General features: G+C 70.3%; 51 protein-coding genes (1 of these 51 only partly in view). 30 read left to right on the top strand and 21 right to left on the bottom strand.

The genetic code is table 11. The features are described 5' to 3' along the window. The 4 genes from AC0IY0_RS03020 to tcuC form a co-directional block, all read left to right on the top strand. Window positions 1-737 carry the final stretch of a porin gene (locus tag AC0IY0_RS03020; protein WP_471763052.1) on the top strand. Its footprint begins 865 nt before the window's first position, so 737 of the gene's 1,602 nt are visible here — the last part of the coding sequence; its start codon lies beyond the left edge, outside the window; the stop codon is at window positions 735-737. 608 nt (window positions 738-1,345) lie between these two features. Then, window positions 1,346-2,938 (top strand): porin, encoded by a 1,593-nt coding sequence (locus AC0IY0_RS03015; RefSeq protein WP_471763051.1) that lies wholly within the window; start codon window positions 1,346-1,348, stop codon window positions 2,936-2,938. Window positions 2,939-3,210: 272 nt separating this feature from the next. After that, window positions 3,211-4,581, top strand: coding sequence for a 2-hydroxycarboxylate transporter family protein (locus tag AC0IY0_RS03010; protein WP_147854424.1), 1,371 nt, complete (start codon window positions 3,211-3,213; stop codon window positions 4,579-4,581). A gap of 24 nt (window positions 4,582-4,605) precedes the next feature. Then, on the top strand, window positions 4,606-5,913 hold the full coding sequence (gene tcuC / locus AC0IY0_RS03005) for an MFS transporter (protein ID WP_147910102.1): 1,308 nt from the start codon (window positions 4,606-4,608) through the stop codon (window positions 5,911-5,913). A gap of 114 nt (window positions 5,914-6,027) precedes the next feature. On the opposite strand, the gene AC0IY0_RS03000 is transcribed toward tcuC, so the two are convergent. Continuing rightward, entirely contained in the window at window positions 6,028-6,681 is a 654-nt protein-coding gene (locus AC0IY0_RS03000) for a GntR family transcriptional regulator (protein ID WP_147910101.1), read from the bottom strand. A 118-nt stretch (window positions 6,682-6,799) separates the two neighbouring features. On the opposite strand from AC0IY0_RS03000, the gene tcuA reads away from it, so the two are divergent. The 3 genes from tcuA (at window position 6,800) to AC0IY0_RS02985 (ending at window position 12,415) form a co-directional block, all read left to right on the top strand. Then, window positions 6,800-8,296 carry an FAD-dependent tricarballylate dehydrogenase TcuA gene (gene tcuA / locus AC0IY0_RS02995; protein WP_471763050.1) on the top strand — a complete coding sequence of 499 codons (1,497 nt, stop codon included), beginning with the start codon at window positions 6,800-6,802 and terminating at the stop codon, window positions 8,294-8,296. Between the two features lie 262 nt (window positions 8,297-8,558). Beyond that, window positions 8,559-11,822, top strand: a complete 3,264-nt coding sequence (gene addB, locus AC0IY0_RS02990) for a double-strand break repair protein AddB (RefSeq protein WP_471763049.1) — start codon at window positions 8,559-8,561, stop codon at window positions 11,820-11,822. 101 nt (window positions 11,823-11,923) lie between these two features. Then, the gene (locus tag AC0IY0_RS02985; RefSeq protein WP_147938914.1) at window positions 11,924-12,415 is read left to right on the top strand and encodes a bleomycin resistance protein; all 492 of its coding nucleotides are present in this window, start codon (window positions 11,924-11,926) and stop codon (window positions 12,413-12,415) included. Between the two features lie 234 nt (window positions 12,416-12,649). Here AC0IY0_RS02985 and AC0IY0_RS02980 read toward each other — a convergent pair whose 3' ends face one another. The 4 genes from AC0IY0_RS02980 to AC0IY0_RS02965 all read right to left on the bottom strand — a co-directional run bounded on the left by AC0IY0_RS02980 (window position 12,650) and on the right by AC0IY0_RS02965 (window position 16,788). Further along, window positions 12,650-13,879, bottom strand: a complete 1,230-nt coding sequence (locus AC0IY0_RS02980; protein WP_471763048.1) for an acyl-CoA dehydrogenase — start codon at window positions 13,877-13,879, stop codon at window positions 12,650-12,652. A gap of 109 nt (window positions 13,880-13,988) precedes the next feature. Next, window positions 13,989-14,918 carry an AEC family transporter gene (locus tag AC0IY0_RS02975; protein WP_471763047.1) on the bottom strand — a complete coding sequence of 310 codons (930 nt, stop codon included), beginning with the start codon at window positions 14,916-14,918 and terminating at the stop codon, window positions 13,989-13,991. Window positions 14,919-15,014: 96 nt separating this feature from the next. Beyond that, the gene (locus AC0IY0_RS02970) at window positions 15,015-15,506 is read right to left on the bottom strand and encodes a hypothetical protein (RefSeq protein WP_147909708.1); all 492 of its coding nucleotides are present in this window, start codon (window positions 15,504-15,506) and stop codon (window positions 15,015-15,017) included. A gap of 79 nt (window positions 15,507-15,585) precedes the next feature. Then, on the bottom strand, window positions 15,586-16,788 hold the full coding sequence (locus AC0IY0_RS02965) for a trans-sulfuration enzyme family protein (protein WP_471763046.1): 1,203 nt from the start codon (window positions 16,786-16,788) through the stop codon (window positions 15,586-15,588). A 137-nt stretch (window positions 16,789-16,925) separates the two neighbouring features. On the opposite strand from AC0IY0_RS02965, the gene AC0IY0_RS02960 reads away from it, so the two are divergent. Further along, window positions 16,926-17,444: a TspO/MBR family protein gene (locus AC0IY0_RS02960; RefSeq protein ID WP_471763045.1), complete on the top strand. Its 519-nt coding sequence runs from the start codon at window positions 16,926-16,928 to the stop codon at window positions 17,442-17,444. 6 nt (window positions 17,445-17,450) lie between these two features. On the opposite strand, the gene AC0IY0_RS02955 is transcribed toward AC0IY0_RS02960, so the two are convergent. The 4 genes from AC0IY0_RS02955 to AC0IY0_RS02940 form a co-directional block, all read right to left on the bottom strand. After that, a complete protein-coding gene (locus AC0IY0_RS02955) occupies window positions 17,451-17,984 on the bottom strand; it encodes a phosphate-starvation-inducible PsiE family protein (protein WP_147938910.1) in 534 nt (177 codons plus the stop codon). Window positions 17,985-18,103: 119 nt separating this feature from the next. Beyond that, a complete protein-coding gene (locus AC0IY0_RS02950; RefSeq protein WP_147909712.1) occupies window positions 18,104-18,661 on the bottom strand; it encodes a DUF4337 domain-containing protein in 558 nt (185 codons plus the stop codon). A gap of 85 nt (window positions 18,662-18,746) precedes the next feature. Then, window positions 18,747-21,887, bottom strand: a complete 3,141-nt coding sequence (locus AC0IY0_RS02945; RefSeq protein ID WP_471763044.1) for an efflux RND transporter permease subunit — start codon at window positions 21,885-21,887, stop codon at window positions 18,747-18,749. Window positions 21,888-21,897: 10 nt separating this feature from the next. After that, entirely contained in the window at window positions 21,898-23,175 is a 1,278-nt protein-coding gene (locus AC0IY0_RS02940) for an efflux RND transporter periplasmic adaptor subunit (protein WP_471763043.1), read from the bottom strand. Window positions 23,176-23,431: 256 nt separating this feature from the next. Between AC0IY0_RS02940 and AC0IY0_RS02935 the strand changes: the two genes are divergently transcribed. Then, window positions 23,432-23,614, top strand: coding sequence for a hypothetical protein (locus AC0IY0_RS02935; RefSeq protein WP_147909714.1), 183 nt, complete (start codon window positions 23,432-23,434; stop codon window positions 23,612-23,614). 213 nt (window positions 23,615-23,827) lie between these two features. Here AC0IY0_RS02935 and AC0IY0_RS02930 read toward each other — a convergent pair whose 3' ends face one another. From AC0IY0_RS02930 to AC0IY0_RS02920, 3 genes are all read right to left on the bottom strand, one after another. Continuing rightward, window positions 23,828-24,931 carry a glycosyltransferase gene (locus AC0IY0_RS02930; RefSeq protein ID WP_471763042.1) on the bottom strand — a complete coding sequence of 368 codons (1,104 nt, stop codon included), beginning with the start codon at window positions 24,929-24,931 and terminating at the stop codon, window positions 23,828-23,830. Beyond that, window positions 24,928-26,022 (bottom strand): glycosyltransferase family 2 protein, encoded by a 1,095-nt coding sequence (locus AC0IY0_RS02925; protein WP_471763040.1) that lies wholly within the window; start codon window positions 26,020-26,022, stop codon window positions 24,928-24,930. Before AC0IY0_RS02925 ends, AC0IY0_RS02930 begins: the two co-directional genes overlap by 4 nt. 457 nt (window positions 26,023-26,479) lie before the next feature. Further along, window positions 26,480-27,574: a glycosyltransferase family 4 protein gene (locus AC0IY0_RS02920; protein ID WP_147909717.1), complete on the bottom strand. Its 1,095-nt coding sequence runs from the start codon at window positions 27,572-27,574 to the stop codon at window positions 26,480-26,482. 185 nt (window positions 27,575-27,759) lie between these two features. On the opposite strand from AC0IY0_RS02920, the gene AC0IY0_RS02915 reads away from it, so the two are divergent. From AC0IY0_RS02915 to AC0IY0_RS02890, 6 genes are all read left to right on the top strand, one after another. After that, window positions 27,760-28,458, top strand: a complete 699-nt coding sequence (locus tag AC0IY0_RS02915; RefSeq protein WP_147938905.1) for a cytochrome b/b6 domain-containing protein — start codon at window positions 27,760-27,762, stop codon at window positions 28,456-28,458. Continuing rightward, window positions 28,455-29,195 carry a molybdopterin-dependent oxidoreductase gene (locus tag AC0IY0_RS02910; protein ID WP_471763038.1) on the top strand — a complete coding sequence of 247 codons (741 nt, stop codon included), beginning with the start codon at window positions 28,455-28,457 and terminating at the stop codon, window positions 29,193-29,195. Before AC0IY0_RS02915 ends, AC0IY0_RS02910 begins: the two co-directional genes overlap by 4 nt. A 44-nt stretch (window positions 29,196-29,239) precedes the next feature. Then, window positions 29,240-30,229, top strand: a complete 990-nt coding sequence (locus AC0IY0_RS02905; RefSeq protein WP_147909720.1) for an SPFH domain-containing protein — start codon at window positions 29,240-29,242, stop codon at window positions 30,227-30,229. Then, a complete protein-coding gene (locus AC0IY0_RS02900) occupies window positions 30,226-30,672 on the top strand; it encodes an NfeD family protein (RefSeq protein ID WP_419829201.1) in 447 nt (148 codons plus the stop codon). The genes AC0IY0_RS02905 and AC0IY0_RS02900 overlap by 4 nt, the downstream gene beginning before the upstream one ends. A 460-nt stretch (window positions 30,673-31,132) precedes the next feature. After that, on the top strand, window positions 31,133-31,996 hold the full coding sequence (motA, locus tag AC0IY0_RS02895; protein WP_147909722.1) for a flagellar motor stator protein MotA: 864 nt from the start codon (window positions 31,133-31,135) through the stop codon (window positions 31,994-31,996). A 22-nt stretch (window positions 31,997-32,018) separates the two neighbouring features. Further along, on the top strand, window positions 32,019-32,879 hold the full coding sequence (locus AC0IY0_RS02890; RefSeq protein ID WP_147909723.1) for a flagellar motor protein MotB: 861 nt from the start codon (window positions 32,019-32,021) through the stop codon (window positions 32,877-32,879). A gap of 121 nt (window positions 32,880-33,000) precedes the next feature. Here the strand turns inward: AC0IY0_RS02890 and AC0IY0_RS02885 are convergent, their stop codons facing one another. Further along, on the bottom strand, window positions 33,001-35,877 hold the full coding sequence (locus tag AC0IY0_RS02885) for a phosphoenolpyruvate carboxylase (protein WP_471763037.1): 2,877 nt from the start codon (window positions 35,875-35,877) through the stop codon (window positions 33,001-33,003). Between the two features lie 146 nt (window positions 35,878-36,023). Here AC0IY0_RS02885 and AC0IY0_RS02880 point away from each other — a divergent pair, with 146 nt between their 5' ends. The 3 genes from AC0IY0_RS02880 to AC0IY0_RS02870 all read left to right on the top strand — a co-directional run bounded on the left by AC0IY0_RS02880 (window position 36,024) and on the right by AC0IY0_RS02870 (window position 37,491). Further along, window positions 36,024-36,359 (top strand): four-helix bundle copper-binding protein, encoded by a 336-nt coding sequence (locus AC0IY0_RS02880; protein ID WP_471763036.1) that lies wholly within the window; start codon window positions 36,024-36,026, stop codon window positions 36,357-36,359. Between the two features lie 119 nt (window positions 36,360-36,478). Continuing rightward, window positions 36,479-36,811 carry a hypothetical protein gene (locus tag AC0IY0_RS02875; RefSeq protein WP_147909726.1) on the top strand — a complete coding sequence of 111 codons (333 nt, stop codon included), beginning with the start codon at window positions 36,479-36,481 and terminating at the stop codon, window positions 36,809-36,811. After that, window positions 36,808-37,491, top strand: coding sequence for a hypothetical protein (locus AC0IY0_RS02870; RefSeq protein ID WP_471763035.1), 684 nt, complete (start codon window positions 36,808-36,810; stop codon window positions 37,489-37,491). Before AC0IY0_RS02875 ends, AC0IY0_RS02870 begins: the two co-directional genes overlap by 4 nt. A 4-nt stretch (window positions 37,492-37,495) precedes the next feature. Here AC0IY0_RS02870 and AC0IY0_RS02865 read toward each other — a convergent pair whose 3' ends face one another. Beyond that, window positions 37,496-37,855, bottom strand: a complete 360-nt coding sequence (locus AC0IY0_RS02865; RefSeq protein WP_147910023.1) for a ComEA family DNA-binding protein — start codon at window positions 37,853-37,855, stop codon at window positions 37,496-37,498. 226 nt (window positions 37,856-38,081) lie between these two features. Here AC0IY0_RS02865 and rpmF point away from each other — a divergent pair, with 226 nt between their 5' ends. Next, window positions 38,082-38,270: a 50S ribosomal protein L32 gene (rpmF, locus tag AC0IY0_RS02860; RefSeq protein WP_147910024.1), complete on the top strand. Its 189-nt coding sequence runs from the start codon at window positions 38,082-38,084 to the stop codon at window positions 38,268-38,270. A 673-nt stretch (window positions 38,271-38,943) separates the two neighbouring features. Here the strand turns inward: rpmF and phaR are convergent. Next, on the bottom strand, window positions 38,944-39,558 hold the full coding sequence (gene phaR, locus AC0IY0_RS02855; RefSeq protein WP_147938899.1) for a polyhydroxyalkanoate synthesis repressor PhaR: 615 nt from the start codon (window positions 39,556-39,558) through the stop codon (window positions 38,944-38,946). 329 nt (window positions 39,559-39,887) lie between these two features. Between phaR and AC0IY0_RS02850 the strand changes: the two genes are divergently transcribed. From AC0IY0_RS02850 to AC0IY0_RS02835, 4 genes are all read left to right on the top strand, one after another. Next, window positions 39,888-41,072 (top strand): acetyl-CoA C-acetyltransferase, encoded by a 1,185-nt coding sequence (locus tag AC0IY0_RS02850; RefSeq protein WP_147854948.1) that lies wholly within the window; start codon window positions 39,888-39,890, stop codon window positions 41,070-41,072. 116 nt (window positions 41,073-41,188) lie between these two features. Continuing rightward, window positions 41,189-41,917: an acetoacetyl-CoA reductase gene (phbB, locus tag AC0IY0_RS02845; protein WP_147910027.1), complete on the top strand. Its 729-nt coding sequence runs from the start codon at window positions 41,189-41,191 to the stop codon at window positions 41,915-41,917. A gap of 591 nt (window positions 41,918-42,508) precedes the next feature. Beyond that, the gene (locus AC0IY0_RS02840; RefSeq protein WP_147898180.1) at window positions 42,509-42,958 is read left to right on the top strand and encodes a hypothetical protein; all 450 of its coding nucleotides are present in this window, start codon (window positions 42,509-42,511) and stop codon (window positions 42,956-42,958) included. Between the two features lie 21 nt (window positions 42,959-42,979). Next, the gene (locus tag AC0IY0_RS02835; protein WP_471763034.1) at window positions 42,980-43,255 is read left to right on the top strand and encodes a hypothetical protein; all 276 of its coding nucleotides are present in this window, start codon (window positions 42,980-42,982) and stop codon (window positions 43,253-43,255) included. Between the two features lie 306 nt (window positions 43,256-43,561). Here AC0IY0_RS02835 and AC0IY0_RS02830 read toward each other — a convergent pair whose 3' ends face one another. After that, on the bottom strand, window positions 43,562-44,788 hold the full coding sequence (locus AC0IY0_RS02830) for a glycerophosphodiester phosphodiesterase family protein (RefSeq protein ID WP_147938897.1): 1,227 nt from the start codon (window positions 44,786-44,788) through the stop codon (window positions 43,562-43,564). Window positions 44,789-44,886: 98 nt separating this feature from the next. Here AC0IY0_RS02830 and yddG point away from each other — a divergent pair, with 98 nt between their 5' ends. From yddG to AC0IY0_RS02805, 5 genes are all read left to right on the top strand, one after another. Continuing rightward, window positions 44,887-45,801, top strand: a complete 915-nt coding sequence (yddG, locus tag AC0IY0_RS02825; protein ID WP_471763033.1) for an aromatic amino acid exporter YddG — start codon at window positions 44,887-44,889, stop codon at window positions 45,799-45,801. A gap of 126 nt (window positions 45,802-45,927) precedes the next feature. Then, a complete protein-coding gene (locus tag AC0IY0_RS02820) occupies window positions 45,928-46,251 on the top strand; it encodes an XdhC family protein (RefSeq protein ID WP_147938896.1) in 324 nt (107 codons plus the stop codon). Further along, window positions 46,251-46,952 carry an XdhC family protein gene (locus AC0IY0_RS02815; protein WP_471763032.1) on the top strand — a complete coding sequence of 234 codons (702 nt, stop codon included), beginning with the start codon at window positions 46,251-46,253 and terminating at the stop codon, window positions 46,950-46,952. Before AC0IY0_RS02820 ends, AC0IY0_RS02815 begins: the two co-directional genes overlap by 1 nt. Next, on the top strand, window positions 46,949-47,974 hold the full coding sequence (locus AC0IY0_RS02810; RefSeq protein WP_471763031.1) for a molybdopterin-binding protein: 1,026 nt from the start codon (window positions 46,949-46,951) through the stop codon (window positions 47,972-47,974). The genes AC0IY0_RS02815 and AC0IY0_RS02810 overlap by 4 nt, the downstream gene beginning before the upstream one ends. Then, complete coding sequence (locus tag AC0IY0_RS02805) at window positions 47,967-48,560, top strand: nucleotidyltransferase family protein (RefSeq protein ID WP_471763218.1); 594 nt, start codon at window positions 47,967-47,969, stop codon at window positions 48,558-48,560. The genes AC0IY0_RS02810 and AC0IY0_RS02805 overlap by 8 nt, the downstream gene beginning before the upstream one ends. A gap of 3 nt (window positions 48,561-48,563) precedes the next feature. Here the strand turns inward: AC0IY0_RS02805 and AC0IY0_RS02800 are convergent, their stop codons facing one another. Further along, on the bottom strand, window positions 48,564-48,737 hold the full coding sequence (locus AC0IY0_RS02800) for a DUF2256 domain-containing protein (protein ID WP_187193536.1): 174 nt from the start codon (window positions 48,735-48,737) through the stop codon (window positions 48,564-48,566). 105 nt (window positions 48,738-48,842) lie between these two features. Between AC0IY0_RS02800 and AC0IY0_RS02795 the strand changes: the two genes are divergently transcribed. Further along, window positions 48,843-49,001 carry a hypothetical protein gene (locus tag AC0IY0_RS02795; protein WP_187278133.1) on the top strand — a complete coding sequence of 53 codons (159 nt, stop codon included), beginning with the start codon at window positions 48,843-48,845 and terminating at the stop codon, window positions 48,999-49,001. Here AC0IY0_RS02795 and AC0IY0_RS02790 read toward each other — a convergent pair. After that, the gene (locus AC0IY0_RS02790; protein ID WP_471763030.1) at window positions 48,982-50,169 is read right to left on the bottom strand and encodes an OpgC family protein; all 1,188 of its coding nucleotides are present in this window, start codon (window positions 50,167-50,169) and stop codon (window positions 48,982-48,984) included. The two genes, AC0IY0_RS02795 and AC0IY0_RS02790, sit on opposite strands and share 20 nt — an antisense overlap. A 329-nt stretch (window positions 50,170-50,498) precedes the next feature. Between AC0IY0_RS02790 and AC0IY0_RS02785 the strand changes: the two genes are divergently transcribed. Continuing rightward, a complete protein-coding gene (locus AC0IY0_RS02785; RefSeq protein ID WP_147910034.1) occupies window positions 50,499-51,446 on the top strand; it encodes an NAD-dependent epimerase/dehydratase family protein in 948 nt (315 codons plus the stop codon). 608 nt (window positions 51,447-52,054) lie between these two features. Here AC0IY0_RS02785 and ettA read toward each other — a convergent pair. From ettA to AC0IY0_RS02770, 3 genes are all read right to left on the bottom strand, one after another. Then, window positions 52,055-53,707 carry an energy-dependent translational throttle protein EttA gene (gene ettA, locus AC0IY0_RS02780; protein WP_147910035.1) on the bottom strand — a complete coding sequence of 551 codons (1,653 nt, stop codon included), beginning with the start codon at window positions 53,705-53,707 and terminating at the stop codon, window positions 52,055-52,057. A 175-nt stretch (window positions 53,708-53,882) separates the two neighbouring features. Then, window positions 53,883-54,176: a hypothetical protein gene (locus AC0IY0_RS02775; protein ID WP_471763029.1), complete on the bottom strand. Its 294-nt coding sequence runs from the start codon at window positions 54,174-54,176 to the stop codon at window positions 53,883-53,885. An 8-nt stretch (window positions 54,177-54,184) separates the two neighbouring features. After that, window positions 54,185-55,075, bottom strand: a complete 891-nt coding sequence (locus tag AC0IY0_RS02770; RefSeq protein WP_471763027.1) for a DNA/RNA non-specific endonuclease — start codon at window positions 55,073-55,075, stop codon at window positions 54,185-54,187. Window positions 55,076-55,668: the final 593 nt, after the last annotated feature.

Here is a 55,668-nt window from a genome sequence, read left to right as displayed (position 1 = left end):
GGCTCGGCACCGGTTCGAACGCCGCCGTCGCGCGCACCAACAGCGTCCAAGGCTGGGCGGTGCAGGGCGGCGTGAAGGTGAACACGCCGTCCGTCGCGCCGGGCGACGCCCTGTACCTCCAGGGCGCCTACGGCGACGGCGCGCAGTTCTACACGGGCTATTCGGCGTTCAGCGGCTCCGCCGGACAGAGCCCGGCGACGATCCAGGGCCAGACATTCCAGCAGTACTTCTCGGACGCGACGATCGACCCGTTCACCGGCCGGCTGCAGACCTCGCAGAGCTTCACCGTGGTGGCGTCGTACCTGCACTACTGGTCGCCGGACTGGCGCTCGGCCGTCTTCGGCTCCTACGGCGCGCAGGCCTTCTCCCGCGGCGCCCGCCCCGCGCAGGGCGCGGCCTACGGCGTGGTGAGCACCCTCGCCGGCGGCAATCCCTTCGGCACCAACGCGGTCGGCGTCCCGGGCACGCGGTTTTATCAACTGAGCCAGGCGCTCCGCGACACCGACCAGTTCGTGGCCGGCGCGAGCTTGATCTGGTCGCCGGTGAAGGACCTCGATGTCGGCGTCGAGGGCTACTACACGCAGATCGGCCTGAAGAGCGGCCGGGCGATCGATCTCGACAAGAGCCCCGGCGCCTACGGTGCCATCGCTCAGATCAACGCCGGCAGTTTCGTCCCCCGCACGACGACCCAGGATTCGGTCTCGCAGATCCGCCTGCGGGTCCAGCGCGACTTCTGAGCCCGTATCGCGGCGCCGCGGCATCCGAGGCCCAGCCCTGCACCGGGCCTCCTTGGTTTCGCGAATCGCGGCGGGAGGTTCCCCGGGACCGGACTGAGCGGTGGCGCTCAAGGGCCTCGCGATTCGTCGATGAGGACCGGCGCGCCGGTCCTCGGTCAGGATGGCGGCTCGATCGCCGCCGATCACGACGCGGTTGGCGCAAGCGCGCCACCTGTGTGGGCCGGTGCACCGCCCCTTCGGCAAGACGGCCGCATCGCCAAGCCATTCGTCATGATCAATGATCGATTGCATCTTGCTCGACCAAGTGAATTGACAGCACGGCCAATTGGTTTGACCGCCAATATCTTCCAATCAATATTGATACCATAGTAGATTGAAAAGTAGTTCGCATTGAGTTGCAGATCGGCAACAAGATCATAAATGCTATGACGACGCATTGAATCGCTGTTGCTTGCTAAAGATCGGGATCCCAGGATCATCCGAGACAGATGTGATGCGCGAAGAACCGTGCGTCACTCTTCTACAAATAAAAAAACCTAAGAAAAGTCTGCGTTCTGCAGAAAACGGGAAGCGTTGCCGTCTTCGGCTTCAAACTTCTGGGGGTCTTGATGACTTTATTGAACCATTTCTTGCTCGGATCCGCGACCGCGTTCGTCGCAGTCGGTTCCGCCCACGCTGCCGACCTTCCGATCAAGAAGGCGGCGCCGATCGAGTACGTCCGCGTCTGCTCCGCCTTCGGGGCCGGCTTCTTCTACATCCCCGGCACCGACACCTGCCTGCGCATCTCGGGCCGCGCCCGGTTCGAGGGTGCGTACCAGACCTCGTCCAGCCGCCAGCCGGGCGCTGTCGGCGAGACGTCGGGCTATCGCGGGTTGGCGCGCTTCAACCTGGATGCCCGCACCCAGACGGCCTACGGCGCCCTGCGCGCCTTCGTGCGCCTGGATGCCGCCTCCCGCACGGGCGTCATCCATTCCGGCACCATGCTGCGCATCGGCCAGGCCTACGGCGCCACCGGTGTCGACGAGCGGGGCCAGGCGCAGCAATACGTGAACGTCGACAAGGCGTTCATCCAGTTCGCCGGCCTCACCGCCGGTCGCGCGTCGTCGTTCTACGACTTCTACGCTCACGATTTCGAGATGTACGGCGCGACGTCCGGCTCCGACAATTCCTCGACCAACCTGCTCGCCTACACGGCCACCTTGAGCAACGGCGTCACGGCGACCCTGTCGGTGGAAGACCCGGTCTTCACCCGCTCTCCGATCTTCTCACCGACTGCGACCGCGGTCGCCCCCGTCTTCGTCGGCTACACCGGCGGCCGGCCGTCGCGCTACGGCAACGTCGACGCCGTCCAGCGCTCGCGGCTGCCCGATTTCGTCGGCGCCCTGCGGATCGATCAGGCCTGGGGCTCCGCCCAGATCTCGGCCGCCACGCACGAGATCAACGTCGGCAACCTCAGCACCAACCCGGCCGCGGGAGCGGGCGGCGTCCTCACCGGGATCCGGCATGCCAATTCGGTCCAGGGTTGGGGCGTGCAGGGCGGCGTGAAGATCAACCTGCCGGCGATCGCCCCGGGGGATACCCTCTACCTGCAGGGGGCCTACGCCAACGGCGCACAGAGCTATGCCGGCTATTGCATGGTCGCCGGCTGCTACGCGCAGTCCAACACCGGCTTCGATACGCAGAAGTTCGAGCAGTACTTCGCCGACGCGTCGGTCAACCCGTTCACCGGCCAGCTCCAGACTTCGACCAGCTTCTCGGCGGTGGCGTCGTACCTGCACTACTGGTCGCCGGAATGGCGCTCGGCCCTCTTCGGCTCCTACGGCGAGCAGGATTTCTCGGCCAGTGCCCGCCTGGCCCAGGGCGCCCTGTTCAGCCTGGTGAACCCGAGCGGCAACAGCTTCGGGACCAACGGCGTCGGCGTCCCCGGCACCCGGTTCTACCAGCTGAGCCAAGCCCTGCGGGACACTTACCAGTACGTGGTCGGCGGCAGCCTGATCTGGTCGCCGGTGCTCGATCTCGATATCGGCGTCGAGGCCTTCTACACCCAGATGGGTGTCAGGAACGGCCGCGTGATCGACCTCGACAAGGGCCCGGGTGCCTACGCGAACGTCGCCGCCATCAACGCCGGCACGTTCGTGCCGCGCACCGCGACGCAGGATTCGATGACGCACGTCCGCTTCCGCGTGCAGCGCGACTTCTGATCCGATCAGCCGGCGCCGGGCATCCAACCCCGGCGCCGTTCACGATCGTCTGTCCATGCGACGACTGAAGGTGCCGGCTTAATCCCTGACTCCAATACAGGCAGCGCGCTTTGTCCCGCGGTTCGCGTTGCCGCCCTGTGCGGGCGCTGATACGCCGGATCCGACTTTATCTCCGCCGACCGGGCGGCCCAGGTCGCGACCGTCGGGGCGATCGGGGCCGCACGGCGAAGGCCGGAAGGGCCCGCGCGTGGTCGGAAGTCCGGAGGAAGCCGATGACCAGTAGCGCCTCGACGAGTCCCGTGCCGACGCCGCTCAACGAGCGCCGCGCAGCACGGTTCTGGCCCGAGGGCTGGTGGCGCCTGGTCGACATGAAGATCGGCATCATTCCACTGCCGCTCTACGTCATCGTGGCGATCCTGCTGGTGGTCCTGGTCCAGGAGGGCGAGGTCAAGCCGGACGGGCCGACCATGATCGCCGTCCTGGTGATGGGCGGCTTCACCTGCGCCGAGATCGGCAAGCGCATCCCCATCCTGCGCAACATCGGCGCGGGCGCGATCTTCGCGACCTTCATCCCGTCGGCGCTCGTCTACTACAAGCTGGTACCGCCCCAGATGGAGAAGGCGATCTTCGATTTCACGAAGTTCACCAACTTCCTCTACATCTACATCGCCACGATCATCGTCGGCTCGATCCTGGGCATGGATCGCGACGTCCTGATCAAGGGCTTCCTCAAGATCTTCGCACCCCTCGCGGTGGGCTCGGTGGCGGCCGCCATCGTCGGCACCCTGGTCGGCACCGCGCTCGGGCTCGGCCCCTACAAGACCTTCTTCTTCATCGTCGTGCCGATCATGGCCGGCGGCGTCGGCGAGGGCGCGATCCCGCTCTCCATCGGCTACGCGGCGATCCTGGGCCAGCAGCAGGGCGTCGTGTTCGCCCAGGTGCTGCCGCCGGTGATGCTCGGCTCGCTCACCGCGATCATCTTCGCCGGCACCCTCAATTATGTCGGCAAGCGCTATCCCCACCTCACCGGGGAGGGCCGGCTCCAGCCGGGCGCGGAGGGCATGGAATCGAGCGACGCCCAGGCCCGCTCCGAGGCGGCCCGCGGCCAGATCGACGCCGCCACGATCGGCGCGGCCGGGCTCACGGCCATCACCCTCTACCTGCTCGGGGTCGTAGCCCACCACCTCGTCGGCCTGCCGGCGCCGGTGGCGATGCTGTTCCTGGCGGTGTTCGCCAAGCTCGGCAGCGCCGTGTCGCCCCATCTCCAGGCTGGCGGCTTCGTGGTGTACAAGTTCGTGCAGGTCTCGATGACCTACCCGCTGCTCTTCGCCATCGGGGTGGCGCTGACCCCGTGGAACGAGCTGATGGCGGCGTTCACCCTGGTGAACCTGATCACCATCGTGTCGACGGTGTCCACGCTGATGGTCACCGGCTTCTTCGTCGGCCGGGCGCTCGGGATGTACCCGATCGAGACCGCGATCGTGAACGCCTGCCACAGCGGCCAGGGCGGCACCGGCGACGTGGCGATCCTCACGGCGGCCAACCGCATGGCGCTGATGCCGTTCGCCCAGATCGCCACCCGGATCGGCGGCGCCCTGACCGTCACCGGGACGATCATCGCGATGAAATGGATCGGCGCGTGAATCGAGACCGGGGAGCGTTGCATCATGGCCGGTGATCCGGGCGCCGTCGGGGCGAGCCTTCAATCCAGGATCGGGGCGATCCTCCGCTCGACGAGCGGCAACTTCCTGGAGATGTTCGATTTCTTCCTGTTCGGGTTCTACGCCAGCTCCATCGCGCGGGCGTTCTTCCCCTCGGGCAACGAGACCACCGAGCTGCTCCTGACCTTCGGGACCTTCTGGCTCGGCGCGCTGATGCGGCCCCTCGGGGCGATCGTGCTCGGCGCCTACATCGACCGGATCGGGCGCCGGAAGGGCCTGATCGTCACCCTGGCGATCATGGCGAGCGGCACGGTGCTGATCGCCTTCTGCCCGAGCTACGGCACCATCGGCATCGCCGCGCCCCTGATCGTGCTGGCCGGCCGCCTGCTGCAGGGCTTCTCGGCCGGCGTCGAGATCGGCGGCGTCTCGATCTACCTGTTCGAGATCGCCACGCCCGGGCGGAAGGGCTTCTACACGTCGTTCCAGTCGGCGAGCCAGCAGGTGGCGATCATGTTCGCGGCCGTGATCGGCTACGGGCTGAACGCCTACCTGACCAAGCAGCAGATCGGCGATTTCGGCTGGCGCATCCCGTTCTTCATCGGCTGCCTGATCGTGCCGTTCATCTTCTTCATCCGGCGCTCCCTGCAGGAGACCCAGGAATTCGCCCAGCGGACCCACCATCCGAGCACGCGCGAGATCCTCACCACGGTCGCCGCCAACTGGCGGATCGTGCTGCTCGGCATGATGCTCTCCACCATGACCACGGTGACCTTCTACATGATCACCGTGTACACGCCGACCTTCGGCAAGACCGTCCTCAAGCTCACCGAGACCGACAGCCTCACCGTCACCCTGTGCGTGGCGATCACCAACTTCATCTGGCTGCCGGTGGGCGGCGCGCTGTCGGACGCGATCGGGCGCAAGCCGGTGCTGCTCACCATCTCGGTCCTGTCGCTGCTGACCACCTATCCGGCGCTGCACTGGCTGGTGGCCGATCCGACCTTCGCCAAGATGCTCGGCGTCGAATTGTGGTTCTCATTCTTCTTCGGCGTCTACAACGGCGCGATGATCGTCTCGCTGTCCGAGGTCGTGCCGGCGCATGTGCGGGCCAGCGGCTTCTCCCTGGCCTACAGCCTCGCCACGGCCCTGTTCGGCACCGCCACCCCGATGGTCTCGACCTACCTGATCGAGCAGACCGGCGACCGGGCGGCCCCGAGCTATTGGCTGATGGCGGCGGCCGCCTGCGGGATCGTCGCCACGCTCAGCCTGTTCCGGGGCGGCAAGCGGGAAGCCAGGATCCCCGCCCACGCCTGAGGACGAGACGCGCCGCCATCTCCGGAGCGGCGTTTCTGCCGGGTCCCGGATCGCCGTGCGCGGGTGCCCGGGAGAGGGCGGTTCCATCCGAAATGGTGAGGGGCCGGAAGCAGCTCAGGTCGCCTGCCAGATCCGGATCCGCGTCTTGAAGGCGGCGCGGATATGGGCCCGCGCCGCCGCCTCGGCGCCGTCGCCGTCATGGGCGCGGATCGCCGCGACGATCGCGGCGTGCTCGTCGAGCGATTCGAGCGCGCGTTCCGGGGCGGCGAGCGTCGTCGCGCCCGGCAGCAGCACCAGCGACAGGCGCATCGTCTCCAGGGTGTGCTGCAGGAAGCGGTTGCGCGCGGCGGCGTGGATCTGTCGATGGAACAGGCGGTTGGTTCGCGCCAGCGCCGCCCCGTCGCCGGCCAGCGCCCGGTCCCGGGCAATCATCTCTTCCAGAAGCTCGGTCTCGACCGCGCTGGCATGGATCGCGGCGAGCCTGGCCGCGGTTCCCTCCAGCACCTCGCGCATGTCGTAGAGTTCGCTGACCTGCCCGTAATCGAGCTGCGCCACGCTGGCACCGCGGTGCGGCTCGTGGGCGACGAGGCCCTGCGCTTCCAGCCGGCCCAACGCCTCGCGCACCGGCGTGCGGCTGATCGCGAAACGCTCCGCCAGCTCGGCCTCGCGCAGGCGGCTGCCGGGGGCGAGCTCGCCCTCCTCGATCGCCTGCAGCAGCCGCTCGTAGGCGGCGGCACCGTTGGAGCGCTCAGACTCGCTCGCCTTCATGGCCGGGCTCTCCTCGGCCGTGGCCATAGCGCGAAACGATGGCCGCAGGAACGCTTGCTCCGCATTGCATGCAAGCGTATACAATAATTGAAGCGCGGTTCGGATGACGGAGGCGGCGATGCAGGATCGGCGGGCGGGACCCTTTGATATCGTGGTGGTTGGCTCCGGCAACGCCGCCATGAGCGCGGGCCTCGCCGCCCTGGAGCGCGGCGCCTCGGTGCTGATGATCGAGAAGGCGGAGCCGGATCTGGCCGGCGGCAACACCGCCTACACCGCCGGCGCCATGCGGTTCGTCTACCAGGGCAACGACGACCTGATCCCGCTGCTCGCCGACCCGGACGACCAGCGCCTGCCGCGGACCGATTTCGGCGCCTACACGGCGCAGACCTTCGAGACCGACCTCCTCGGCTTCAACGACGGCAGGCCGCTGTCGCGCGAGCAGCGCATCCTGATCGACGAGAGCGGCGCGGCCCTGCGCTGGCTCTCGACGCAAGGCGTGAAGTTCGAGCCGATCTACGCCCGGCAATCCTTCGAGAAGGACGGCCGCTTCGTGTTCTGGGGCGGCCTGACGCTCGCGACCCACGACGAGGGGTTCGGTCTCGCCCGTGCGGAGCTTGAGGCCTTCACGAAGGCCGGCGGCGAGATCCGCTACGGTTGCCCGGCCACCGGGCTGATCGTCGAGGCGGGCCGCGTCGTCGGCGTGGAGACGCCGCAGGGCGCGTTCCGGGCCGGGGCGGTGATCCTGGCCTGCGGCGGCTTCGAATCGAACCCCGCGCTGCGGACCCGGTTCATCGGCGCGGGCTGGGACAAGGCCCGGGTGCGCGGCACGCCGCACAACCGCGGCGACGGGCTGGAGATGGCGCTCGCGCTCGGCGCCAAGCCGCACGGCTTCTACGGCGGCTGCCACGCCACCCCGATGGACCTGCACACGCCCGATTACGGCAACCTCGACCTGCCGCACGGCGAGCGCAAGCACTACCGCAAGATCTGCTACTTCCTGGGCCTCATGCTGAATGCCGCCGGGCAGCGGTTCGTCGACGAGGGCAAGAACTTCCGCAACTACACCTACGCCCAGTTCGGCCGCTCGATCATGGAGCAGCCCGGGCACGTCGCCTGGCAGATCTTCGACGCCAAGGTCGATCACCTGCTCTACAGCGAGTACCGGTTCCACGACGCCCACTTCGTCGAGGCCGACACGCTCGACGGGCTGCTCGACAAGCTCGACGGCATCGACCGGGCTGCGGCCCGGCGCACCATCGCGGACTTCAACGCCGCCGTGGACGACGCCGTGCCGTTCGACCCCACCGTGAAGGACGGCCGCGGCACCAAGGATCTGCCCCTGCCGAAGTCGAACTGGGCGCAGGCGATCGAGACCGGGCCGTTCAAGGCCTACCCGGTGACGGGCGGCATCACCTTCACGTATGGCGGCGTCGAGGTCGGGGAGGGTGGCGGCGTCCGGCGCGAGGACGGCAGCGAGATCCCCGGTCTCTACGCCTGCGGCGAGATGGTCGGCGGCGTGTTCTTCAACGGCTATCCCGGCGGCTCGGGCCTGACCTCCGGCGTGGTCTTCGGGCGGCGGGCCGGCTACGGCGCCGCGGAGGCCGTGCGGGGTTAGAAGATCCGGTGGTTTCTCGGATCTCTTCGTCAATCGCGGATCCCAAGGCCGCAGGATGAACCACCCTGTCATTCCGGGGCGCCGCAGGCGGCCCCGGGATGACAAGGAGGGTGATGGAACGGCCCGGGAATTCTGACGCGTCTGAAAGACATCGTATTCCGGGGTGACCTCGCGCCATCGGCGGGCGGGATACGGGACGGCGCGCGTTCGCCATCGTCGCAAGCACCTGTCCCCATCGAACGCGCGCGCGTAGAAGACGCCCATGTCAGACAGGCAGGCCGTCTTCACCATCACCCGGGGCGTCCCGTTCCTGCCGGCGCTGGCCGAGGCGCTGCTGTCCGGCCGGCTGGTCGGGCCCGTGGCGGACGATCCGCTGGCGCTCGCATCAGTCACCATCTACCTGCCGACCCGCCGGGCCGCGCGGGCGCTGGGCGCGATCCTGGCCGAGCGGCTCGGCCGGCGGGCCCACGAGCGGGGCGCGCCCGGCTACGCGGCCCTGCTGCCCCGGATGATCCCCCTGGGCGAGGCCGACGAGGCGGAACTCGACCTCGCCTCCGAGCCGCTGCTCGAGGACAACGATCCCCTCAGCACGCCGATGCCGCCGCTGGAGCGTCGGCTGATCCTCGCCCGCCTGGTCCAGGCCTGGGCGAAATCCGTGGACCGGACCCTGCTGCCGCTGGACGCCGAGGTGCCGTTCCTGGTGCCGTCCTCCCCCGCCGACGCAGTCGGGCTCGCGGGCGATCTCGAACGGCTGATGGATGCGCTCACCGTCGAGGGGCTGCCCTGGTCGGAGATCGGCGCCGCCGTGGAGGCCGAGTATTCGCGCTATTTCGGCCTGACGCTGGATTTCGTGAAGATCGCCGCCGAGAACTGGCCGAAGCTCCTGGCCGAGCGCGGCCTGTCCGATCCCGTCGCCCGCGCCCGCGGCCTCGTCCTCGCCGAGGGGCGGCGCCTCGCGCGGACCGCGCCGACGGATCCCGTGGTCGTCGCCGGATCGCTGGGCTCCGTGCCCGCCACCGCCCGGCTGATCGCGGCGGTGGCGAAGCTGCCCCGGGGCGCCGTGGTCCTGCCCGGGCTCGACCTCGACCTCGACGCCGCCGGCTGGTCCGGCATCGACACCGGCGAGGGGTTTTCCCGGGTGATCGCCCACGGGCACCCCCAGGCGGTGCTGCACCGGCTGCTCGGGCCGGACAACCTCGCCCTTCCGCGCGCGGACGTCGTCGCGCTGGGAGCTCCGGATCCCGGGCAGGTGGCCCGGGCCGCGCTGCTGTCGCAGGCCCTGCGCCCGGCCGACACCACCGATGCCTGGGCCGACCTCGACCCGGAACAGCGCGACGCGATCGCCGAGGACGGCCTCGCGGGGTTGGCGCTCACGGAGGCCGCCGACGAGCGGGAGGAGGCGCTGGTCGCCGCACTGGCCCTGCGCGAGACGCTTCAGGTCCCGGGCGCCACCGCGGCCCTGGTCACGCCCGATCGCGGTCTCGCCGGGCGTGTCGCGGTGGAGCTGCTGCGCTGGGGCATCGTCGCCGAGGATTCGGCCGGGCTGGCTCTGGCCGGGAGCCCGGCGGGCCGGCTCGCCCGGTTGACCGCGGAACTGGCCGCCGACCTCGCCCGCAACCAGGCCGACGCGATCCCGGCCCGGCTGATCGCGCTGCTGTCGCACCCGATGGTCCGCCTCGGCCTGCCCCGGTCCGACGTGGTGCGCGGCGCCGCCGCCCTGGAGATCGGGCTGCTGCGCGGTCCCGTCCCGGCCCCGGGCTTTCCGGGGTTGCGCAATGCCCTCGCCGCCGAGCGGGTCGGGCCGCCGGAGCGCCGCCCGAGGGCCAAGCGCCGCCTGAAGGACATCGACTGGGATCTCGCCGCCGACCTGCTCGCCCGGCTGGAGCAGGTCTTCGCCGCGTTCCCCGGTCCGGACGGCGCCGTCGACTGCGATCTCGTCGCCACCGCGGCCCTGCACCGCGCCGCCTGCGACTGGCTGATCGCCGGCCCGGAGGACGGCGCGCAAGAGGCACCGCAAGAGGCACAGCAAGACGCCTCAGGGGACGTCCCGCAAGACGCCTCGAAAGACGCCTCGCGAGATGCCGCTGAACAGGCTGCGGACGGCTCCCTGTCCTGCCTCGATGCCCTGTTCGACGACCTGGAGATGGCCGAGCCCGGCCTGATGCCGGGGCGGTTCGACGATTACGCGACCTTCTTCACATCGCTCGCCCGGGAGCGCCTGGTCGGCTGCTCGGGCGAGGCGCCGCATCCGCGCCTGCGCATCCTCGGCCTGCTGGAGGCGCGGCTGCTGTCGGTGGACCGGGTGGTGCTCGGCGGGCTCGACGAGGGCGTCTGGCCGGTGCGGACCCTGACCGACGCGTTCCTCAACCGGCCGATGCGCGAGCGGGTCGGTCTAAACCCGCCCGAGCGGCGGATCGGCCAGATGGCGCACGACTTCGTGCAGGCGCTGGGCTGCCGCGACGCGGTGATCACCCGGGCGCTCAAGCGCGAGGGCTCGCCGACCGTGCCGTCGCGCCTGATCCAGCGCCTGCGTGCGCTGGCCGGCGACGCGCGCTGGGAGGCGGTGCTGGAGGCCGGCCGGCGCTTCACCGCCCTCGCGGCCCGCCTCGACGCGGCCCCACCCGAGAGGCGGCTGAAGCGCCCGGCTCCGAAGCCCGACCCGGCCCTGTTCCCGCGCTCGCTCAGCGTCACCGAGATCGAGACGCTGGTGCGCGACCCCTACAGCATCTTCGCCCGCCACGTGCTCGGGCTCGACCCCCTGGAGCCGCTGGCCGCGGTGCCGAGCGTGGCGACCCGCGGCTCCCTCGTGCACGACATCTTCTCGGAGTTCGCCAGCGCCCATCCACAGGGTCTGCCCGGGCAGCCGGAGGAGCGCCTGCTCGCCATCGCGGCCAACGCGTTCGGCGAGATCGCCGACACCTATCCGGAACTCTACGCCGAGTGGTGGCCGCGCTACGAGCGCATGGCCGCCGCCTACCTCGCCTGGGAGGCGCAGCGGCGGCCGGCCCTGCGCCGCATCCACCCGGAGGTGTCCGGGCGCTGGGTGATCCCCATGGGCCGCGAGAGCTTCACCCTGCGGGCCCGGGCCGACCGGATCGAGCTGCGCCCGGACGGCACCGCCTGCATCGTCGACTACAAGACCGGCACGCCGCCCTCGGCCAAGATGATCTTTACCGGGTTCTCGCCGCAGCTCACCTTGGAGGCGGCGATGCTGATGCACGGCGCCTTCGACGGGGTGCCGCCGGTCAAGGCCACGCCGGACCTGCTCTACGTTCACGCCTCGGGCGGCCGGAAGCCGTTCGTCCCGATTCCTGTGAAGCCGCCCCGCGGCGAGGAGCGCAGCGTCGACGCGATCGTGGCCGAGCACGCCGCCCGCCTGAAGGGCCTGGTCGCCCGGTTCATGACCGGCGAGGCGGCCTACACGGCCCGGCCCTACCCGCAATATGCCAGCCAGTACGGGGCGTACGACCACTTGGCCCGGGTGCTGGAATGGTCGCTGGGTGGGGAGGAGGGCGGGGAGGGCTGACGCGATCCGCGCTTGCTCGACCAGGGGCGGTGCGCGGTAAGGTCGTGCCCGGGCGCGACTGGCGAAGGCTTGGAAGCCGCGTTCCTCGAGACGAGGGCCGGATGGCTGGACCGAAACCCCTGGCGGACCCCGTTGCCAGAGCACGATCATCGGGCTCTGGCGCTGCGCCGCACGGTGGTTTCGCGGCGCTCGTTCCCGAACTGGGGGTGACCGATCTCGAGAGGAGCCTGCACTTCTGGCGTGACTTGCTCGGTTTCGCGATTGCCTACGATCGGCCGGCCGCGCGCTTCGCTTACCTGACGCGAGGTTCGGTGCAGATCATGCTGTATCAGATCAACGGGTCTTGGGAGACGGCGGAACTGGAATACCCGTTCGGCCGGGGCATCAACTTTCAGACCAAGATCGAACCGCTGGATCCGGTTCTGGCGGCGCTCGCGGCGGTAAGCTGGCCGTTGTTCGAGGGGCCGCGCGAGGCTTGGTACCGAGTCGGGGAGGCCGAGCACGGCCAGCGGGAATGTCTCGTGCAGGATCCCGACGGTTACCTCGTCCGCCTCGTCGAGAGCCTGGGAATCCGGGCCGCCGTCGGAGATTGACGGTGGGTCTTGTCGCACCCTCGACAGAGCCTGGCGCAGTCTGGAGGATGCGCCGGGTTCCTCTCCCGCACGGCAGACGGGACCGGCGGCTCGTGCCGGAAACTCAGGCCCGTCCGGATCCGCGAAGGCGTCGGGCGCACGGGGAATCGGAGCGTGATCGAACGTCTCACAGCCCTTCTGAATGAGGCGGCGGGAGATGGGGATGGCCAGAGGGAGGCCATCCTGTCCCAAAAATCAGAAGAACGCCTGCAGTCCCGTCTGGGCGCGGCCCAAAATCAACGCGTGGACGTCGTGGGTGCCCTCGTAGGTGTTCACCGTCTCGAGGTTCTGGGCGTGGCGCATCACGTGGTACTCGCCCATGATGCCGTTGCCGCCGTGCATGTCGCGGGCGGTGCGGGCGATATCGAGGGCCTTGCCGCAATTGTTGCGCTTGATCAGCGAGATCATCTCGGGGGCCATCCGGCCCTCGTCCATCAGCCGCCCGACCCGCAGCGAGGCCTGCAGCCCGAGGGTGATCTCGGTCTGCATGTCGGCGAGCTTCTTCTGGACCAGTTGGGTCTGGGCGAGGGGACGCCCGAACTGCTTGCGCTCCAGGGTGTAGTTGCGCGCCCGGTGCCAGCAATCCTCGGCCGCGCCCATCGCCCCCCAGGAGATGCCGTAGCGCGCCCGGTTGAGGCAGCCGAACGGGCCCTTGAGCCCGGAGACGTTGGGGAGCAGCGCGTCCTCGCCGACCTCGACGCCCTCCATGACGATCTCGCCGGTGGTGGAGGCGCGCAGGGACAGCTTGCCCTTGAGGGTCGGGGCGGAGAGGCCCTTCATGCCCTTCTCGAGGAGGAAGCCGCGGATCGCGCCCTCATGCGCGTCGGACTTCGCCCAGACCACGAACACGTCCGCGAAGGGCGCGTTCGAGATCCACATCTTGGCGCCCGAGATCCGGTAGCCGCCGTCGATCTTCTCCGCCTTGGTCTTCATACCGGCGGGATCGGAGCCGGCATCGGGCTCGGTCAGGCCGAAGCAGCCGATCCATTCGCCCGAGGCGAGCTTGGACAGGAATTTCTGGCGCTGCGCCTCCGAGCCGTAGGCGTGGATCGGGTACATCACCAGCGAGGATTGCACGCTCATCATCGAACGGTAGCCGGAATCCACCGCCTCGACCGCCCGCGCCACCAGCCCGTAGGCGACGTAGGAGGCGCCGGCGCAGCCGTATTCCTCCGGGAGCGTCACGCCGAGCAGGCCGAGTTCGCCCATCTTCCGGAACAGCCCGGGATCGGTCTTCTCCTCGGCGTAGGCCTCGACGATGCCGGGCAGGAGCTGCTCCTGCGCGAAGCTCTGAGCCACGTCGCGGATCGCCCGCTCGTCCTCGGTGAGCTGGTCGTCCAGCAGGAACGGGTCCTCCCAGACGAAGCGGGACGAGGCCGGGGCCGACGGTGAGGCGCTGCCCGGGGGGCGCATTGGAGCGTTCATGTGAATTCCTCGCCTACAGGGTGTGGCGGGCTTCGGCCCCGCGCTTGGCGTCAACCTAGACCCAGACGGCCTGCGGTCCAACGCACCCGGTGACGCTGGGCTCCGAGCGTCACGCCCTGCCGAGCAGCATCAGCCAGAGGAGTGTCGTCAGCGGCGCCAGCAGGGTCGAGACCAGCACCGAGGCCGCGACCATCCCGGTCTCGGTCCGGTAGCGGGCGGCCAGCAGGTAGGCGTTGATCCCCACCGGCATGGCGGCGAACAGGGTGGCGACGCCCGCGTAGGCCGTCGGCATCTTGAAGACGTGGAAGGCGAGCACCCACACGGCCAGCGGGTGCAGCAGGTTCTTCAGGCACGCGATCACCAGCGCGCCCTTGAGGTCGAACAGCACCCGGTAGCGCTTGAGCCCCGCGCCGAGCGCCACCAGCGCGCAGGTCGAGGCGGTGCCCGCGAAGGCGTCGATCAGGGCCTTGGGGATCCCGGCCGGGGTGATTCCGAGGCCCTTCATGGCCATGCCGATCAGGAGCGCCACGAAGATCGGGTTCTTGAGCAGGACCAGGCCGAGGCCGCGGAGGCGCGCCAGGACCGGCAGGCCGGAATCGGACTCGATCAGGAAGGTGGCGCAGCCCATCATCAGCGGCAGGTGGACGGCGAGCAGCATGAACAGCGGGAAGGCGCCGTCCTCGCCGTAGGCCTGGAGGATCATCGGCACGCCAACGAACACGGTGTTCGACTGGCTGGCCGCGAAGCCGTGCAGGATCGCGCCGCGCCTTTCGATCCCGGCGCGCCGCCGGGCGATCAGCGTGCCGACGAACCAGGACACGCCCGCCCCGCCGAAATAGGCGGCCCAGTAGGTCCAGGCGATCTCGCCGGTCATCCCCGGCCGGGTCAGCGTGGCGATGATCAGGGCCGGGACCGCCACCGCGAACACGTATTCCGACAGGCCGTCGCTCACCTTGTCGGAGAGCAGGCCTGTCAGCGCCGCGCCCCAGCCGATCAGGACGATCCCGAAGATCGGGGCGATGATGGCGAGGGCGTTCACGGATCGGGTCGGGGCTGCGCGCGGGGGGAACTCGCGCATAGCATGACGAGGCTGGCTTTTGTGCCCCCGGGTGCGCGCCGGGGGCGTGTATAGGGCCTACTTGTTCTCCAGGACCTCGATCGGGTTGGTGCGCTGGCTGGCGGGCGGCTCCTTGGTCAGCTTGGCCCCGCCTTCCCGCTGCCCCTTGACGTCCCTGGGCGCGCCGGGGCCGCCGGTGGCCGTGCCGCCCTGGCCGGATTGGGTCGGAACCGAGCCGGAGGCCAGCTCCAGGCAGGTCACCATCTCGACGTAGGACGGGTAGCCCCCGGCCTTGAACTGGTTCTCGCACTGGCGCTTGGCCGCAGGGCTGTAGCTGCCCCAGTGATCCTGGGCCTGGCGCTTGGCCTCCCGCTCGGACCGGAGGCAGCCATCGTAGTTGGCCTGGTCGCTGATCGAGGTGTTGGCGACCTGCGCCGACTTGCAGGTCGATTCCACGTCGAGATTCGGCACCGTGTCGGCCCGGGCGGATCCGGATGCGAGGGACAGGGCGAGGAGCGCGAGCGCTCCGGGGATGCAGGCGCGGGATTTGGCGGTCCGGGGGGGCATCATGGACGTGAGACTCGCGGTCGAGAGCAGTATGCGGCGGCACAACGCGCAGGACCGGCCTTCGGCACCACGCACCCGCCGATCAATCGCCGTGCGCGCCGCGCAGGGCCTGGTCGAGGTCGCCGAACAGGTCCTGCGTATCCTCGATCCCGGTAGACAGGCGCAGGAGGTCCGGCGGGCAGGGGCTCCCAGGTCCCTCCACCGAGGCGCGGTGCTCGATCAGGCTCTCGACGCCGCCGAGCGAGGTCGCGCGCTTCCACAGCCGCACCCGTGCCGCGGTCGCGATCGCGCCGGCCTCGCCGCCCGCCACCCGGATCGACAGCATGAAGCCGAAGCCGTCCTGCATCTGCCGGCGCGCCACCGCGTGCCCGGGATCGTCGGGCAGGCCCGGATACAGGACGTGGCTCACATGCGGATGCAGGCGCAGGCGCTCGGCGAGCCGCAGGGCGCCGGCCGATTGCGCCGCGGCCCGGAGGTGCAGGGTCCGGAGCGAGCGCATCAGCAGGTAGGCCTCGAAGGGCCCGAGGATCCCGCCGCTGCCGGCGCGGATGCCCCGGATCCGCTCCCAGAACGCGTCCGCCTGCGCGCCGGCGAGCACGCCCGCCACCACGTCGGAATGCCCGTTCAGGATCTTGGTGCCGGAATGCATCACGATGTCGGCGCCCAGGTCGAGCGGGCGGGTGTGGACCGGCGAGGCGGCGGTGGAATCGACCGCGAGCCGCGCTCCGGCGGCGTGGGCGATCTCGGCGGCGGCCGCGATGTCGGTCACCGTCCAGAGCGGGTTGCCGGGGGTCTCGATCCAGACGAGCTTGGTCCGGCCGGGCTCGATCGCGGCGCGCAGGGCCTCCAGGTCGTCGGTGTCTACGAAGGTCAGGGTCAGGCCGCGGCGGGGCGCCTCCTCGCGCAGCCAGCGCTTGAGCGCCCAGTACATGACGGTGCCGGCGACGACGTGATCCCCTGGTTCCAGAGCGCCGAACACGGCGGTCGCCGCCGCCATGCCGGAGCCGAACAGCAGGGCGCCGGCCCGCGCATTCTCCAGCATCGCCAGGACGGCCTCGGCCTCTCGCACGGTAGCGTTGTCGGGCCGGGCGTAGCAGTAGCCCGAGCTGTAGCCGTTGTCGGGATCGCGGATGAACGTGGTGGAGAGGTGCAGCGGCATCACCACCGCGCGGGTCTCTGGCTCGATCCGGCCCATGGCCTGCGCGGCGAGGCTGCGGCGGGAGAAGCCCGCCAGCGTGCCGGTGCCGGTATCCGTATCCCCTTGCGGCGCGTTAGGCTCTGACATCTGGTGATTCCGGCGGATGGAACCGGGCGCGTGCCACGGCGCATGCGTCCCTGCAACCTGTGCAATCTGGATTATGCCGCATCCCGGGAGCCGGCAGGCGCGTGGCGGGATGCGGCTTCCACGGAGAACGAACGACGATGCGGGCCGCGACACAAGTTCCCGAGGCTTCGGCCCTGCCGCGCTGGCTGCGGCTGGCCGCCGCGATCGTGCCGGTGGTGATCACCGCCGCGATCGGCTCGGCGGCGACCCAGGCGGAGATCCCGGGCTGGTACGCGAGCCTGAACAAGCCGTCCTTCAACCCGCCGAACTGGCTTTTCCCCGTGGCCTGGACGGTGCTCTACACGATGATCGCCGTCGCGCTGTGGCGGCTGCTCGGTGCGATGCCCCGCACCGGGCCGAGCCGCGAGGGTTGGTGGCTCGCGCTTGCCGCCTTCCTGGTCCAGCTCGTGCTGAACGCCGCCTGGACACCGGTGTTCTTCACCGCCCACGCGATCGGCTCGGGGCTGATCGTGGTGGCGATGCTGCTGGTGATGGTGCTGTGGACGATCCGGCTGACCTGGCGGTTCGACCGGGCGGCAGCCTGGCTGCTCGTGCCCTACGCCGCCTGGGTCGCCTTCGCGACGCTGCTCAACGCCGCGATCCTGCGGTTGAATTGACGGGGCTCAAGCCCCGGCATGCTCCTCCGATTCCTCCCCCGCCGGCCTGCCGTCGTCGCGGGCGCGGTGGAGCATGAAGATCGCCAGCACCATCGTGAGGATCAGCCCGGCCAGCACGCCGAGCTCGATCATCGAGGCGTTGAACAGTGCCTGCTTCTCCGGGGACCAGTCCTTGGCGTGCGTGATCTCCGAGGATTGCAGGGTGATCACCAGCACCCGTCGGATCGAGGCGATCAGGCCGACGATCAGGAACGGCTCGCAGGTCAGCTTGCCGGACCGCATGGAGACCCGCACGGTATGCAGGATCTCGATCAGCATCAGCAGGAACAGCAGCCGGTCGATGACCTCCAGGATCTGCGTGGCGCCCCCGAGGGAGCGCAGCGCCTCCCAGGTCAACCCGGTGGCCTCGATCAGCGCGACCAGGGCGGTGACCGCCAGGAGCAGGCCGAGCGCCGCGTAAATCGCGTGCTCGGTGTGGAGGAAGATCCCGCTGGCGATCCGCGTCAGGCGCCCTTGCTGTTCGTCGTCCCTGTCGGCCATTGCGCAACGTCCCCCCGGTGAAACCGTGACGGCTGTCGCGGCCCTGGGGCCGCGCGCACGTCGTTCACCGAGTCAGAGCATCAATCCGCGAGCCGGTCACCCCCGTCCGGGACGGTGCTTTAGTGGAAGAACGGCAGCGCGTGCGGCGCCAGGTAGCCGAAGCCGAGCAGCGCCGCCCCGGCCAGTCCCAGAAAACCACCCGCGAAGACCAGGATGGCGATGCCGGTGATCACCTCGGCCGAGGCGAGCACGATGCCGATCTGGAAGGCCGCGGAGGCCAGTTCATAATGGTGGTAGCGCAGCAGCGACAGGTCGCGCCGCTCCTCGGAGGCGCGGGCCTTCGCGGTCAGCTCCTTGCGGCCCTCGCCGGTGGCGGGCTCCGATTCCCAGCGCGCCAGGGTCTTGGCCCATTCGGCGCGCTTGGCCGCGATGGCGTCCTGGTTCGGGCCGGGCGGCACCAGCGCGATCGCCTCGTCGGCGGTCTTCAGCACCGTTGAGCGGATCGTGCGCGCCTGGAAGTAGGCCCATTGGTTGGCCGCCTCGACATTCGAGCCGATCGAATCCGTCTGCGCCGCCTTGCCCAGGGTCTCGCTGAAGGCGAGGAACAAAGCCAGGATCGAGATCAGCAGCGCGACGCGCTTGTTCGAACCCTCGATCGACCCGTGACCACCCGACATCGCTTCCCGTTTCCCCGTTGATTCGTCGGGTGCGACTCACACCCATCCGGGCCCCGCGCGCAATGCCGCGGCGCCCGCCCGCTGCCTATTCGGCCGCGATCCGCGGCGGCAGCGCCCGGCCGTCATTGGCCGGATGCCGCGCCTCGTCGTAGCCCGGCTCGTCCTGCGGGTCGTCCCGCTCGCCGACGAAGCGGCCGAACAGCCGCCCGAGCAGGCGCGAGAGGTCGTCCATCAGCACGAAGATCGCCGGCACGAACACCAGCGACAGCACGGTCGAGACGATCAGGCCGCCGATCACCGCCACCGCCATCGGGGCGCGGAACTCGCCGCCGATGCCGAACGCCATCGCGGAGGGCACCATGCCGGCGGCCATCGCGATGGTGGTCATCACGATCGGCCGGGCGCGCTTGCGGCCGGCATCGACGATCGCGGTGGTGCGGTCGACCCCGGTATGGATCTGCTCGACCGCGAAATCGACCAGCATGATCGCGTTCTTGGTCACCACGCCCATGAGCATCAGGATGCCGATCACCACCGGCATCGAGATCGGCATGTGGCAGATCAGCAGCGCCAGGATCGCGCCGCCGATGGAGAGCGGCAGCGAGAACAGGATGGTGAGCGGCTGCAGGAAGTTGCCGAACAGCAGGATCAGCACGCCGAACACCATCATCAGGCCGGCGCCCATGGCCAGCGCGAAGCCCTCGAACACCTCGCCCATCACCTCGGCGTCGCCGGTCTGGCTGATCGTGACCCCGGGCGGCAGGTTCTTGGCGGTGGGCAGGTTCATTACCTGCTTGATCAGCTCGGCCAGCGCGTCGGTGCCCTGCATGTCGCCCTCGATGGCCACGCGCACGGAGCGGTCGTAGCGGTCGATCCCGGTGGGGCCCTGGCCGAGGCTGATATCGGCCACCGTCGCCAGCGGGACGGCGGCGCCGCCCTTCACCGGAACCTTCAGGGTCTCGAGCTCGGACAGCCGGCCGCGCAGGCTCTCCGGCAGCTGCACCCGGATCGGCACCTGCCTGTCGGTGGCGTTGAACTTGGCGAGGTTCATGCCGATGTCGCCGATCGTCCCGACCCGGACGGTCTCCGCGATGGTGTCGGTGGAGACGCCGAGATCGGCCGCGACGCCGGCCTTCGGGCGGATGCGGATCTCGGTCCGGTCCAGTGGGGCCGTCGACATCACGTTGACGAGGTGCGGGATCTGGGCCGCCTCGCGCTGGAGCTTGGCCGCGACATCGGCCACCACGGCCTTGTCGGGCCCGGCGATGATCAGCGCCATGTCCCGCTGGCCGCTCTCGCGCAGGGCCCAGAACCGGATGTCGGGCTCCTCGCGCAGGATCGCGGCGATCTCCGCGTCGACCTGCTTCTGCGTGCGGTGCCGGGTGTTCTTCGGCGTGAGGTTGATGGTCAGCGTCGCGAGCCGGACCTCTTTCTTGCCGGGCAATTGCCGGCCGCCGTCCACGAACACGCTCTTCACCTCGGGCAGCGCCCGGATCTTCTGCTCGATCGCGTCGCTGAGCTTCACCGTGTCGGGCAGCCGGGCGCCCGGGGGCAGTTCCAGCACGAACAGCGTGCGCGCCTGGTCCTCCGCGGGCAGGAAGCCCGCCGGCAGCAGGCCCGTCGAGGCGATCGAGCCGGCAAAGCACGCGATGCCGAGGATCAGCGTGATGAACTTGTGCCGCACCGACCAGGCCACCAGTCGGGTGTAGCCACGCATCACGATCCCGTCCGTCGTGTGGTCGGGGCCGTGGTCGCGCAGGAAGTAGGCGGCGAGCAGCGGCGTGATCAGCCGCGCCACCAGCAGCGACATGAACACGGCGGCCGCGATGGTCAGGCCGAACTGCTTGAAATACTGGCCCGCGATGCCGCCCATGAACGAGACCGGCGAGAAGATCGCGATGATCGTCGCCGTGATCGCGATGACCGCCAGCCCGATTTCGTCGGCGGCCTCGAGCGAGGCGCGGTAGGGCGATTTCCCCATCCGCATGTGCCGGACGATGTTCTCGATCTCCACGATCGCGTCGTCCACCAGGATGCCGGTGACCAGCGTGATCGCCAGCAGGCTCACGGCGTTGAGCGAGAAGCCGAGCGTGCTCATCACCCAGAAGGTCGGCAGCACCGAGAGCGGCAGCGCCACCGCGGCGATCAGCGTGGCGCGCCAGTCGCGCAGGAACAGCAGCACCACGATGACCGCGAGCGCCGCGCCCTCGATCAGGCCCATCATGGCCGAGTGGTAGTTGCCGATGGTGTTGACGACGCTGGTGTCGATCAGGTCGAACCGCACGTCCGGGTTGCCCGCGTGGAGCGCCGCGATCTTCTTAGCGACCCCGACCGAGACGTCGGCGTCGCTGGCGCCGCTGGCCCGGGAGACCGCGAAGGCCACCACCGGCTCGCCGTTGAAGCGCGCGAAGGTGCGCGGCTCCTCGGCGGTGTCCGACAGGGTCGCCAGCTCGTCGAGCCGGACCTTGCGGTTGCCCGGCACCACGATCGAGGTCTTGGCCAGGGTGTCGAGGCTCGCCGAGGCCGCGAGCGCGCGGATCGACTGCTCCTGCCCGCCGACCTCGCCGCGCCCGCCCGCCATGTCGGCGGAGGTCAGGCGCAGCTGCCGGTTCACGTCCGCCGCGGTGATGCCGAGCGCCAGCAGCCGGTCGGGCTTCAGGGTGACGCGGATCTCCCGGGCGACGCCGCCCAGGCGCTCGACCCCGCCGACGCCCTTCACGCTCTGCAGGCCCCGGGCGACCACGTCGTCCACGAACCACGACAGGTCCTCGGGCGTCATCGCGGGCGCGGAGGCGCCGTAGATCATGATCGGAAGGCCGGCGATCTCGACCCGGGAGACGATCGGCTCGTCGATGGTCCGCGGCAGGTTCTGGCGGATCTTGCTGAGCGCGTCCTTGACGTCGTTGGTCGCGCGATCCTGGTTCACCTCCAGGCGGAACTCGATCGTCGTGGTCGAGATGCCCTCGGTGATGGTCGACAGGATGTGCTTGACGCCTTTCACCCCGGCGACGGAATCCTCGACCCACTTGGTGACCTGGGTCTGAAGCTCGGCCGGCGCTGCGCCGGACTGGGTGATCGTCACCGAGACGATCGGGATGTCGATGTTCGGGAACCGGGTGATCGGCAGGGCGCGGAAGCTGACCAGCCCTAAGATCATCAGGACCAGGAACAGCACCACCGAGGGCAGCGGCTTCCGGATCGCCCAGGCGGAGACGTTGAGGCGCATGTCTCTGGTCCTACCGCGGGGCCGCGTCGGCCATCGGGGCGCTCATGGGTGTGTTCGCGGGCGCGCTCATGGGTGTGCTCGCGGACGTGCTCCCTGACGTGCTCCCTGACGTGTTCTTGGACGCGGAGACCGCTCGCACCCGGTCGCCGTCGCGCAGGAAGCTGCCGGCCCGAGCCACGACGCTCTCGCCGGCCGCGACGCCCGACCGGATCTCGGTGAAGCCCTCGGACGTCAGGCCGGAGGTGACCGCGCGCGCCTCGACCCGCCCGTCCTTGGCGACCAGCACGCTGGCGCTGCCGTCCGCCGCGTAGAGCAGGCTGGAGACCGGGACCGCGAGACCCTCCCGGCGCGCCACCTCCACGTTGCCGCGGGCGAAGGCGCCGATGCGCAGGGCCGGATCGTCGGAGAGGCGGATGCGGACCTTGCCGAGCCGCGTCGCCCGGTCGACCTCCGGGTAGACCCGGCGGACCTTGCCGCGCAGCTGGCGGCCGTCGTCGAGATCGAGGCTCGCCGGATCGCCGACCTTGATGCGGGCGAGCGAGGTCTCGGGCACCTCGCCCTCCAGCTCGATCTCGCCGCGGGCGATGAGGCGGAACAGCGGCTCCCCGGCCGCCGTGACCGAAGCGCCGACCCGGGCGGTGCGGCGGTTGACGATGCCGGCCTCGGGGGCGCGGATGTCGGTGCGGGCGCGGCGCAGGGCGATTTCGGATCCGGCCGCCCGCGCGGTGGCGAGGTCGGCCTGGGCCGATTGCAGGCCACCCTTGGCGGCGGCCAGGCGGCCCACGGCCCCCTGCGCGGCCGAGACGCGCTGCTCCAGAACGGCCGCGGTGGCATTGCCGGTCTTGGCCAGCGACTGGGCGCGCTCCAGCGCCTGCTTGGCCTCGACGTTGGCGGCCTCGGCCTGGACGATCTGGCTCTGGGCCTGGACGATGGCCGCCTCGGCCCGGGCGACCGCGGCGACGTTCGAAGCCTCCTGGGTGACGATCATCTCCTGGGACAGCCGCGCGAGCACCTGGCCCTTGGTGACGCGATCCCCTTCCTCCACCAGCAATTCGGTGATGCGCAGGCCCTCGACCTCCGGGGCGACCAGGATCTCGTCCCGGGGGACCAGCGTTCCGGTGACGACGGCGCGCTCCACGATCTCGCGGCGCTGGGCCGGGACGACCGTGACCGCGGGGGCGATGGCGGAGACGTCGGGGACCGCGGCCGTCTCGACGGCGCGGGCCGGCAATGCTGCCAGGATCAGGAGCCCGCACAGGACGCTGAGGCGGTACGTGCGCCCGGACATGATCGGCAAAACGGAAGCCTCGCTGGCGGGGTTGTACGGGTGTTGCCCCTCCGTCGCTGCGCAGATCGGCGTTTTCATGGCGCGGGCACTCTCTATCGAGCCAGCATAGCGGCTTCGTACAAGTCCGTCCCCGGAGCCCGGAGCCGCAGGTGGGGTGTAGATGAAAACAGCGGTGTTTGACCGCCTCCGACCTGCAACCGTCGCCGGACTCGGCCGTTATTCGTGAAATGGTCTTGGTGAGACCGGGGAGGATTCGATGAGCATCTTTCAGATCAAGCAGACGAAGAGCGGCGCCGTCGTCTGGACCGGTGCGGCCGATGACGCGCAGACGGCACTCGACGCCATGGCCCGCGAGGCCGGATACCGCGACTTCTCGGCCCTCCCGGAGACGATCCGCGACACCGGACTCGAGGCCGCGAAGCTGGACCTGATTTCTTAAGACAGTCTTCACCATCGCGAAGCGAGCGACCGGCGCGCGTCCTCAGTGACGGGCGCCTTTTTTCTGTCCGCTCGGCGCGCATCCTTCCCGGTTGTGACAGGCGCTGGCCCCGCGCCCTCCGATCACCCCGTCATTCGGAGGGCGCAGCGGAGCCCGGCATTCAGAACCGCAGGTCGCCCAGGCTCTCGCGCCGTCGGCCGCTCTGGTTTCCGGTCAGGCGCGCCCGGTCTGCCGGATCAGCGCCTCGATCGTGGCCGCGCAATCCTGGATCGCGCTCGGCCGGTACAGGCCGCCGATGATCGATGGGTCGAGGGCGAGGCCGGCGCGGATGAGGCCGGGCCACGCCTCGGCGGACGGCCAGCCACAGTGGACGATGGCGGCGCCGAGCATCTGCAGCGCCTCGGCCTTCTCGGTCTGCTCGCCGTAGGCGCGCTCCTCCGGCAGGCAGAGGAAGCGCTTGGCCTGTCCGGCGGCCAGCGCCACCAGCCCGTCGCCGCCGCCCCCGACCAGCAGGGCCGCCCGGGCGACCCGGGCCTCGACGTCGCCGACCCAGCCGTGCAGGTGCAGGTTGCTCGGGAGGTCGCCGGATCCCGTGACGGGGCCGAGAACGTGCCAGGGCCGGTCGGGGACGGCACGGGCCGCCGCGGCGAGGTCCGCCAGGTCGCCCCCCGCGCCGCCGCGGCCGAACACCACCAAGATGTCGTCGCCCGCCTCCGCGGCCGCCTGCGCGGGCGCTGCCAGGAACCCGGCATAGTGCGTCTTGGCGCGGACCCAGTCCGGCACGCCGGCCCCGTCCAGGGCCTCTGGGAAGGGGGCGAGCAGGCGCGTGGCGCTGCGGAAGGCTTCCAGGTGCGGCCGGTCGGTTCGGGTGCCGGCGAGGCGCACCACCAGGGTCGGCACCGACAGAAGGCGCGCCAGCAGGGCGACCTCGACCGAGACGTCGACCACGATCAGGGCCGGGTCGGTCCTGGCGGCCCAGTCTGCGATGCGGGCCATCCGGGTCCGCACGCCGGGATGGTTCAGGGGTGCGTAGTGGAACGCTTCCGGCCGCCCGGCCTCGCCGTCCCGCCCGTCGAAGTCCGAGCCACTCAAATCCGAGTCGCCCAATTCCGAGCCGCCGATATCCGGGCGGCCAAGCGGGCGGTCGTCGGGCAGGTCGAGCACGTCGAGGCCCGGTCTCGCGATCGCGCCCGCGTCGAACGCGGCGAGGGTACCGATCAGCGTGCAGGGCCGCGGCAGGGCGGCCGCGACCGCGCGGGCGCGCTGGAGATGCCCGGCCCCCTGATGATGGACATACCAGCCGATCCCGCTCGTCACGCGGCGTCCCGCAGCGACAGGGCGAGGGCGTCGAGGTCGGCGAGGGCCCGGTCGAGGGGGCATGTCCGGGCCGGTGGCGAACGCGATTCGAGGATGGGGTCGGCCCGCTCCACGAAGGCGATGTCGTTGGGACAATCGCCCAGGGCGGCCAGCTCCGCAGCGCCGAGCCCGAGCCGCGCGCAGGCCTCCGCCCGGGCCGGTCCGGCGAGGTGGAACGCCCGCCGCAGGGCGGCCCGGCGCAGGACCAGGGCCCGCCAATGGGCGGCCTCCGGCAGCAGATACGGCTCTCCGTCGAGGACGCGGGCGCGGCGCGCCATCTCGGTGGCCATGCCGCCTGAGACCCGGCCGGTGTGGCGGGACGAGACCATCACGCGCACGTCCGGGCAGTGGCGCAGCCGGGCGCCGCGCGCCCGCAGCAGCCCGACGAGGGCGTTATCCTCCCCGCAGGGCAGGGGCGGCAGGCCGCCGACCGCCCGATACAGCGCCACCGGGACGGCGAGGCTGGCACCGGTATGGTCGCCGTGGCGCGGCGCCGGGTCATGCGGCGGCGGATCGAGGAGGTCTTCCAGGCGCCGGACGCCCGCCCAGTAGCGCTCGATCCGGGCGTGCAACTCGGCAAGCCGCGGGTCGGCGGCGCCGTCGTCGTCGATCACCAGGCGGCCGCCGACCACGTCCGAGCCGCGCAGGGCCGCCACGTTCGCCGCCACCCAGTCGGCCGGCAGGCGCGCGTCGGCGTCGGTGGTGAGCAGGATCCCGTCCGGGCCGGTCTCGGCGTCGAGCCAGTCGGCCCCGGCATCCAGCGCCATGCGTCGGGCGGTGCCGACATGGGCTTGCGGGCCTTGCAGCGCCACGTCGATCACCCGCAGCGTCAGCCCCGCGAGCGCGCCGGATCCTTCCAGGGCCCGGATCGCCGCCACCGTGCCGTCGGTGCAGTTGTTGGCGAGAACCACCACCCGCAGCGGCGCGCGGTCGGAAAAGCCCTCTTGCCGGGCCAGGGAGGCGAGCAGGCGCGGCAGCCGCTCCGCCTCGTTGCGGGCGGGGATGCACACGACGCAGGGCCTGGCGATCGGGGTGGCGGTTGCGCGGGTCATGATAGCTAGTCTTCCCAACCTCATCCGCGCGCTAGACGCAGTGTTTCTGCCGTCCCCGGCACGCGTATGGGCGTCACGGGTCTGTGGCGCCGGCCGAGGCGCGGGTCGGCTCTCCCGTCCGGGCTCTGATGCTGACCCATCTGGTCTTGGATCGCCTCCGGCTGGACAGGAGATCCACGCCAGACCTGATCCCCGCCCTTCCTCCCCCCTTTGCGGGGGAGGGTGGCCCCTGCGTCAGCAGGGGTCGGGAGAGGGGAGCGACGCTTCCGAAAAGGTCGCGGACGCCTGATCCATCCTGCATCGTCGCGCTGCCCCAATCCCGACCCGGCCTGACGGCCGGCCCACCCTCCCCCACAGAGGGGGGAGGGAGAGCGCGGCGGGCGATGGCGCCTACATCCGGAAGACGGCGTGTGAACATCCCGGCCCGCTTTGCCAGGCAGGCCCCCGCCGGTCTCGGTTACGCCCGCCCGCCGGCCACCCGCAGCGTCGGCTGCGCTCGCTCGGCGCAGCGCGCCATCACGGCATCGTAGCTCTCGAGATAGCGCTCGGTCATGGCGGCGGCGTCGTAGAGGGCCTCGGCCCGGTCGCGGCAGGCCCGGCGCGACAGGCCGGCCGCATCGCGGATCGCCACGGCGAGGTCCTGTGAATCGTCCGGCCGGGCGAGGCAGCCGCACTGGGCGTCGAGGATGTCGGGCATGGCGCCCCGGCGGAAGGCGGCCACCGGCGTGCCGCAGGCGAGCGCCTCGGCGACCACGAGGCCGAACGGCTCCTCCCAGCGCGGCGACACGATCGCCACCCGGGCGCGGCCGAGATGGTGCGCGAGGTCCCGGTGCGAGAGGTGCCCGAGATGGGTCAGGTCCGGCCCGAGCCGCGGGGCGATCTCGGCCGCCCAGTAGCCGGGATTGAGCTTGGGGCCCGCGAAGGTCAGCGGCAGCCCGGCCGCCCGGGCGGCGTCGATGGCCAGGTGCAGCCCCTTCTCGGGCACGATCCGGCCCGACCAGAACGCGAAGGGCGGAGCGTCGGGAGTCTCGGAATACGCGAAGGTCGAGAGGTCGACGCCGTTGTCGACCACCTGCGCGCCGGGCACGAGCGATTGCCATTCCTGGGCGAGCGACGGCGACACGGCCAGGAAGGCCATGTCGGGGTCGGCCTGCACCACCCCGGCGACCAGGGCGTCGAAGGGCGGCGTGTGCAGCACCGTGACCCAGGGCAGCCCGAGCCGGGCGCTCATCTGCAGGGGCAGGGCGTGCAGCGCGTTGTTGTGCACGATATCGAACCCGCCGGCCGCGACCAGCTCCATCATCCGCCGGTAGGCGTCGTACTCGGCCTCGTCGATCGCCTCCTCGCGGTCCGGATCCGCCAGGGCGTCGCCGGTCGGGTCGCACAGCATCACCGGATCGAGCGCCGGGTCCGAGCCGCGGCTGGCGAACAGCGTCACGTCGTGTCCGTGCCGCTTCAGCGCGACGGTGAGAAGATGCGTGTGCATCTCCAGTCCGCCGGCGTAGGGCTGGCCAATCGGGTACTTCAGATGTGCCAGGACAGCGATCTTCACGCGCGCACCGAATCCGGTTGTGTGGGGATCTTTGCCGGCCGCAGCGGAGCGAGAGGAAAATCGTCCGCAACCAGCCTGGCGGGTATCATGCCCATCGTTTCTTCATCAAGCGTTGCGTCATCGGCGCCGGGAGCGACGACGGACGCGGCGCGTTCCCACATCCGTAAGGGCTGCGTTCTGAACCGATGATGATCGAGACGACGGGTCGACCATTCAGCCGGGTGCGCCACCCCGCCTGGGTCCGCCTGACCCACTGGACCGGCGCCGCCGCGACCTTGGCGCTGATGGTCAGCGGCACCGCGATCCTTTTGGCCCTGCCGAAGCTGTTCTGGGGCGAGACCGGGGCCAACGACGCGCCGGCCTGGATCACCCTGCCGCTGCCGGTGAACCTCGAGCAGACCGGCTGGGCGCGCAACCTGCACTTCCTGGCCGCCTGGATTTTCGTCCTCAACGGGGCCGCCTACCTGGCCCTGGCGCTGCTGCGCGGTCACCTGCGCCGGCGCCTGCTGCCGGAGCCGGCCGAGATCCGGCCGCGGGCGCTCGCGGGCGAGATCCGGTCGCACCTGCGCCTGCGCGCCGGGGCGCCGCAGACCGGCCGCTACAACGCGCTCCAGAAGCTCGCCTACCTCGCCGTCCTGCTGGTGCTGGCGCCGCTGATGCTGCTCACCGGCCTGACCATGTCCCCGGGCGTCACCGCGGCCTGGCCCGAGCTGTTCGCGCTGTTCGGCGGCCGGCAGTCGGCGCGGACGATCCACTTCCTGGCGGCCTTCGCGATGGTCGCGTTCCTGGCCATCCACATCTGGCAGGTGCTGGCGAACCGGCCTCTGGACCTCATGCGCGGCATGATCGCCGGGCGTGCGGGCAACGCGGAGGAGAACCCATGAGCGCGCTGACCCGTCGCCGCCTGATCGTCGGGACCGCCGGCATCGGCGCGGCCGGCCTCGTCGGCGGCTGCGAGCCCGGCACTCCGAAGGTGCGCCCGAACCCCTACGGCCTGAGCGACTGGCTGACCTTCGCCGGGCAGCGCCTGCTGCTGGCGCGCCAGCCGCTCGCCCGGGAGTTCGGCCCCGAGGCGATCTCGGCGGTGTTCCCGACCATCAACACCACCGACCCGGACGACCCGGCCTATCGCCGCTCGAAGGCGCAGGGCTTCTCGGACTGGCGCCTGCCGGTCACGGGCCTCGTCGCGCGGCCGGGCGCGTTCTCCCTGGCCGAGCTGAAGGCGATGCCGGTGCGCACGCAGATCACGCTGCATTCCTGCGAGCAGGGCTGGTCGGCGATCGGCCAGTGGACCGGCGTCCCGCTCGCGCAGGTGCTCGCCGCCGCCGGGATGCGCCCCGAGGCGCGCTACGTGGTGATGCGCAGCGTCGACGGCTGGTGGGACAGCTACGACCTGTTCGACGCCCTGCACCCGCAGACGATCCTGGCCTACGGCATGAACGGCGCCGACCTGCCGGTGGCCCACGGGGCCCCGGTTCGCCTCCGGGTCGAGCGCCAGCTCGGCTACAAGTCCTTGAAATACCTCACCAGCATCGAGGCTGTGGACCGCGTCGACGGCATCGGCCACGGGCGCGGCAGCATGGTCGCGGGCCTCGGGTTCAGCTGGTACGCTGGCATCTGAGCCGTCCGTCGCGTGGCGGGCAAGGGGACGGGGGCCTGGCGGCGATGGATCTCACGATCGGTCTGAGCACGTTCGCGCTCGGCGCGGCGGCGCTGGCGGTGGTCACGCTGGCGGCCGGCGTGAAGATGATCCCGCAGGGCCACGTCTTCACGGTCGAGCGGTTCGGCCGCTACAGCCGCACCCTGGAATCCGGCCTCGGCCTGATCATCCCGTTCGTCGAGCGCGTCGGCCGGCGGGTGAACGTGATGGAGCAGGTGGTCGACGTCCCGAGCCAGCAGGCCTTCACCCGCGACAATGCCGGCGTCACGATCGACGCGGTGGTGTTCTACCAGGTGCTCGACGCGGCCCGGGCCTCCTACGAGGTCTCGAACCTCGACCTCGCCATGACCACCCTGACCATGACCAACATCCGCACCGTGGTCGGCTCGATGGATCTCGACCAGTTGCTCGCCCACCGGGACGAGATCAACGAGCGCCTGCTGCGGGTGCTGGACGCGGCGGCCGCGCCCTGGGGCGTCAAGATCAACCGCATCGAGATCAAGGACATCGTGCCGCCGGCCGACCTCGCCGGCGCCATGGCCCGGCAGATGAAGGCCGAGCGCGAGAAGCGCGCCTCGATCCTGGAGGCGGAGGGGCAGCGCGCCGCCGAGATCCTGCGGGCCGAGGGGCGCAAGCAATCGGCGATCCTGGAGGCGGAAGGCCGCCGCGAGGCCGCGTTCCGCGACGCCGAGGCGCGCGAGCGCTCCGCCGAGGCCGAGGCGGCGGCGACCGGGATGCTCAGCCGGGCGATCGCCGAGGGCGACATCGCGGCGGCGAACTTTCTGGTGGCGGAGAAATACGTGGACGCGGTGCGGGCGCTGGCCACCGCGCCGAACCAGCGCGTGGTCGTGGTGCCGATCGAGGCGGCGGCGCTCGCGGGCACGTTGGGCGGCATCGGCGAGCTCACCCGCGCGGTCTTCGGCGAGGCTGCTGCCCCGCCCCGGCGCGCCGGCTCGCCGCCCAACGTGTCGGCCCCGCGGGCCGGAACCCCATGACCGACGGCTTCGGGATCCTGGCAGCCCTCGGGCCGGCCTGGAGCTGGGTGATCGGCGGCCTCGTCCTAGCGGGCGCCGAGATCGTGGCGCCGGGGGTATTCCTGATCTGGTTCGGCCTCGCCGCCGTGGCGACCGGCCTCGCCACGGCGCTGATCCCGATGCCTTGGCAGGGCCAGACCCTGCTGTTCGCGGCCACGGCCGTCCTTCTGGTCGGCCTCGCCACGCGCCTGCACCGCCGCACGGGCCCCGGCGACGCCCTCAACCGCGCCGACCGCGGCCTGATCGGCCGCGAGGGCGTGCTCGCCGAGCCGATCCTCCAGGGCGCCGGCCGCATCCGCTTCGACGACACGCTGTGGCGGATCGAGGGACCGGATCTACCGGCGGGCGCACGGGTACGGGTGGCCGGGCTGTCCGGGACGGTGCTGCGGGTCGAGGCGGCTTGAGGGACGCGTAGGGCAGTACCCCGCGTTTGCGGGTGGCGGAAGCGAACGCCGTCCCGCGCTCCGGGCGCATCGCATCGCTATCGCGGCCGCCCGACGCATGGCGCAGGTCCCGGGAGAGCACCCGGACGATTGGTGCGGCCAGGACGTTCCGGCTCCGGACGGCGCCGCGCACGTCCCGCCTCGGCTTGCGGGCACGCGTTGCGGAGCGTGGGCCGGCTCCAGGGACGGAGCGGCAGGGTCGGCCGCCATGCCTGACCACGCGTGAAAGCCGACGTGATCGCGCTGCGACACGGCCGCGCCGGTCAGATCAGGTCAAACCCGCTCCACCGAACGCGCACACCAAACATCCGCCAGTCCTTCGGTCGCGGCTCTAAACGCGCTGTTAACCTTAATCAGTGATTGGCCAATGATTAATGGCGTCGCGTGGCTTGTACCTGTCGCCACGCAAGGATGGCAAACTATGCGGCTGATCGTCGGCACATTGATCGTCTTTGCCTGCGTCTTCGGCAGCTACGCGGCGATGGGTGGCCACCTGCTCGTCCTGTGGCAGCCGTTCGAATTCGTCATCATTCTCGGTGCCGCGATCGGCGCCTTCGTCATCGGCAATACCGGGCCGGTGCTCAAGGCCGTGCCCGCCATGCTGGGTACGCTCGTGAAGGGGCCGAAATACACGCAGAAGAGCTATGTTGAGCTGCTGGGGATGCAGTACTCGTTGTTCAAGCTTGCGAAGTCGAAGGGCGCGATGGCGCTCGAGCCGCACATCGAGGATCCGGGCGAGTCGACGCTGTTCAACGCCTTCCCGACCTTTGCCGCGAACCATCACGCTGTCGAGTTCGTCTGCGACTACATGCGGATGGTGACGCTGGGCGCCAACAACGTCTATGAGATCGACGCGCTGATGGATGAGGAACTGCAGACGCACCACCAGGAGCAGGAGCGTGTCGTCTCGGCCATGCAGGCGCTCGCCGACGGGACCCCGGCGCTCGGCATCGTCGCCGCCGTGCTGGGCGTCATCAAGACGATGGGGGCGATCAAGGAGCCGCCGGAGGTGCTGGGCCATCTGATCGGCGGGGCGCTGGTCGGCACCTTCTTCGGCGTCTTCGTCGCCTATGGCTTCTTCGGGCCCATGGCGCAGTCGCTCAAGAGCCTCTTCGAGGCGGAGTCCAAATACTACCTGTCCCTCAAGGCGGGTCTGCTCGCCCATATCGGCGGCCAGCCCCCGGTGATGGCGGTGGAATTCGCCCGCAAGTCTCTGATGAGCGACGTCCGCCCGACCTTCAACGAAGTGGAAGCGGCAACCGCCGCTCTGCCCGCTCAGATCTGACCCAACCGCCAGCAGGGACCCGATGACCACGATCATCATCAAGAAGGTCAAGAAGGCCGGTCATGCGCACCATGGCGGGGCCTGGAAGATCGCCTATGCGGACTTCGTGACCGCCATGATGGCGTTCTTCCTGCTGATGTGGCTGATCAGCATGACGACCCAGGAGCAGAAGAACGGGTTGGCGGAATACTTCGCGCCTTCGGCGTCGAGCCCCGCGACCAGTGGCGCGGGCGGAATGCTGTACGGCACCGCCCTCGACACGTCCGGCAACAAGGCGTCCACGCCCCGCGACGCAGCGAGGGGCTCGGTCGAGCGGGAGGATACGACGCGCGCGACCACTCCGGGCCGCGCCAGCGATCTCGATGCCAGCCGCCAGGCCGCCAGCGTGCAAGCCGATTACAGCGCCATCGCCAGCCTCCGGCAGGCGCTCCAGACGTTGCCCGACATCGCCGAGCTGTCGAAGAATATCGTGATCGAGCCGACCAAGGAGGGCGTGAACGTGTCCCTCGTGGACCAGGACGGCCGCTCCATGTTCCGCGAGGGCTCCGTCGAGCCCCACGAGCGCACCCGTCGCGTCCTGGAGACGCTCGCGCCCGCCCTGCGTCAGCTGCCCAACCGCCTGTCCGTCACCGGCCACACGTCCGCCACGCGCCCGGGCTCGGCGCGGGTCATCGAGCCCTGGAATCTCACCGCCGGGCGCGCGCTCGCGGTGCGCGAGATCCTGGCGGGGTCCGGGGTTCCCAACGACAACTTCACCTCCGTGGTGGGACGCGCCGACACCGAGCCGGTTTACCCCGACAATCCCTACCTCGCGCCGAACCGGCGGGTGACGATCACCCTGCTCCACGCGAACCCGCCGGTGCCCGCGAACCTGTTCCGCTGACGACGCGGCGCCTGGCCGCCCGGGGCCGTTCCGGATCGCGTTGCGATCGGGGACGGCTCCCAATGCTTGATGCGATGCGCGCGCTTCCGCCGAACAGGCATGAAGTTCGGCGGCGAGCGCTCTACCCGAACGCCCCGACCTCGTGCTGGATCATCCCCGAAATCTCCCGCACCTGGTCGAACAGGCGGCGGATCGGCTGGAACAGGTTGGCGTGCTCGGCCTCGTAGGTGCCGACATCCCGGGGGCCGGCGGGCTCGCCGAAGTTGAGGCCGAGCGTCGGGTCCGGGGTGATCGGGAAGATCGCGTCGAGCAGCGTCAGGCAACCGTCGATGTCGAGGCGCAGGACGCGTTCCAGCAGTTGCTCGCGGGAGATGCCGGCCTGCGGGCGGAAGCCCGGGATGTGCACCGCCAGGAACCAGATCCGGTGGATCAGCGCCAGCCGCAGGGCGTGCAGCAGGGTCAGGCGGGCCGACATGCCGGGCAGGTCCGGGGCGGCGGTGGTGAGCGCCAGCCAGTCGCGGGTCAGGCGGCCGAACAGGCCGCGCAGGGACGATGCGAGGTCAAGGCGCTCCAGGGCGCCGGCGATCACAACCAGCTCCTCCCGGCGGAAATCCTTCTGGGTGCGCCGGGCCCGCTCCAGCCAGACCGCCGGGTCGAGGGTGTCGATATAGGCGCGCAGCACGTCGAGGTCGCCCAAGGCGGCGGCGTGCTGGACCAGCCGGAATGCCCGCGAGAAGCGCACCGAATCCCGCCGCATGTCGCGGAACAGGTCGGGGCCGCGCTGGGCGGCCCGGCCGATCCCGTGGAGGGAATTGGCCAGAAAACCGAGCTGGTGCAGGATCGCGTTGTTGGGGATCGCCCGCATCTGGGTCGGATGGGTGATGCGCGCGGGCCCGCCGTTGTCGGTCTGGCGTGCCACCGGGCGTGAGCCCGTGCGGTCGATCAGGCTCGGGCCGAAGGTGCCGAGCAGGGCGGCGTAGCCCGGATCGTCGACCAGGGCCTCCATGTCCTGCCGGGCGGCGGTGAAGAATTCGAGGGCGAAGTCCGGCTCCGAGTAGATCGGGTCGTCCTTGGCGTCGCCCCCCGCCGCGGTGTCGTTCAGCGCGTAATCCGAGAAGCTGTCGTCCTCGGCGATGTCGAGGGCGTAGACGTGCTCGGCGATGCGGGCGACGCTCGCCTGGGCCAGCGCCTCGGTGCCGTAGAGCAGGTAGCCGTCGGTGCCCTGGAAGCTCGATTCGAGCCGCACCTTGAGGCCGGCCTTGCGGGCGCGGTCGCGGGCGTCCTCGGGGGCGAGATAGGCCAGGCGGTCGCGCAGAGAGGTCGGGTGGGCGCCCCGGCCGATCGATTCGCCGTGGGTGTCGAAGATCGTGAGTTCGACATCGGCCAGCCCGTTCTGGACCAGCATCTCGGTGATGCGCAGGCGCAGCCGCTCGATCCAGAAGGTGGCGGCGAGCTGGCCGACATAGCGGCCGGAATCCGAGTAGCCGAACTGCACCGTCAGCCGGCCGATCCGCTTGAGGTACTGCCGCCAGTGCGGGTTGCGCAGGGCGTCGTCGAGCACCCGGATGCCCTGCTCCAGGGCGCTCGCGGTCTCGAACAGGGGCGTGATCTCGAGCTTGTCGGCAATGCCGTAATGGCGGGCCAGCCACAGGGCGGCCAGCAGGGTGTAGCCGGTCTCGGTCTCGGCGATCAGGAAGCGCACCGGGTGGGTGCCGTCCACGTGCTTGAGGATCTGGGCGATGGTCATCATCAACCGGGCGGCCGAGGCCCGCTCGGCGGCCAGCGCGCCGAAATCCACCGCCACCGGGCGGACGTCGTTGAGCAGGCTGTGGATGGTCGCCAGATGCGAGCGGCGCTGGGCGGAATCGGTCGGCTCGCCCTCCAGGTCGATCACCCGGCGCACGGCGTTGTGGATCTGGCTGGCGTTCAGCCGGAAATGCGGCAGGGCGTTCGAGAGGCCGTGGGTGGCCACGCCCGAGCGCAGGATCGCGATCGCCCGCTTGTCGGCGGCGTCGGCGCCCTCGAGTGCGGCGGTGAGCCCGGCGACCAGGGCGCCGGCATCGGTCTGGGCGCGCTCGCGCTCGATGATCAGCGCGAGGGCGAACCGGTGCACCGCTTCGAGCGACGGCTTGTCGCCGAGCCGGGGGGCGACCGCGAGCTGGCGGTTGACCGCGGCGAGCGCCTCCGCGGCCAGCGCCCGGACCTCCCGGCAGGCGGCGGTGTCGGGCAGGTCGCGCATCACCCGGTCGAACTGCATGCGCTTGGAGATCAGCCGGTAGCGCAGGGTGTCCCACCAGCCGATGTCGGTGCGCCCGTCGGTGTCGCAGCCGACCCAGCTGGCGATGGCGAAGGGGCGGGGGGTCAGATCGGTCCAGCTTTCGGGCCAGCGGGTGCGGGCGGCGTCCAGCAGGGCACCGTTGAACGCGTCCAGGGCGAGCCGTCCGTTGTTGGCCGCCGCGCAGGCCTGCTCGAACTCGACGTCGAGGGTGATCGGCGCGTCCGGCCGGGTGGAGAGCGCGGCGGCGCGGGCAATCAGGTCGGCGCGGGCGGCCGCGTCGGGCAGGCTGGCGGCCTGTGCCAGCAGCGTCGCCACGGCGCGCGGCATGCCGAAGGTCGGATGCGCCGTGAACACCACCGCGAAGGCGATGCGGTGGATGAAGGCCGCGAAGGTCGAGACGCCGTCCGGTCCGCCGGGGGCGGCGGCGACCAGACGCGCGGGGATCGCGGCATCCGCGTCGGCCGGCCCGGCCTCGAGCCCGACATAGCCCCGCAGCCGCTCCGCCCGGGCCGCCAGGGCCGGGGCGCGCAGCCGCTCGAACAGGCCGTCGAGGTCGTCGGCCGCGATCTCGTTGCGGTCGAACCGGCGGGTGATCGCGAGCGTCACGGCCAGGACGGGGTTGCGGAACGGGTCCTCCCGGGCCTGCTCCCGGGCGCTCTCGATCAGGCCCAGGAGATGCCTCTCCAGCTCCTCCGGCTCGCGACTCGACTCGTGCTGCATGGATCGGTCCCGACTCCGGCTCGCTCGCGTCTACCCGGCCCAGCGCCACACGCAAGGAGCGTTCCGTCAGGCCGTCCGCCCCGGCGTGTGGGCGAACCGCCGCGGACCGGGCGCATTAGCCCCGGGGGGCAGCGTGAGGAACCGGCATGGCCCACACCGCGAACGCCGACATGCAGGCCTGCATCGAGGCTTGCCTGCTATGCTATCAGACCTGCCTCGGCATGATGACGAACCCGTGCGTCGAGGCCGGCGGCCCCCATGTCGAGCCGGAGCATGTCCGGCTGATGCTCTCCTGCGCCGAGACCTGCCGGGCCTGCGCGCACCTCATGGTGATCGGCAGCGCGGTGCACCGCCACCAGTGCCGGGCCTGCGCCGAGATCTGCGCGGCCTGCGCGGCCTCCTGCGAGGCGGTGGGCGACATGGACGATTGCGTGCGGGCGTGCCGGACCTGCGCGGAGACCTGCCGGCGCATGGCCGCCTGAGGGTCCTCCGGCGGGGCGGGAACGCCCCGTCGCGCCCTGGTCCGATCCCGCATGCGGTCGTTGTTCCGCCGAGTACGGGGTGACGACGGGCCTTCGGGCGGGTTAGAGGTTCCCGCCTGATGGAGCGCCTGCTGATCATCCTGGCTATAGTGGCCTTCGTCGTCGCGGGACTTGCGGTCGCCGCCATGACGGCCCGGGGCCGGCGCGAACCCCTGCGCATGGGCTCCGAACTCGACGTCGAGGACGAGGAGCTGGTGATCGGCTCGGTCGGCCCGCGCATCAGCCCGATCGACCGCGCGGCGCAGGATCTCGACCCGCGCGTTCCGGACTCCCACCTGCTCGACCCACGCGTACTCGATTTGGAAGCGATCGAATTGCAACCGATCAGAGCCCTCGATAGGACCGGCCGGATCGAGCCGCCGCGGCGCGATCAGCCGGAGGCGGACCGATGAGGCTGTATCCTGGGGCGGCCGGTCTGCTGCTCGCCTTCCTGCCGGCCGGACTGTCGGCGCCCCATGCCGCGCCGGGCCCGCCGCCGCCGCAGGCGACGACCCCCGCCCAGGCTCCGGCACCCGCCCAGGCTCCGGCACCCGCGCCGAAGCCGCCCGCTCCGGCCGAGCCGGCGCCGGCACCCGATCCCACCGCCGCCGCCCCGCCGGTCGAGCAGCCCTGCGGGGCCCGAGCGGCGCGCTACGAGGGCGGCAAGGGGTTCAAGATGGTCGTGACCCGGGCCGGGCAGGTGCGGACCACGAACCCGCTCCGGCCGCTGACCCCGGAGGTGAACGAGGTCCTGCAGGTCGTGATCGCCGGCAAGGTCGCCACCGCGTACGGGCCCGATTTCGCCACGCTGCGGCGCGGCACGGCGCCGGCCACCATCGAGGCGATGCTCGGCGGGCCGATCCGCTGGCAGCCGTCCCTGCCGATCCTGGCGGACCCGATCACCATCGTGGCCGAGGAGGGCTCGACCCTGGCGCAGCTCGCGTTCCGTGCCTGCGAGGATCCCCCCGCCGTCAAGGCCGCGCCGAAGCCCCAGGCCAGGAAGAAGGCCCCCGTCCGGCGCGCGGCGCCGAAGGAGGCCACCCAGAAGGCGCCCCCGGGCTTCTCCATGCCCCAGGGCGCGATCGCCGAGTGAGCGATTACTTCTGCTTGGCGATGACCTTGTCCTTGATCCCGTCGTAGACGCTCTGCGGGATGATCTTCTTGGAGACGAGGTCGTCCTTGCCGCGATAGGGCCGGCCCTTGATGATCGCGGCGGAGCGGGCGGCGCCGATGCCCGGGAGGGCGTCGAGGTCGGCGGCGCTGGCGCTGTTGAGGTCGAGCAGCGCGCCCTTGGCGGCGTTCGGCGGCCCGGCGACCGGCGCGCTCGGCGCGGTCGGCCTGGCGGGGGCGGTCGGCGTCGCGGGGCTCGATGTCTGCGGAGCCTGCGCGAGGGCTGGCGCCGCCATCAGGCTCGAGAGCAGGGCGAGGACGGCAAACGTCGTTTTGGAGGAAGCCATGGCGGATCTCCCGAGGGGTACGACCCGCAGCGCGGCGCCGTCCGCCAGATCTGGGCCCGGCGACTTGAACCCGGGCTTAACGGTTGTGTCGCCGCACCCCTAGCCACGGGCTGGCGCCGACGCTATAAGCGCGCCCTCATCCGTATCCCGCGGTGTGCGAGGCGATCCTCGATCGAGGAGCCGCTCGCGCGCCGCTTTGCCCGCGGCATCACGAAGGACTTCTGCCATGGCCGTTCCGAAGCGAAAGACCTCCCCCTCCCGTCGCGGCATGCGCCGCTCGGCCGACGCCCTCAAGGCGCCGACCTACGTCGAGGACAAGGACTCGGGCGAGCTGCGCCGTCCGCACCACATCGACCTCAAGACCGGCATGTACCGCGGCCGCCAGGTGCTGAAGGTGAAGTCCGTCGAGGCGTAAGCGTCTCGACCGGTCCGATCCTTCATCGGTCCGACCAACAGCCTCGTCTCCGGGATGCGCTCGCGAAGCGGGCGCCTCACCGTACGGGGCGGGGGCTGGAATGGGCGTCAGGCTCACCGCCCGCGCCCGGTCCCTGCGCGCTTAGGGAAGCGACCTCGGCCAGCGGGTGTCCTTCGAACGTGGCGCAGCGTCGGGTCGCCTCGCTGCGCTCGCGATGACGGCGCGGGCGAGAACAGAAACTTACGCGAGCCGCCGAGCGGTCTCTGCGTAACGGGCCGCGGCCGCCTTCGTGCGTTCCAGCCGCGACGGCCGGAGGGTCGGGTCGCTGGCGATCAGTAGCTGAGCCACGAACCCCGAACAGGCACTGCCGCTACCGAATCGGTCCGGCATCAGGATCGTGGCGCGCGCCTCGCGCCGTCCCCCATCGACCACCACCAGTGCCCGAGCCGGCGAGACGGCGTCCGTCGTCGCCCCGGCCGCAGCACCCGCGGATTGCGCGGGCCTGCTCGTCCAGTTTGCACCGGCCCGGCCTACTGTCCCGATCCGCGCCATCGCAACATCCCCTGCACGTCACCGTGCGCATGTTGCAAACGTGGGGCCGGCGTTAATGGTCCGTCAACTTGTCAAAAACGCTTAGGACCGGCCGGAGTGATTGGTTTTGGCACGGCCAAGATTACTTCTTGGCCAGGTCCTCGAGGCGCTGCTGCATCTCCAGCATCTGCCGCTTGAGGTCGTCGAGCTCGCCGCCGGCATAGGCCCCCTGGGCCCCCTGGGCACCTTGCGCGGCCCCCTGCGGCGCCTGGGGCTGAGCCCCGCCGGCGGGCGGCGTGAAACCGGTGAACATCTTCATGGCGTCGCCGAAGAAGTTCATGTTGGTGCGCACCGACTGCTCGATCGCGTTCTGGAACGCGGCCGGGCCGAAGCTGTGGGCGAATTTCTCGCGCAGGCCGTCCTGGTCCTTGGCGAAGTTCGCCATCGAGAATTCCAGGAAGCTCGGCACCATCGTGCGCATGCTGTCGCCGTAGAAGCGGATCAGCTGGCGCAGGAACGCCACCGGCAGCAGGTTCTCGGCGCCGGCCTTGTTCTCCTGCTCGAAGATGATCTGCGTCAGCACCGACCGGGTGATGTCGTCGCCCGCGCGCGCATCGTAGACGACGAAGTCCTCGCCGTTCTGGACCATCGTGGAGAGGTCCTCCAACGTCACGTAGGTCGAGGTGCCGGTGTGATACAGGCGCCGGTTCGCGTATTTCTTGATGACGGTCTGGGTGGCCTTGACGGTATCCGCCATCGGGAACGGCCTTTCTGAACTCAGGACTCAGGGCGTCGCAGGCACGCGCGACGCGTCCCGGCGGGGATCGTCTTCGCGCCCGCAGCACGGACCTTAAAGCCTTCCACAGGCGCAGAAAACAGCAAACTGCACCTCTTCAACGCAGAATAATGCCGGGTGCGGGCCTTCGCACAGGCCATTTCAGTCTCGCAGGCGCGTCATCGGGGCGTTTTGACCCTCGAAGCTCGATCCTTGACTTCGCCGACCTCAAGCCCTTCATCGCGGGACCGGCTTTTAGAGCGCGCCCGAACTGAGGAAGGCGCGCCGGCTTGTAAGAGGAGAACGTTCACATGGCAGGCAGCGAAGAGATCGTCATCGTCGGGGCCGCGCGCACCGCGGTCGGCTCGTTCGGCGGCGCCTTCGGGGCTGTCCCGGCCCACGAGCTCGGCGCAACCGCGATCAAGGCCGCCCTGGAGCGCGCCAAGGTCTCCCCCGACGACGTGGACGAAGTGATCTTCGGCCAGGTGCTCACGGCCGGCGCCGGCCAGAACCCCGCCCGGCAGGCCGCGATCAAGGCCGGCATCCCCGAGAAGGCCACCGCCTGGGGCCTCAACCAGGTCTGCGGCTCGGGCCTGCGCACCGTCGCCATCGGCATGCAGCAGATCGCCAACGGCGACGCCACCGTGATCGTGGCCGGTGGCCAGGAATCGATGTCGCTCTCGCCCCACGCCCAGTACCTGCGCGGCGGCCAGAAGATGGGCGACCTCAAGCTCATCGACACGATGATCAAGGACGGGCTCTGGGACGCCTTCAACGGCTACCACATGGGCCAGACCGCCGAGAACGTCGCCCAGGCGTTCCAGCTCACCCGCGAGCAGCAGGACCAGTTCGCGACCCGCTCGCAGAACAAGGCTGAGGCCGCCCGCAAGGAGGGCCGGTTCAAGGACGAGATCGTCCCGGTGACGATCCCCGGCAAGAAGGGCGACACGATCGTCGACACCGACGAGTACATCCGTGACGGCGCCACCGTGGAAGCGATGGCCAAGCTCAAGCCCGCCTTCGCCAAGGAGGGCACGGTGACGGCCGCCAACGCGTCCGGCTTGAACGACGGCGCCGCCGCGCTGGTGCTGATGTCGGCCTCCGAGGCGGAGCGGCGCGGGCTGACGCCGCTCGCCAAGATCAAGTCCTGGGCGACCGCGGGCGTCGATCCCAAGGTGATGGGCACCGGCCCGATCCCGGCCTCCCGCAAGGCCCTGGAGAAGGCCGGCTGGAAGCCCTCCGACCTCGACCTGATCGAGGCCAACGAGGCCTTCGCGGCTCAGGCGCTCGCGGTGAACAAGGACATGGGCTGGGACGATTCGAAGGTGAACGTCAACGGCGGCGCCATCGCCATCGGTCACCCGATCGGCGCCTCCGGTGCCCGCGTCCTCGTCACCCTGCTGCACGAGATGAAGCGGCGCGACGCCAAGAAGGGCCTCGCCACCCTGTGCATCGGCGGCGGCATGGGCGTCGCCATGTGCCTCGAGCGGCCGTGACCGGCTCGTTACGACCGGCTGTCCACCAATATAGACTTGAGTCCTAACTCAGAAAAAATCGCGTGCGGACGCCATCCGCACGCGGCATCACGTGATGCGAACAGGAGGAAACAACAATGTCTCAAGGACGCGTCGCGCTCGTGACGGGCGGTACCCGCGGTATCGGTGCCGCGATCTCGAAGGGCCTGCAGGCCAAGGGCTACAAGGTCGCCGCCAATTACGCCGGCAACGATGAGGCGGCCCAGGCCTTCAAGGCCGAGACCGGCATCCCGGTCTTCAAGTTCGACGTCGGCGACTACGAGAGCTGCCAGGCCGGCATCGCGGCGGTCGAGGCCGAGCTCGGCCCGGTCGAGGTTCTGGTCAACAATGCCGGCATCACCCGCGACGGCGCCTTCCACAAGATGGATTTCGCCAAGTGGCAGGCGGTCATCAAGACCAACCTGGACTCGGTGTTCACCTGCACCCGGCCGGTGATCGAGGGCATGCGCAGCCGGGGCTTCGGCCGGATCATCATCATCTCGTCGATCAACGGCCAGAAGGGCCAGGCCGGCCAGACCAACTACTCGGCCGCCAAGGCCGGCGTGATCGGCTTCGCCAAGGCGCTCGCCCAGGAAAGCGCCTCCAAGGGCATCACCGTCAACGTGATCGCGCCGGGCTACATCGCCACCGACATGGTGATGGCGGTGCCGGAGGAGATCCGCAACAAGATCATCGCGACGATCCCGACCGGCCGCCTCGGCAAGTCGGAAGAGATCGCCCACGCGGTGGAATACCTGGCGAGCGACGAGGCCGGCTTCATCAACGGCTCGACGCTCACCGTGAACGGCGGCCAGCACTTCGTCTGATTTTTTTCGATACGACGGGCGTGTCCGGCTCTGCCGGGCCGCCACATCGATCTCCGACGCCGCGCCGCCCTGCCGGGCCGCGCGGCGTTTCTTTGTGTTCGTGCTTCCGGTCAGATCTCATCTTCGATCGGCGACACACGGCCGGCAGGATAAGCCGCCTTGTCATTCCGGGGCGCCGCAGGCGAGCCCGGAACTCAGAGCCGCCGCCGGTGCAAGGTCGTCATGGACCTGAGTTTCTGGATTCCGGGCTCCGCTTCGCGGTCCCGGAATGACCGGGTGGCTGCTCGTAAGACGCTCGGACTTCAGAGCGATCACAGCACGTATGATCTGCACAAACACCGGTTTGAACTGATCCTCGCAGGATCTTTGTCAAACGCGCGCCGGTGGGCGGAACGAAATCCACGCGATCCTCACGGATTTCTTTTCACACCGTAGATCCCATCAGACTGCGCGTGGATCTGTGCATTGCGGGGTCGGACGCGCGGAATCGCACAGGTGCTCCGGAACACGAACAATTCGAGCTGTCCCGGATAGGTGTCGTTTCGGCCCGGCGTGGTTGTTCGCGCCAGCAAGAACGAAGGCCCCGATACGATGAACACCCCATTCACCAAGCGCGATGCCGGTGAAACTCTTGCCGCCGACCGGACGGTCGATGCACGCGGCGTCGCGATGCTGGCCAAGCTCGGTCTCGCCGCGGCCTGCGCCCTCGGCCTCGCCGCCTGCGTCACCCCGCAGGAACGGCACGCGATGGATCAGGGCCAGTGCTACGAATTCGGCTTCGAGCCCGGCACCGATGCGTTTGCCCAGTGCACGATGGACCTGCACCAGCAGCGCGCGCTGACCCAGGCCAACCGGGACCTGTACTGGCAGTCCCAGTTCGCCGCGCAGACCCGCCGGCGGGAGGCGCAGCAGGATCTCTACAAGCAGATCAGCCTGCAGCGCAGCGGCGACCCGCGCTTTCCCGTCTGCGGCGCCGCCTCGGACGGCGGCATGGACCGCCGGACCATGACCTGGTTCGGCCCGAACTGCCGCGCCCGCTGATCCCGATCCGGAGAGACTCCCATGTCCGATGTCACCACCTCGCCCGATGTCACCACCCTGCCCGACGTCACCACCCGCGGCCCGCAGAAGCCGGGCCGGATCATCTTCATCGCCACCGCCCTGGTCGGCACCGCGACCGGATTCATCACCGGCGACATCGTGCTGTTCATCCTGGCTCTTTTCGGCTGCGCGTCCGTGCTCAGCGTGAGCTACGCGCTGGTCGCCCGCCGCCTCGGTTGGCAGCCGGTGAAGTTCGGCGAGCTGTTCGACATGGTTTTGCTGCTGGCACACCCCTGACCGGCTTCCCTTCGCGGGCTACGCGAAGGGAAGCCGGAACGGCCGGCTCACTTCTCCGAAGTCTGGCCGGTCACGCCCCCCTTAGCTTCGCTGAATCGACGCTCCCGAGACCGCCATGACGCTCGCCCTGATCCTCGCCAGCCTCCTCCTGGTCAACGTTCTGATGGCCGGCCTGTTCTCCCTGGTCGCCCTCTGGGCCGATTGAGCGGCGGTGCTCGCCGCCGAAGCGGATACCGGTCCGGCGTCAGCAAGCGCGTCGAATCAAGGGCTTAGCCCCGTTCCCGACGGACCCGCGCTCCGGACCGGTCAAGGCGCGCCGACGCAATTGGCGTAGAACGTCGTGGTCGCCGGCCAGTCCGAGAACACCCCGAGCACGCCAACCTGCCCGTGCAGCACGTCCAGCAACCGCAGGATGTCGCCATCGCCGGTCACCACAGGTTTTACCGACTGGTAGTAGTAGCCGCCGCCCTCCTTGAGCGGGCCCGACCGCTCCAGCGACCAAGCGATCAGGCCGAGACCGGCCTTCTTGGCCTCCCTTGCATAGGTCGAGGGCTCGATAGCGCCCTCAGGCCCGGGACGCACCAGCATCCACAGGGGCGGCGCCAGGATTTTCACGCCCTTGGCGGAGAGTTCGGCCATGCCGGGCTTCCAGGTCTCAGGCTTCTCCGGGTCGAAGCCCTTGGTGGTCTCGTCCCGGTCGTCGAGGAAGATCGCCTGGCGGCCGAAATCCGGATCCTTTTCCAGCCAATACAGGATGTCCCGCAGCTGGAAGCTCTGCGGATAGACATCGGAGGCCGGTATTCCGGCTTGCTTGTACTCGTCGATCAGCTGCTGGGCGTATTGGTCCTGGGTGTAGTTGCCCTCGAACGGCATCGCGACCTGGGGCGCCTTCAGCTCCGGCGTGAACTTGCGCCCCATCCCCTTCACCAGGGCGATGTACTCCTTGTGGGACATCAGCGTGCCGGTGGTGGCGTAGAGGTCGGTGCGCCAGCGCGGCGTGGCATTCATGTAGCCGGCCAGCGTTGTCGCCTCCGGGTCGGCCGCGTCCATCTTGCCGTTGAGCGACTTGAACTCGTCGAGGGTCAGGTCGCTGGTGCAGCACTTGGCCGAGGCCTTGCGGCCCGTGGCCGCGTCGGCCGGTTCGAAACCCTTCGTGCACTTCGCCGCAAGGTTCGGCCGGGCCAGGATGTCCGTGGTCGTGTGCAGGTCGCACTGGCTGTGCCGACAGACCAGCTGGCGGTCCTTGGTGAAGGCGACGTCGCACTCGATGATCCCGGCCCCCATCCGGTAGGCCGCAAGCAGCCCCTCGCGGGTATGCTCCGGGAACATCAGGGGCGCCCCCCGGTGCGAGATCGAGAAGGTTCGCGGCGTGTAGGGCCGGTCGACGCCGCAACCGGCCAGGTGATCCTTGAGCGGCCCGGGCTTCAGTTGGTCGACGAGGTAGAATGGACGCGGCCCGAGCTGCACCCCCTCGCCGGCGTATGCCGACCCACCCGCCAGCAGCAGCCCGAGGACGGCTAGGATCGTGCGCATCGACAGTTCTCCCGGTTCCTGCTGCCCGTAAGACCGGACGGTGACAGAGCCGTGACCCCGTCTCGCCAACTCACGATTTCGCATGGTAGCTGCGATCCATGAGCCGAACAGCGTCATCCGCGACCCGCGACATATCGCGCTCCACCGCCACCCTCGCGGGCTTCGGGGCGATCCTGCTGTGGTCGCTGCTCGCCTTGTTTACCGCGGCCTCCGGGAGGGTGCCGCCGTTCCAGCTCGCCGCCATGACCTTCTGGATCGGCGGCCTGTGCGGCTGCGCCGCCTGGATCCGTCGTCCCGCCAGGGCCCGCGCTCTGCTCCAGCCCTGGCCGGTCTGGCTGCTCGGAGTCGGCGGGCTGTTCGGCTATCACGCCCTCTATTTCAGCGCCCTGCGCTTGGCGCCGCCGGCCGAGGCCGGGCTCATCAACTACCTCTGGCCGCTGCTGATTGTCCTGTTCTCCGCTCGGCTGCCGGGCTCTGGCGGCTTGCGCGCCGGACATCTCGCCGGGGCGGTGCTCGGTCTGGCCGGCGTCGCCGCCCTGTTCCTCGGACGGGGCAACCTCGATTTCGCCGCGGGCGCGCTGCCCGGCTACACCGCCTCCCTGGCGGCGGCCTTCGTGTGGGCCGGCTACTCGGTGCTGTCGGCCCGGGTCGGCCAGGTGCCGACCGACGCGGTCGCGGGCTTCTGCCTCGTCACGGCGGCGCTGAGCCTGGCCTGTCATCTCGCCTTCGAGACCACGGTCTGGCCGGCGGACGCGACGCAATGGGGGGCGGTGCTGCTTCTCGGGATCGGGCCGGTGGGGGCCGCCTTCTATCTCTGGGACATCGGCTGCAAGCGGGGCGACGTCCGCCTGCTCGGCGTTACGGCCTACGCGGCGCCGGTGCTGTCGACACTGATCCTCGTGGCGACCGGTTACGCCAGCCCGGGCCCGGCCCTGGCGCTGGCCTGCCTGCTGATCGTAGCCGGCGCGCTGACGGCGGTGCGGGCATCCCGGGCTGCCCCGAGGGCGGTCTGATCTCCACGCTTGGTGGCCGCTGATGGAGCCGTCACGATCCTGGGCGGCGCGGCGCCTTGCACGGCGCCGCCCGGGCCATACCTGTTGGTGGCGGGGGGCACCCGCCGGCCGAAGGTCTCGAGGGCCATGCTCAGCACCGATACAGACATCCTCGCCGCCGCCGCATCCTGGCGGCGGGACGGGCGCGCCGTGGCACTCGCCACCGTGATCGAGACCTGGGGCTCGGCGCCGCGACCCGTCGGGAGCCACCTCGTGGTCGATGGAGACGGCAGTTTCCTTGGCTCCGTCTCGGGCGGCTGCGTCGAGGGATCCGTAATTACCGAGGCGATCGAGGTGATCGAGGCCGGAACGCCGCGCATCCTCGAATTCGGCGTCGCTGACGAGACCGCATGGCGGGCCGGGCTGTCCTGCGGTGGCCGGATCCGGGTGTTCGTCGAGCGGGTCGACTAATGCGCACCGAGATTCTGGACAGCCTCAACGCCGAGCGCGCCGCGCGCCGGGCCGCGATCCTGGTCACCGATCTGGCCGACGGGACGCAGCGCCTCGTTCGCGAGGACGAAATAGCCGCTGATCCGTCGGCGGAGGGTCTGCGCCGGCATATGGCCTCGGGCAAGAGCGGCTTGGTCGAGATCGACGGCCGGCAGGTTTTCTTGACCGTGCAGGTGCCTCCGGTTCGTCTCGTGGTGATCGGCGCCGTCCACATCTCGCAAGCGATGGCGCCCATGGCCGCCGGCCTCGACCTCGCCCTCACCGTGATCGACCCGCGTACCGCCTTCGCGAGCGCGGAGCGCTTTCCGGGTGTCGACCTCGTGGCCGAGTGGCCCGATGCCGCCCTTGGGGGCCGCGTGGCACCCCTCGATCGCTACTGCGCGCTCGCGGCGCTGACCCACGATCCCAAGATCGACGATCCGGCTCTGAAGGCGGCCCTGTCCGCCGGGTGCTTCTATGTCGGGGCGCTGGGTTCACGTAAGACTCATGCAGCCCGCGCCGCACGGCTCGCGGAGGCCGGTTTCTCATCCGAGCAGATCGGCCAGATTCGGGCGCCGATCGGGCTTGCCATTGGGGCGGTGAGCCCGGCTGAGATTGCGCTGGCGGTCCTGGCCGAGGTCGTCGCGACGCTCCGCCAGGTCCCGCGTCCGGAGGCCGCGTGAGGTTCGGCCCCGTGCCGGTCACCGAGGCTGCCGGCTTGATCAGCGCCCATACCGTGCGGCGCGACGGCGTCACCCTGCGCAAGGGCGCGGTGATCCTCGAGGAGGCGGCTGCCAGCTTGGCCCGGGCGGGCCTCTCGGAGATCGTCGCTGCCGCCCTCGAACCCGATGACGTCGGCGAGGACGCGGCCGCAGCCCGGCTCGCCGCGCATCTGCGCGGGCCGAACCTGCGCGCGGAGGCCCCCTTCACCGGCCGTTGCAACCTGTTCGCCGAAACCGCTGGGGTCCTGACCCTGGCGCCGGCCTGGATCGACGCGGTCAACGCCGTCGACGAGGCGGTGACGGTGGCGACCTTGCCGCCGTTCAAGCCGGTGGTCGAGGGCGAGATGGTCGCCACCGTGAAGATCATTCCGTACGCCGTACCGGGTGCGGTCCTCGCGCGGGCCTGCGCGGCCGAGACCGGCGGAGCGCTGGCGGTGGCACCCTACCGCCGCCGGCGTGTGGGCGTGGTCTCGACCCGCCTGCCGAGCCTCAAGGAGACCACCATCGATCGGACGCTCCGCGTCCTGGCCGAGCGCCTCGCACCGGCCGGCGCCGCGATCGTCTTCGAGAATCGCGTGGCGCACACGGCCGGGGCCGTGGCGGGGGCGCTGATCGAGGCGATCGACGGCGCGAGCGCGGATCTGGTGGTCGTGTTCGGAGCCTCGGCCATCGCCGACCGGCGCGACGTGATCCCGGCCGGTATCGCGGCGGCGGGGGGAGTGGTGGAGCATCTGGGCATGCCGGTCGATCCTGGGAACCTGCTCCTGGTCGGCAGCCGGGCTGGCGTGCCGGTAGTCGGGGCGCCGGGCTGTGCCCGCTCGCCCAAGGAGAACGGCTTCGACTGGATTTTGCACCGGCTGCTGGCGGACCTGCCCGTGACGCGGGCCGACATCGTCGCCCTGGGGGTGGGCGGCCTGCTGATGGAGATCGTCTCGCGGCCTCAGCCTCGGGCCGGCGGCGAGCCGGCTGATGCCGATGTCTGAGATCGGCACCGTCCTGCTGGCGGCGGGCCTTGGAACCCGGTTCGGCCCGGAGCCCAAGATGTTGGCGCTGCTCGACGGCCGCCCGCTGGTCCGCCACGCGGCCGAGGCCGCCCTGGCGGCCGGTCCGCGCCCGGTGGTGGTGGTACTCGGCGCCCATGCCGACGCCGTGCGGAGGGCGCTCTCCGGGCTCGATGTGGTGCTGGTCGAGAACCCGGATTTCCACGCCGGGCTGGCGACGTCGCTGCGTGCGGGCGTGGCGGCGCTCCCGCGCAACTGCGAAGCAGCCGTCATCGTGCTCGGCGATATGCCGCGGATCTTCGCGGATCACATCGACCGATTGGCCGCAGCCTTCGAAGAGTCTTCGCGTTCTGTGGCGGCCGTCGTCCCTGTTCTGGACAGCCTTCGCGGAAACCCGGTGCTGCTCAATCTGCGCCGTCTGACCGCCGACATCGGCCAGCTCACCGGCGACCGTGGCGCCGGACCGCTGCTCCGGGACCGCTCCGACATCCTGGAGATCCCGGGCGATGCGGGGACCGCGCTCGATATCGACACCCCGGCCGCGCTGCGGGCCGCCGAGGACGCCTGACGCTCAGCGCCCGGTCGCGCTCGGGGCGCGTCCGGCCTTGGCGTCGCTCCGGCAGCGGTCGGAGCAGTAGCGCACCTCGTCCCAGACCCGTTCCCACTTCTTGCGCCAGGCGAAGGGGCGGCCGCATTGGGCGCACACCTTCTCCGGGAGGTCGCCCTTGCGGCGCATCCGCGGCATCGTTCCGACCCCTGTTACCGTGCATGATCCGGGGCGGAACAGGGCTGGGCCCGGTCCGTTCCGTCTTCACGACATCGAACACGTTGAACGAGGTGGGAGCGCGCCATGCTGAAAGTCACCTATATCGACTTCCACGATCGCTCGACGGATCGGCCCCTGAGCGGCTGGTACATCACCGATGCCAACGGCGCGATGATCGGCGACGCCCACCGCTACGATGACCAAGCCAGCGGGTTGCGCGCGCTCAGCGCCCTGAGCGTGTGATGCGACGCGGGCTTGCCCGGGTGTCCAGCACCTTGGCGAGCCCGAGCATCACCGCCAGTCCGGTGAGGTTGACCGCCAACTGGAGTGGCCACGCCGTGTCGAAGGTGCGGTAGAGGATCCGCCCGATCAGGGCCGCCAGGCAGCCGGCGGCGAAGATCTCCAGGGAATGTCGGCCGCAGGCATCGATCAGCCGCAGCCGGTGCCAACCGGAGAGGCGCCGGACGGCCGGGGCGCTGAAGATCAGGTAGGTCAGCGCGAGGATGTGCAGCAGGCGCAGCGGCGCGACATGGCCCTTGTCCGGCGGGCCGATCGGCAGCACCCGGAGATCCGGCAGGCCCCAGTCCGTCCAGGAGCCGCCCTGCAGCAGCCCGAACGCCAGGTAGGCGAAGGCGAGGGCGGCCGCCCAGTTGCGCCAGGGGAGCAAGCCGTTCCCGGCCCGGACCGCCATCGCCAGGACGGCTCCGATCACGAACAGGAACTGCCAGGCGAACGGGTTGAAGTACCAGCCGTCGTCCACCGCGGCGGCGTTTGGCAGGTTCAGGTGGGAATCGACGTTGGCGGCCAGCCATAGCGTCCCCGAGAGCGCCAGCACCCCCCAGACCCCGCGTTGCAACCCGAAATAGATGGCCGGGAACAGGGCCAGCAGCAGGATGTAGAGCGGCAGGATGTCGAGGTAGTTCGGCAGCGCGTTGAGGACGAGGCCGCGCAGGAGGCCGGGCAGCAGCCCCATCTGCAGCAGCGGCGCGACGCCGAAGCGTGGCGTCAGCCCGGTGAGATCCATCCAGATGCGGACGATGATCAGCGTGGCGAGCAGCAGTCCGGCCTGGAACAGGTAGATCCGCAGGCAGCGCCGGGCGATGCGCGCCAGGGTCGGCCACGTCCCGGCCCGGCCGAACAGGCCGCCATAGGCCACCATCGACGCGTAGCCCGCCAGCAGTACGAAGATCTCGGCCGCATCCGAGAAGCCGAAATTGTGCAAGGTATAGAGCGCCGGCGCGTTGCGCGGGATGTGGTCGATGAAGATCGTCAGGAGCGCGAAGCCGCGCAGCACGTCGACCCGGGCGTCCCGGACGGGCTTCTTCGGAGCTGGCCCGGGCACCAGCGCCGGGTCCGACGCGGGTGCCATGCCGCTGATGGGCGCTCGCTCAAGGTCGTCGAGGCTCTTCACGCAGCCATCACCGGGACGCTCTTTCGCCAGGGTCGGCGCGGGACGTGCACCGCAATGCAATATAACTGACCCAAACACCAATGCCGCGACGGATCGCGCCGATCACGCGCCTTTGTTCCGGACCGCCCGGCGTTCGGCCTCCGGCCGATCGGGACCGCGCGCTGGGCGCCGTTTTTCGAGGTGATGCGGCGCGTGGCTGCCCGACATCGGCAACGCTGAAGCCGGGCTGATCCGGATTGGCGTCGCATCGCGCCCGCGCACATCGCCGACGATCGCTGTTATAGAGGCGCCGGATCGATCCCGGTGGGTGCCGGGGAAGGGCAGGGTTCATGCGCGTCCTCGTCACCGGAGCCGGCGATTTCCTCGGCCGCCGCCTGCTCGAGGCGTTGCGGCAGGGGCTTCCCCCAGGCAGCCACATCCTGGGCATTGACCGTCGCCCGCTTCCGCCCCTCGACGGCGTCGCCGGCCTGGATGTCGACCCGTTCGATGCCGACAGGCTCGCGGCGGCGGTGGCGGCGTTCGAGCCGACCTTCGTGTTCCACCTGGCCGCCCTGGCGTCGGTCGCCCGGTCGAGCGAGACGCCGGCCTATGCCTGGCGGGCGGACCTGCTGGGCAGCCTCAATCTCGCCGAAGCCGTGGCGCGGACCCGGGCGACCCTGATCTTCCTGAGCTCGACGGTGGTGTACGGGGAGGCGTTCCGCGACCGGCCCCGGCCGGACGAATCCGTGACGCCCCGGCCCGACACGATCTCGGGCCGCACCAAGAGCGCCTGCGAGTACATTCTGCGCGACGTGCTGGCCAATGCCGGCGTGCGGCACCTCGTGCTGCGGCCCTCGAACTACATCGGCCCCGGCCAGAGCGAGACCTTCGTGGCCGCCTCCTTCGCGGGACAGATCGCGCGGATCGAGCGCGGCCTCGCCCCCCCGATCCTGGAGGCCGGGGACCTCGCCGCGGCGCGCGACTTCCTCGACGTGTCGGACGTGACCTCGGCCTGCCTGCGCGCCCTGGACCGGGCCGACGACCTGCCCGACGGCGGCACCTTCAACGTCGGCACCGGGATCGTCACGCCGGTCTCGGCGATCCTCGACCTGTTCCGCGACCTGAGCGAGGCGGCGTTCACCGTGCAGGTCGCGCCCGACCGGACCCGGCCGACGTGCGCCCGCAGCCAGGGCTGCGATCCCTCGGCCTTCACGGCGGCCACGGGCTGGCAGCCCGCGATCCCCCTGGCACAGAGCCTTCAGGCGATGCTGGATGCGGCGCGGGGGCGCCTGGGATGAGGGGGCCTCTCGGCGTGAGAGGGCGAGCCGCCTGATCCGGCGCACGCGGAAGACGACGCGACGCTTCTCGAGAGGGTCGCCAGATCAAACTTCTGCCGCACGGGCTACAGGGTTCACGCATCGGTCATCGAAAGGCGCGACGCGCGCTCATCCCATTCGGCGACGGGTTGCGCAGGTGGGACTCATCATCTTTTCAACGGGCGGACAGCTCGGTTTTGGACGTCAAGCCGCGACTGGATCGATGCGGCCAAGCGCCGTCATCCCGGGGCCGCGAAGCGGAGCCCGGGAACCAGAGACGCCGATGTGTCAAGCTCTTGCGCCGAAAGCGGCTCTGGGTTCCGGGCTCGCCTGCGGCGCCCCGGAACGACCGCCTCGGTCGTCGCGTAGGGGGGATCAACCTTCGGAAGATGGATCGTCCAGCCCGTGTAACCCGTAGTCCCGGGGGGGAGGAGAAACACAGCATTCCCCTCAACCGCGAACCGGCACCAATCTTCCAAGACCCGCCGCAGCGCCGGTCGCGAGCGAAGAGCCCGGTCGCGGCCCTGCCTATCGGGACGAGGGCCTGGGATCGGCCCAAATGGTTCCGGCCCGAAGGCCGGGACCGGAACCTATCGCGAAAACTTCTTGTACTTGATCTTCTTCGGCATCAGCGAATCAGCCCCGAGCCGGCGCATCTTGTCGGTCTCGTAGTCGGAGAAGTTGCCCTCGAACCATTCCACGTGGCTGTCGCCTTCGAAGGCGAGGATGTGCGTGGCGATGCGGTTCAGGAACCAGCGATCGTGGCTGATGATCACCGCGCAGCCGGCATAATCCTCCAGCGCATCCTCTAGGGCGCGCAGGGTCTCCATGTCGAGGTCGTTGGTCGGCTCGTCGAGCAGCAGCACGTTGGCGCCGCCCTTCAGGGTCCGGGCGAGGTGGACGCGGTTGCGCTCTCCGCCCGAGAGGGTGCCGACCTTCTTCTGCTGGTCGCCGCCCTTGAACGCGAAGGCCGCGCAATAGGCGCGGGAATTGATCTCGCGCTTGTTGAAATAGATGATGTCGTTGCCGCCCGAAACTTCCTGCCAGACCGTGGCGCTCGGATCGAGGGCGTCGCGCGACTGATCGACGTAGCCGAGCTTCACCGTCTCGCCGACCGCGATCTTGCCGCCGTCCGGCGTCTCCTGGCCGGTGATCATCTTGAACAGGGTGGTCTTGCCGGCGCCGTTCGGCCCGATCACCCCGACGATGCCGCCGGGCGGCAACTTGAACGACAGGTCTTCGATCAGCAGGCGGTCGCCGAACGCCTTGTTGAGGTGCTCGAACTCGATGACGTTGTTGCCCAGCCGCTCGTCGATCGGGATGACGATCTGCGCGGCGGCGTCGACCTTGTTGTTCTGCTTGGCGACCAGCTCCTCGTAGCGGGTGATGCGGGCCTTCGACTTCGACTGCCGGGCTTTGGGCGAGGCGGCGATCCACTCCTGCTCGCGCGTGATCGAGCGCTGGCGGGCCATGTCCTCGCGGCCCTCCTGCTGGAGGCGCTTCTGCTTCTGCACCAGCCAGGCCGAGTAGTTGCCCTCGTACGGGTAGCCCCGGCCGCGATCGAGCTCGAGGATCCAGCTGGTGACGTTGTCGAGGAAGTAGCGATCGTGGGTCACGATCAGGATCGCGCCCGGATAGGTCTTCAGGTGGCCTTCGAGCCAGTTCACGGTCTCGGCGTCGAGGTGGTTGGTCGGCTCGTCGAGCAGGAGCAGCTCCGGCTCCCACAGCAGCAGCTTGCACAGGGCCACGCGACGGCGCTCGCCGCCCGACAGGGTCGCGACCGGCTGCTCGTCGCTCGGGCAACCCAGGGCCTCCATGGCCTGATCGACCTTGGAATCCAGCTCCCAGAGGTTGGCCGCCTCGATCTTGTCCTGGAGCGCCGTCATCTCGTCGGCGGTCTCCTCGGAATAGTTCATGGCGAGTTCGTTGTAGCGGTCGAGCAGCGCCTGCTTCTCGGCCACGCCCTCCATGATGTTCTGGCGGACCGACTTGTTCGGGTCGAGCTGCGGCTCCTGCGGCAGGTAGCCGACCCGGGCGCCCTGGGCGACAAAGCCCTCGCCGGTCCACTCCGTGTCGATGCCGGCCATGATCTTGAGCAGGGTCGACTTGCCCGAGCCGTTGATGCCGAGCACGCCGATCTTGGCGTCCGGGTAGAACGACAGGTTGACGTCCTCCAGGACTTTCTTGCCGCCCAGGTAGGACTTCGTGAGTCCCCGCATGTGGTAGATGAATTCGCGAGCCATCGCGGATCGTCCTCGGCGCGTTGTTCGGGGCTGCGCGGTGCGTGCCAGCGGCACGGGTCAGGTCCGGGGCCTTGGACCCGTCCTGTACGCGCGTTCCCCACGATATAAGAATGTCGCCGACCGAGTATCAGGCCCGCCCGGTACCGGCAAGGACGCCGGGCGGGCCGACCGCGGCTCAGGCGAAGGGATTGGCCACGGATTTTGGCACCGCGTCCGGCGCCTCGGCCACCACGTCCGGCAGGTCGCCGGCCTCCAAGGCCTTCACGATGGCGTCGAGGGTGGCCTGGAGCAGGCGCGCCTGCGCCAGGCCGGCCTTGTCCCTGGTGAGGTCGAGGGCGCCGTGAAGGGCGATTCGGTCGGTCCCGTTCTCGAAGCTCAGGGCGCCGATGGTGCGGACCGACGCGTCGTCGGCGAAGGGCTCGAAGGCACCCGCCTTGGGTTTCCGGCGGCTCGGCTTGTCCTCTGGCATGGTCCCTCTCAGAAGATCGATCGCAGCAGGTCGCGCAGGACCTTGCGCGCGGCGCGGTGAAGCTCGTGGCCGAGCCAGTCCTGCCAGCCCTGCTCGGGCCGGGGGCGGTGCCCCTCCGAGCGCGCCCCGGCACGGGGGTCCGGCAGGGTCATCGCGCTGGCTCGGGCGGCGGGCGGCAGGGCCGGGAACACATCGATCCCGGCCTCGCGGGTGAGGTCGTCGATCGAGACGGCGCGCCAGTCCCGGGCGGCGTCGTTGCGGGCGAGATAGGCGCCGGCCTCGCCGCTGGCCGGGTCGTAGAGCGCCTTGAACAGCTGGGTGGGCACCAGCACCCCGCCCTTGATCTGCTGGACCGCGGCCCCGGAGAAGATCACCCCGGTGACGACGAAGAGCGCCCCGCGCCGGCTCGCCAGCCGCCGGGTGCCCTCCTCGATGTCGGCCCAGAGCCCGCGGTTGAGCGCCCGGTCCTGTGGCACGATGTTGGCCAGGCTGAACGATTCGGCCTGGGCGGTCACGGTGGGCATGTCGCCCGCCGGGGCGAGGTGGCCGCGGTCGAAGCCGCTGCGGACGTAATCCTCCAGCGATGCGCGCTCGGCATCCGGCAGCCGCGCCTCCTCGTGGAACGCGTCGTCGCGGGCGACCGCGCGGGCGTCGGCGACGCTGGCCCGGGTGAGGTGCTCGGCGGAATAGAGCGGCGTGCGCGTCACCCCCGAATGCAGGACTGCGAAGGCCTCGAAGCAGAGTGGCACCGTGCGGGCGGCGAGCTTTGCGTTCGTCAGGACCGGCGCGAGCCCGCCGGCGAACAGGGCCGGGCAGGTCTCCTGGGATCGGGCCGGCGCCGACAGGGCGAGGACGGCCAGCGCGGCGGCACACCCCCCCCGGGGCAGCGCTACCAGCATACCCGCACCCGCCGGGGACCCTCCGGGGTCGGACGGTCGCGCCACGCGCAGGGGCGGCCGAGGCTCCCCGTGAAGGGCCGGGCGTCGCGGTCCGGACCGCCGGGCTGGACCCGCGGCGGGCAGGCGCCCAGGAAGTTGCACGGGAAATCGAGGTTGCCGTCCGGCGGTCGAGGACTGGCGTAAGCTTGGCCGGCAAAAGCTTGGCCGGCGGGGGTAATCGCCAGCATGAGCAGAATGATGCACAGACGAGCCGGGCTCAAGAGCGGACCTCATGTGGCGGTAAGGGCACGTGACTGGAAAAAACGCCGGTCGGACATTGATCGCGCCGCCGATCGTTCGTACGTGGCACTATCATGACAGCGACGGTCGGGTCGGTTCTAGCATGAACGCGTGCCCACCGGGTGCTGGCGTCGTGACGGCGAGACCCCTTTTTCGGAAGCCCGCGTGACGGGGCCGTTACCACACTCGAACGAGCGGATGCTTCCCTTGGCGATATCCTCTGACCACGCGGCGTTGCTCGACCGTATCCCGGAGCCTGCGGCGCTCCGGCAGCTTCCCGAATCCGAGTTGCAGGCGGTGGCGGACGCGGTGCG

This window comes from Methylobacterium sp. AC315 (genome assembly GCF_979253755.1).
This window is presented reverse-complemented; position numbering and strand designations above follow the sequence as displayed.

Bases quoted from the DNA above. Each gene is read 5' to 3' on its own strand.
- AC0IY0_RS03015 (WP_471763051.1), top strand. From the start codon at position 1,346: ATGACTTTATTGAACCATTTCTTGCTCGGATCCGCGACCGCGTTCGTC.
- AC0IY0_RS03010 (WP_147854424.1), top strand. From the start codon at position 3,211: ATGACCAGTAGCGCCTCGACGAGTCCCGTGCCGACGCCGCTCAACGAG.
- tcuC (WP_147910102.1), top strand. From the start codon at position 4,606: ATGGCCGGTGATCCGGGCGCCGTCGGGGCGAGCCTTCAATCCAGGATC.
- AC0IY0_RS03000 (WP_147910101.1), bottom strand. From the start codon at position 6,681: ATGAAGGCGAGCGAGTCTGAGCGCTCCAACGGTGCCGCCGCCTACGAG.
- tcuA (WP_471763050.1), top strand. From the start codon at position 6,800: ATGCAGGATCGGCGGGCGGGACCCTTTGATATCGTGGTGGTTGGCTCC.
- addB (WP_471763049.1), top strand. From the start codon at position 8,559: ATGTCAGACAGGCAGGCCGTCTTCACCATCACCCGGGGCGTCCCGTTC.
- AC0IY0_RS02985 (WP_147938914.1), top strand. From the start codon at position 11,924: ATGGCTGGACCGAAACCCCTGGCGGACCCCGTTGCCAGAGCACGATCA.
- AC0IY0_RS02980 (WP_471763048.1), bottom strand. From the start codon at position 13,879: ATGAACGCTCCAATGCGCCCCCCGGGCAGCGCCTCACCGTCGGCCCCG.
- AC0IY0_RS02970 (WP_147909708.1), bottom strand. From the start codon at position 15,506: ATGATGCCCCCCCGGACCGCCAAATCCCGCGCCTGCATCCCCGGAGCG.
- AC0IY0_RS02965 (WP_471763046.1), bottom strand. From the start codon at position 16,788: ATGTCAGAGCCTAACGCGCCGCAAGGGGATACGGATACCGGCACCGGC.
- AC0IY0_RS02960 (WP_471763045.1), top strand. From the start codon at position 16,926: ATGCGGGCCGCGACACAAGTTCCCGAGGCTTCGGCCCTGCCGCGCTGG.
- AC0IY0_RS02955 (WP_147938910.1), bottom strand. From the start codon at position 17,984: ATGGCCGACAGGGACGACGAACAGCAAGGGCGCCTGACGCGGATCGCC.
- AC0IY0_RS02950 (WP_147909712.1), bottom strand. From the start codon at position 18,661: ATGTCGGGTGGTCACGGGTCGATCGAGGGTTCGAACAAGCGCGTCGCG.
- AC0IY0_RS02945 (WP_471763044.1), bottom strand. From the start codon at position 21,887: ATGCGCCTCAACGTCTCCGCCTGGGCGATCCGGAAGCCGCTGCCCTCG.
- AC0IY0_RS02940 (WP_471763043.1), bottom strand. From the start codon at position 23,175: ATGTCCGGGCGCACGTACCGCCTCAGCGTCCTGTGCGGGCTCCTGATC.
- AC0IY0_RS02935 (WP_147909714.1), top strand. From the start codon at position 23,432: ATGAGCATCTTTCAGATCAAGCAGACGAAGAGCGGCGCCGTCGTCTGG.
- AC0IY0_RS02925 (WP_471763040.1), bottom strand. From the start codon at position 26,022: ATGACCCGCGCAACCGCCACCCCGATCGCCAGGCCCTGCGTCGTGTGC.
- AC0IY0_RS02915 (WP_147938905.1), top strand. From the start codon at position 27,760: ATGATGATCGAGACGACGGGTCGACCATTCAGCCGGGTGCGCCACCCC.
- AC0IY0_RS02910 (WP_471763038.1), top strand. From the start codon at position 28,455: ATGAGCGCGCTGACCCGTCGCCGCCTGATCGTCGGGACCGCCGGCATC.
- AC0IY0_RS02905 (WP_147909720.1), top strand. From the start codon at position 29,240: ATGGATCTCACGATCGGTCTGAGCACGTTCGCGCTCGGCGCGGCGGCG.
- AC0IY0_RS02900 (WP_419829201.1), top strand. From the start codon at position 30,226: ATGACCGACGGCTTCGGGATCCTGGCAGCCCTCGGGCCGGCCTGGAGC.
- motA (WP_147909722.1), top strand. From the start codon at position 31,133: ATGCGGCTGATCGTCGGCACATTGATCGTCTTTGCCTGCGTCTTCGGC.
- AC0IY0_RS02890 (WP_147909723.1), top strand. From the start codon at position 32,019: ATGACCACGATCATCATCAAGAAGGTCAAGAAGGCCGGTCATGCGCAC.
- AC0IY0_RS02885 (WP_471763037.1), bottom strand. From the start codon at position 35,877: ATGCAGCACGAGTCGAGTCGCGAGCCGGAGGAGCTGGAGAGGCATCTC.
- AC0IY0_RS02880 (WP_471763036.1), top strand. From the start codon at position 36,024: ATGGCCCACACCGCGAACGCCGACATGCAGGCCTGCATCGAGGCTTGC.
- AC0IY0_RS02875 (WP_147909726.1), top strand. From the start codon at position 36,479: ATGGAGCGCCTGCTGATCATCCTGGCTATAGTGGCCTTCGTCGTCGCG.
- AC0IY0_RS02870 (WP_471763035.1), top strand. From the start codon at position 36,808: ATGAGGCTGTATCCTGGGGCGGCCGGTCTGCTGCTCGCCTTCCTGCCG.
- AC0IY0_RS02865 (WP_147910023.1), bottom strand. From the start codon at position 37,855: ATGGCTTCCTCCAAAACGACGTTTGCCGTCCTCGCCCTGCTCTCGAGC.
- rpmF (WP_147910024.1), top strand. From the start codon at position 38,082: ATGGCCGTTCCGAAGCGAAAGACCTCCCCCTCCCGTCGCGGCATGCGC.
- phaR (WP_147938899.1), bottom strand. From the start codon at position 39,558: ATGGCGGATACCGTCAAGGCCACCCAGACCGTCATCAAGAAATACGCG.
- AC0IY0_RS02850 (WP_147854948.1), top strand. From the start codon at position 39,888: ATGGCAGGCAGCGAAGAGATCGTCATCGTCGGGGCCGCGCGCACCGCG.
- phbB (WP_147910027.1), top strand. From the start codon at position 41,189: ATGTCTCAAGGACGCGTCGCGCTCGTGACGGGCGGTACCCGCGGTATC.
- AC0IY0_RS02840 (WP_147898180.1), top strand. From the start codon at position 42,509: ATGAACACCCCATTCACCAAGCGCGATGCCGGTGAAACTCTTGCCGCC.
- AC0IY0_RS02835 (WP_471763034.1), top strand. From the start codon at position 42,980: ATGTCCGATGTCACCACCTCGCCCGATGTCACCACCCTGCCCGACGTC.
- AC0IY0_RS02830 (WP_147938897.1), bottom strand. From the start codon at position 44,788: ATGCGCACGATCCTAGCCGTCCTCGGGCTGCTGCTGGCGGGTGGGTCG.
- yddG (WP_471763033.1), top strand. From the start codon at position 44,887: ATGAGCCGAACAGCGTCATCCGCGACCCGCGACATATCGCGCTCCACC.
- AC0IY0_RS02820 (WP_147938896.1), top strand. From the start codon at position 45,928: ATGCTCAGCACCGATACAGACATCCTCGCCGCCGCCGCATCCTGGCGG.
- AC0IY0_RS02815 (WP_471763032.1), top strand. From the start codon at position 46,251: ATGCGCACCGAGATTCTGGACAGCCTCAACGCCGAGCGCGCCGCGCGC.
- AC0IY0_RS02805 (WP_471763218.1), top strand. From the start codon at position 47,967: ATGTCTGAGATCGGCACCGTCCTGCTGGCGGCGGGCCTTGGAACCCGG.
- AC0IY0_RS02800 (WP_187193536.1), bottom strand. From the start codon at position 48,737: ATGCCGCGGATGCGCCGCAAGGGCGACCTCCCGGAGAAGGTGTGCGCC.
- AC0IY0_RS02795 (WP_187278133.1), top strand. From the start codon at position 48,843: ATGCTGAAAGTCACCTATATCGACTTCCACGATCGCTCGACGGATCGG.
- AC0IY0_RS02785 (WP_147910034.1), top strand. From the start codon at position 50,499: ATGCGCGTCCTCGTCACCGGAGCCGGCGATTTCCTCGGCCGCCGCCTG.
- ettA (WP_147910035.1), bottom strand. From the start codon at position 53,707: ATGGCTCGCGAATTCATCTACCACATGCGGGGACTCACGAAGTCCTAC.
- AC0IY0_RS02775 (WP_471763029.1), bottom strand. From the start codon at position 54,176: ATGCCAGAGGACAAGCCGAGCCGCCGGAAACCCAAGGCGGGTGCCTTC.
- AC0IY0_RS02770 (WP_471763027.1), bottom strand. From the start codon at position 55,075: ATGCTGGTAGCGCTGCCCCGGGGGGGGTGTGCCGCCGCGCTGGCCGTC.